The 57,413-nt window shown below is 71.9% G+C and carries 47 protein-coding genes (1 of these 47 running past the window's edge); 26 read left to right on the top strand and 21 right to left on the bottom strand.

Annotation, left to right across the window (positions count from 1 at the left end; translation table 11 throughout):
• Positions 1-1,115 precede the first annotated feature (1,115 nt).
• From AB0E24_RS36335 to AB0E24_RS36360, 6 genes are all read left to right on the top strand, one after another.
• Positions 1,116-1,964: a phosphatase PAP2 family protein gene (locus tag AB0E24_RS36335; RefSeq protein WP_069869273.1), complete on the top strand. Its 849-nt coding sequence runs from the start codon at positions 1,116-1,118 to the stop codon at positions 1,962-1,964.
• A gap of 142 nt (positions 1,965-2,106) precedes the next feature.
• Positions 2,107-3,054 carry an HAD family hydrolase gene (locus tag AB0E24_RS36340; RefSeq protein WP_359383670.1) on the top strand — a complete coding sequence of 316 codons (948 nt, stop codon included), beginning with the start codon at positions 2,107-2,109 and terminating at the stop codon, positions 3,052-3,054.
• Positions 3,055-3,139: 85 nt separating this feature from the next.
• Positions 3,140-4,282, top strand: coding sequence for a threonine synthase (locus AB0E24_RS36345; RefSeq protein WP_232564443.1), 1,143 nt, complete (start codon positions 3,140-3,142; stop codon positions 4,280-4,282).
• Positions 4,279-4,938 carry a helix-turn-helix transcriptional regulator gene (locus AB0E24_RS36350; protein WP_174885985.1) on the top strand — a complete coding sequence of 220 codons (660 nt, stop codon included), beginning with the start codon at positions 4,279-4,281 and terminating at the stop codon, positions 4,936-4,938. The genes AB0E24_RS36345 and AB0E24_RS36350 overlap by 4 nt, the downstream gene beginning before the upstream one ends.
• Positions 4,939-4,955: 17 nt before the next feature.
• Entirely contained in the window at positions 4,956-5,882 is a 927-nt protein-coding gene (locus AB0E24_RS36355; protein ID WP_359383673.1) for an aminoglycoside phosphotransferase family protein, read from the top strand.
• Between the two features lie 67 nt (positions 5,883-5,949).
• Positions 5,950-6,654, top strand: coding sequence for an MBL fold metallo-hydrolase (locus AB0E24_RS36360; protein WP_232639257.1), 705 nt, complete (start codon positions 5,950-5,952; stop codon positions 6,652-6,654).
• 397 nt (positions 6,655-7,051) lie between these two features.
• Here AB0E24_RS36360 and AB0E24_RS36365 read toward each other — a convergent pair whose 3' ends face one another.
• Positions 7,052-7,261: a DUF397 domain-containing protein gene (locus AB0E24_RS36365; RefSeq protein ID WP_347236776.1), complete on the bottom strand. Its 210-nt coding sequence runs from the start codon at positions 7,259-7,261 to the stop codon at positions 7,052-7,054.
• 10 nt (positions 7,262-7,271) lie between these two features.
• Entirely contained in the window at positions 7,272-8,087 is an 816-nt protein-coding gene (locus AB0E24_RS36370; RefSeq protein WP_347236777.1) for a DUF5753 domain-containing protein, read from the bottom strand.
• 252 nt (positions 8,088-8,339) lie between these two features.
• Here AB0E24_RS36370 and AB0E24_RS36375 point away from each other — a divergent pair, with 252 nt between their 5' ends.
• From AB0E24_RS36375 to AB0E24_RS36390, 4 genes are all read left to right on the top strand, one after another.
• Complete coding sequence (locus AB0E24_RS36375; RefSeq protein ID WP_347213789.1) at positions 8,340-8,768, top strand: ATP-binding protein; 429 nt, start codon at positions 8,340-8,342, stop codon at positions 8,766-8,768.
• 142 nt (positions 8,769-8,910) lie between these two features.
• Positions 8,911-9,285: a nitroreductase/quinone reductase family protein gene (locus AB0E24_RS36380; protein ID WP_069869269.1), complete on the top strand. Its 375-nt coding sequence runs from the start codon at positions 8,911-8,913 to the stop codon at positions 9,283-9,285.
• A gap of 84 nt (positions 9,286-9,369) precedes the next feature.
• Positions 9,370-10,470 (top strand): hypothetical protein, encoded by a 1,101-nt coding sequence (locus tag AB0E24_RS36385; RefSeq protein WP_174885982.1) that lies wholly within the window; start codon positions 9,370-9,372, stop codon positions 10,468-10,470.
• Positions 10,467-11,681, top strand: coding sequence for a hypothetical protein (locus AB0E24_RS36390; protein ID WP_359383680.1), 1,215 nt, complete (start codon positions 10,467-10,469; stop codon positions 11,679-11,681). The genes AB0E24_RS36385 and AB0E24_RS36390 overlap by 4 nt, the downstream gene beginning before the upstream one ends.
• 23 nt (positions 11,682-11,704) lie before the next feature.
• On the opposite strand, the gene AB0E24_RS36395 is transcribed toward AB0E24_RS36390, so the two are convergent.
• The gene (locus tag AB0E24_RS36395) at positions 11,705-14,953 is read right to left on the bottom strand and encodes a bifunctional [glutamine synthetase] adenylyltransferase/[glutamine synthetase]-adenylyl-L-tyrosine phosphorylase (protein ID WP_359383683.1); all 3,249 of its coding nucleotides are present in this window, start codon (positions 14,951-14,953) and stop codon (positions 11,705-11,707) included.
• 221 nt (positions 14,954-15,174) lie between these two features.
• Positions 15,175-16,536, bottom strand: coding sequence for a gamma-glutamylpolyamine synthetase GlnA2 (glnA2, locus tag AB0E24_RS36400; RefSeq protein ID WP_069869265.1), 1,362 nt, complete (start codon positions 16,534-16,536; stop codon positions 15,175-15,177).
• A gap of 430 nt (positions 16,537-16,966) precedes the next feature.
• Between glnA2 and AB0E24_RS36405 the strand changes: the two genes are divergently transcribed.
• Together AB0E24_RS36405 and AB0E24_RS36410 are read left to right on the top strand one after the other, a co-directional pair.
• Complete coding sequence (locus AB0E24_RS36405) at positions 16,967-18,616, top strand: multicopper oxidase family protein (RefSeq protein ID WP_359383686.1); 1,650 nt, start codon at positions 16,967-16,969, stop codon at positions 18,614-18,616.
• 132 nt (positions 18,617-18,748) lie between these two features.
• Positions 18,749-20,503: an NAD+ synthase gene (locus tag AB0E24_RS36410; protein ID WP_359383689.1), complete on the top strand. Its 1,755-nt coding sequence runs from the start codon at positions 18,749-18,751 to the stop codon at positions 20,501-20,503.
• A gap of 26 nt (positions 20,504-20,529) precedes the next feature.
• On the opposite strand, the gene AB0E24_RS36415 is transcribed toward AB0E24_RS36410, so the two are convergent.
• From AB0E24_RS36415 to AB0E24_RS36435, 5 genes are all read right to left on the bottom strand, one after another.
• Positions 20,530-21,309 carry an alpha/beta fold hydrolase gene (locus AB0E24_RS36415; RefSeq protein WP_359383691.1) on the bottom strand — a complete coding sequence of 260 codons (780 nt, stop codon included), beginning with the start codon at positions 21,307-21,309 and terminating at the stop codon, positions 20,530-20,532.
• A 1,255-nt stretch (positions 21,310-22,564) separates the two neighbouring features.
• The gene (locus AB0E24_RS36420) at positions 22,565-23,779 is read right to left on the bottom strand and encodes an MFS transporter (protein ID WP_147967350.1); all 1,215 of its coding nucleotides are present in this window, start codon (positions 23,777-23,779) and stop codon (positions 22,565-22,567) included.
• A 300-nt stretch (positions 23,780-24,079) separates the two neighbouring features.
• On the bottom strand, positions 24,080-25,108 hold the full coding sequence (locus AB0E24_RS36425; RefSeq protein ID WP_079257357.1) for an endonuclease/exonuclease/phosphatase family protein: 1,029 nt from the start codon (positions 25,106-25,108) through the stop codon (positions 24,080-24,082).
• A 176-nt stretch (positions 25,109-25,284) separates the two neighbouring features.
• Complete coding sequence (locus AB0E24_RS36430) at positions 25,285-25,893, bottom strand: TetR/AcrR family transcriptional regulator (protein ID WP_069869260.1); 609 nt, start codon at positions 25,891-25,893, stop codon at positions 25,285-25,287.
• The gene (locus AB0E24_RS36435) at positions 25,890-27,512 is read right to left on the bottom strand and encodes an MFS transporter (protein ID WP_359383695.1); all 1,623 of its coding nucleotides are present in this window, start codon (positions 27,510-27,512) and stop codon (positions 25,890-25,892) included. Before AB0E24_RS36435 ends, AB0E24_RS36430 begins: the two co-directional genes overlap by 4 nt.
• Positions 27,513-27,769: 257 nt before the next feature.
• Here AB0E24_RS36435 and panB point away from each other — a divergent pair, with 257 nt between their 5' ends.
• From panB to AB0E24_RS36450, 3 genes are all read left to right on the top strand, one after another.
• The gene (panB, locus tag AB0E24_RS36440; RefSeq protein WP_069869258.1) at positions 27,770-28,630 is read left to right on the top strand and encodes a 3-methyl-2-oxobutanoate hydroxymethyltransferase; all 861 of its coding nucleotides are present in this window, start codon (positions 27,770-27,772) and stop codon (positions 28,628-28,630) included.
• A gap of 138 nt (positions 28,631-28,768) precedes the next feature.
• Positions 28,769-29,782 carry an efflux ABC transporter ATPase subunit, DrrA-related gene (locus tag AB0E24_RS36445; RefSeq protein WP_079257359.1) on the top strand — a complete coding sequence of 338 codons (1,014 nt, stop codon included), beginning with the start codon at positions 28,769-28,771 and terminating at the stop codon, positions 29,780-29,782.
• Positions 29,779-30,603, top strand: coding sequence for an ABC transporter permease (locus AB0E24_RS36450; RefSeq protein ID WP_069869257.1), 825 nt, complete (start codon positions 29,779-29,781; stop codon positions 30,601-30,603). The genes AB0E24_RS36445 and AB0E24_RS36450 overlap by 4 nt, the downstream gene beginning before the upstream one ends.
• Before the next feature lie 70 nt (positions 30,604-30,673).
• Here the strand turns inward: AB0E24_RS36450 and AB0E24_RS36455 are convergent, their stop codons facing one another.
• Positions 30,674-34,243, bottom strand: a complete 3,570-nt coding sequence (locus AB0E24_RS36455; protein WP_359383701.1) for an AfsR/SARP family transcriptional regulator — start codon at positions 34,241-34,243, stop codon at positions 30,674-30,676.
• 261 nt (positions 34,244-34,504) lie between these two features.
• Here AB0E24_RS36455 and AB0E24_RS36460 point away from each other — a divergent pair, with 261 nt between their 5' ends.
• Positions 34,505-35,302 carry a site-2 protease family protein gene (locus tag AB0E24_RS36460; protein ID WP_079257362.1) on the top strand — a complete coding sequence of 266 codons (798 nt, stop codon included), beginning with the start codon at positions 34,505-34,507 and terminating at the stop codon, positions 35,300-35,302.
• 289 nt (positions 35,303-35,591) lie between these two features.
• Here AB0E24_RS36460 and AB0E24_RS36465 read toward each other — a convergent pair whose 3' ends face one another.
• From AB0E24_RS36465 to AB0E24_RS36490, 6 genes are all read right to left on the bottom strand, one after another.
• Positions 35,592-35,795 carry a hypothetical protein gene (locus AB0E24_RS36465; protein WP_167501261.1) on the bottom strand — a complete coding sequence of 68 codons (204 nt, stop codon included), beginning with the start codon at positions 35,793-35,795 and terminating at the stop codon, positions 35,592-35,594.
• Between the two features lie 101 nt (positions 35,796-35,896).
• Entirely contained in the window at positions 35,897-36,652 is a 756-nt protein-coding gene (npdG, locus tag AB0E24_RS36470) for an NADPH-dependent F420 reductase (RefSeq protein ID WP_079260423.1), read from the bottom strand.
• Between the two features lie 47 nt (positions 36,653-36,699).
• Positions 36,700-37,695 (bottom strand): carbohydrate ABC transporter permease, encoded by a 996-nt coding sequence (locus tag AB0E24_RS36475; RefSeq protein ID WP_359383704.1) that lies wholly within the window; start codon positions 37,693-37,695, stop codon positions 36,700-36,702.
• The gene (locus AB0E24_RS36480) at positions 37,692-38,624 is read right to left on the bottom strand and encodes a carbohydrate ABC transporter permease (RefSeq protein ID WP_069869252.1); all 933 of its coding nucleotides are present in this window, start codon (positions 38,622-38,624) and stop codon (positions 37,692-37,694) included. The genes AB0E24_RS36475 and AB0E24_RS36480 overlap by 4 nt, the downstream gene beginning before the upstream one ends.
• Before the next feature lie 5 nt (positions 38,625-38,629).
• Positions 38,630-39,985 (bottom strand): ABC transporter substrate-binding protein, encoded by a 1,356-nt coding sequence (locus AB0E24_RS36485; protein ID WP_359383707.1) that lies wholly within the window; start codon positions 39,983-39,985, stop codon positions 38,630-38,632.
• Positions 39,982-41,109, bottom strand: a complete 1,128-nt coding sequence (locus tag AB0E24_RS36490; RefSeq protein ID WP_102934372.1) for a sialidase family protein — start codon at positions 41,107-41,109, stop codon at positions 39,982-39,984. The genes AB0E24_RS36485 and AB0E24_RS36490 overlap by 4 nt, the downstream gene beginning before the upstream one ends.
• A 262-nt stretch (positions 41,110-41,371) precedes the next feature.
• Between AB0E24_RS36490 and AB0E24_RS36495 the strand changes: the two genes are divergently transcribed.
• Together AB0E24_RS36495 and AB0E24_RS36500 are read left to right on the top strand one after the other, a co-directional pair.
• Positions 41,372-41,977, top strand: a complete 606-nt coding sequence (locus AB0E24_RS36495; RefSeq protein ID WP_359383710.1) for a hypothetical protein — start codon at positions 41,372-41,374, stop codon at positions 41,975-41,977.
• A 703-nt stretch (positions 41,978-42,680) separates the two neighbouring features.
• Entirely contained in the window at positions 42,681-44,003 is a 1,323-nt protein-coding gene (locus tag AB0E24_RS36500; RefSeq protein ID WP_359383819.1) for an MFS transporter, read from the top strand.
• 80 nt (positions 44,004-44,083) lie between these two features.
• On the opposite strand, the gene AB0E24_RS36505 is transcribed toward AB0E24_RS36500, so the two are convergent.
• Complete coding sequence (locus AB0E24_RS36505) at positions 44,084-44,308, bottom strand: hypothetical protein (protein ID WP_069869248.1); 225 nt, start codon at positions 44,306-44,308, stop codon at positions 44,084-44,086.
• Between the two features lie 72 nt (positions 44,309-44,380).
• Here AB0E24_RS36505 and map point away from each other — a divergent pair, with 72 nt between their 5' ends.
• Together map and AB0E24_RS36515 are read left to right on the top strand one after the other, a co-directional pair.
• Positions 44,381-45,238 (top strand): type I methionyl aminopeptidase, encoded by an 858-nt coding sequence (map, locus tag AB0E24_RS36510; RefSeq protein WP_069869247.1) that lies wholly within the window; start codon positions 44,381-44,383, stop codon positions 45,236-45,238.
• Positions 45,239-45,407: 169 nt separating this feature from the next.
• Positions 45,408-46,052, top strand: coding sequence for a biliverdin-producing heme oxygenase (locus AB0E24_RS36515; RefSeq protein ID WP_359383713.1), 645 nt, complete (start codon positions 45,408-45,410; stop codon positions 46,050-46,052).
• 111 nt (positions 46,053-46,163) lie between these two features.
• On the opposite strand, the gene AB0E24_RS36520 is transcribed toward AB0E24_RS36515, so the two are convergent.
• Both AB0E24_RS36520 and AB0E24_RS36525 read right to left on the bottom strand, forming a co-directional pair.
• Positions 46,164-46,703, bottom strand: a complete 540-nt coding sequence (locus AB0E24_RS36520; RefSeq protein WP_102934378.1) for a GNAT family N-acetyltransferase — start codon at positions 46,701-46,703, stop codon at positions 46,164-46,166.
• Entirely contained in the window at positions 46,688-48,046 is a 1,359-nt protein-coding gene (locus AB0E24_RS36525) for a helix-turn-helix transcriptional regulator (RefSeq protein ID WP_518524788.1), read from the bottom strand. The genes AB0E24_RS36520 and AB0E24_RS36525 overlap by 16 nt, the downstream gene beginning before the upstream one ends.
• Positions 48,047-48,158: 112 nt before the next feature.
• Between AB0E24_RS36525 and AB0E24_RS36530 the strand changes: the two genes are divergently transcribed.
• Positions 48,159-48,518, top strand: a complete 360-nt coding sequence (locus AB0E24_RS36530; protein ID WP_308311531.1) for an ATP-binding protein — start codon at positions 48,159-48,161, stop codon at positions 48,516-48,518.
• A gap of 343 nt (positions 48,519-48,861) precedes the next feature.
• On the opposite strand, the gene AB0E24_RS36535 is transcribed toward AB0E24_RS36530, so the two are convergent.
• Entirely contained in the window at positions 48,862-50,460 is a 1,599-nt protein-coding gene (locus AB0E24_RS36535) for an HtaA domain-containing protein (RefSeq protein WP_359383719.1), read from the bottom strand.
• A gap of 131 nt (positions 50,461-50,591) precedes the next feature.
• Positions 50,592-52,043 carry an HtaA domain-containing protein gene (locus tag AB0E24_RS36540; RefSeq protein ID WP_359383722.1) on the bottom strand — a complete coding sequence of 484 codons (1,452 nt, stop codon included), beginning with the start codon at positions 52,041-52,043 and terminating at the stop codon, positions 50,592-50,594.
• A 125-nt stretch (positions 52,044-52,168) separates the two neighbouring features.
• On the opposite strand from AB0E24_RS36540, the gene AB0E24_RS36545 reads away from it, so the two are divergent.
• The 5 genes from AB0E24_RS36545 to efeB all read left to right on the top strand — a co-directional run.
• Complete coding sequence (locus AB0E24_RS36545; protein WP_435865363.1) at positions 52,169-53,227, top strand: heme/hemin ABC transporter substrate-binding protein; 1,059 nt, start codon at positions 52,169-52,171, stop codon at positions 53,225-53,227.
• Positions 53,224-54,372, top strand: coding sequence for a FecCD family ABC transporter permease (locus AB0E24_RS36550; protein WP_359383725.1), 1,149 nt, complete (start codon positions 53,224-53,226; stop codon positions 54,370-54,372). Before AB0E24_RS36545 ends, AB0E24_RS36550 begins: the two co-directional genes overlap by 4 nt.
• Complete coding sequence (locus AB0E24_RS36555; protein WP_359383726.1) at positions 54,369-55,256, top strand: heme ABC transporter ATP-binding protein; 888 nt, start codon at positions 54,369-54,371, stop codon at positions 55,254-55,256. Before AB0E24_RS36550 ends, AB0E24_RS36555 begins: the two co-directional genes overlap by 4 nt.
• A 225-nt stretch (positions 55,257-55,481) precedes the next feature.
• The gene (gene efeO / locus AB0E24_RS36560) at positions 55,482-56,615 is read left to right on the top strand and encodes an iron uptake system protein EfeO (protein WP_359383729.1); all 1,134 of its coding nucleotides are present in this window, start codon (positions 55,482-55,484) and stop codon (positions 56,613-56,615) included.
• Between the two features lie 11 nt (positions 56,616-56,626).
• Positions 56,627-57,413, top strand: partial view of an iron uptake transporter deferrochelatase/peroxidase subunit gene (gene efeB, locus AB0E24_RS36565; RefSeq protein ID WP_359383731.1) — the 5' portion only. The gene runs 473 nt beyond the window's last position; only the first 787 of its 1,260 coding nucleotides appear in the window; the start codon lies at positions 56,627-56,629; its stop codon lies beyond the right edge, outside the window.

Below are 57,413 nucleotides of genomic sequence, written 5' to 3' on the forward strand. Positions count from 1 at the left end.
TCCCGCCCGTCTGGGTGGGGGGGGTTTACCCCGGGGGGGCCCATTGGGGGGGTGGGGGGGGGGGGGGGGGGGGGGGGTGCGGCCCAGGGGGCGTCCGGGGGGTCGTGACGCCTGCGGCGGGCTGTTCCCCTCCCCGCCCCTTCCCGAAACTGGGGCTCCGCCCCAGACCCCGCTCCTCGATCTCCCCCAGCTACCGCTGGGAGGTGCCCCCTGGAGGGGCTGAAAGGCCGAACGCCGGAGGGACTGAAAGCCAGGGCTCCGCCCCAGACCCCGGGGTCCAGGGGGCAAGGGGGCAAGGGGTCCCGCCCCCCCCGGGGGCTGGAGGCGGAGCCCTAAGGCGGAGCCAGGGGCGGAACCCCAAGCCGGGGCCAGGGACGAAGCCCCAAGTCCAGGCCAGAGGCGGAGCCCCAAATCGAGGCCAGAGGCGAAACCCCAAGCCGGGGCCAGGGGCGGAACCCCAAGCCGGGGCCAGGGGCAGAGCCCCAAATCGAGGCCAGAGGCGGAACTCCAAGCCGGGGCCAGAGGCAGAGCCCCATGGCGAGGCCAGGGACGAAGCCCCAAGTCCAGGCCAGGGACGGAACCCCAAATCGAGGCCAGAGGCGAAACCCCAAGCCGGGGCCAGGGACGGAACCCCAAGGCGAGGCCAGGGACGAAGCCCCGAGTCCAGGCCAGGGACGGAACCCCAAGTCCAGGCCAGGGGCAGAGCCCCAAGCCGGGGCCAGGAGCAGAACCCCAAGCCGGGGCCCAGAGGCGGAGCCCCAAGGCGGGGCCAGAGGCGGAACCCCAAGCCGGGGTCCAGGGGCAGAGCCCCGGGTCGGGGTCTGGGGCGGAGCCCCGGTTTCGGGGTCTGGGGCGGAGCCCCGGTTTCGGGGTCTGGGGCGGAGCCCCGGTTTCGGGGAGGGGCGGGGAGGGGAAGGATGCGCCGGGCACCCCGCAGACCCCGTCCGGCGGCCCCGTCCGAGGGCCCTGCCCGGGGCCTCCGTCCAATGGTTCGACTCAGTGGACGTATAGGGGCATACGTCCCTTTGATGACCCCCCGGACCAGGACATAAGCAACGAAGACCCGATGCCGTGGATGATCTGCGGGTGGAGCTCGTCTGGCAGACTGTTGCCCTATGGGTGGAGCGACGATCAGGACCACGGAAGGCCGGACGGCCACCCCGGCACCCATCGCCGACACCGATGCGGCGCGGGCGCCGGGCCACACCCTGATGGACCGGTTGCGTACGCCCAGAAGGCCCCGGCTCTGGTTCGAGATCGTCCTCATCGCCGTCAGTTACTGGACGTATTCGCTGATTCGCAACGCCGTCCCGGAGCAGCGGCCCGAGGCGCTGCGCAACGCGAGCTGGATCTGGGAGTGGGAGCACCGGCTGGGCATGGCCTTCGAGCGGGGCGTCAACCACGCGCTCGACTCGGTCAGCTGGCTGATCGTGGGCATGAACTACTACTACGCCACGCTCCACTTCATCGTGACGCTCGGTGTGCTGGTGTGGCTCTACCACTGGCATCCGGGCCGTTACGCCGCCACCCGGCTGGCGCTCTTCGCGACCACGGGCGTGGCCCTGCTCGGCTACTACTTCTTTCCGCTGGCCCCGCCCCGCCTGATGAGCGGCGGCCACTTCATCGACACCGTGGTGGTGCACAACACCTGGGGCTCGATGGCCTCGGGAAACCTCGCCGATATGTCGAACCAGTACGCGGCGATGCCCTCGATGCACATCGGCTGGTCGCTGTGGTGCGGTCTCACCATCGCCACACTGGCCCGTCCGGTGTGGGTGAAGGTGCTGGGGCTGCTCTACCCCTCGGCCACGCTGCTGGTGATCGTCGCCACCGCCAACCACTTCTGGCTGGACGCGGTCGGCGGGGTCATCTGTCTCTCCTTCGGCTTCGCGCTGTCGAGCGCATGGTACGGCTCGCTGCCGTACCGGCTGCCGAAGCAGGTGGCCGTGATCTGCACGGTTTGATCGTCCCCGGCGGAGCCGCCATTCTCTGTTCCGCAAGGTCGACATGGGTTCACAGGTCGACATGGGTTCAGGGGCTCCATGTGTCGCGCTGATCGACGCGGAATGAGCACGATGAGCGTGACGAAAGGGACCACCGGCCACCGTGCACACCGCCGACGCCGCTGCCGCTGCTGCTGTTTCCACCTCCGTATCCACCCCCGTATCCGCCTCCGCACCGGGCGGCACCGTGCCCCCGGGGCCCGTACCCGCTCCGGGCGCGCTGCTCCCCCGGCCCCGTACGGCCGGGCGGCCCCGCTTCCCGCTGGTGGCCACCGACCTCGACGGCACCCTGCTGCGCGGGGATCTGACGGTCTCGCCCCGCAGCCGTGCGGCGCTCGCCCTCGTCCGCGCCGCCGGGGCGCGGCATCTGGTGGTCACCGGGCGTCCGGCCACCTCCTGCCGGGAGTTCCTGGTAGCGATCGGCTACCGGGGGCTCGCGGTGTGCGGACAGGGCGCGCAGTTGTACGACGCCTCCGCGGACCGGCTGCTGGTCTCGGCGTCGCTGGACCGGGAGCTGGCCCGGTCGGTGGTGGAGCGCACCGAGGAGGCGCTGGGCGCGGGGCCGCTTGAGCTCGCCGTGGTGACCGCGGCGCCCCAGAACCGCTTCGTGGTCACCGCCGGCTTCACCGACCGGAGGCGCCCGGAGTGGGGGCTGGCCGGGCGGGAGGAGCTGTGGGCTGCGCCGATCGAGAAGGTGCTGATGCGCCACCGCACGGTGGCGGACGGGCTGGTCGCGGCGGCCGCGGCGCGGGTGGGCGGGGGCGAGGTGGCGGTGACCCACTCCGAGAAGGGCATGATCGAGGTGCTCCCGGCCGGGACGGACAAGTCGGTGGGGCTGCAACTGGCCGCCGACCGCATGGGGTTCACCCCCGCGGAGACGATCGCGTTCGGCGATATGCCCAATGACATCCCGCTGCTGGGCTGGGCCGGATACGGGGTCGCGATGGGCAACGCACATCCGGATCTGATCGCGATGGCCGATGAGGTGGCACCGGCCAACGAGGACGACGGGGTCGCGGTGGTGCTTGAACGGCTGTTCGCCCACCCTTGAGCCGCTCTCGCACGGCCCTCGCGGCGGCCTCGAGCCGCCCGGTACGCCCTTGACTGGCTATATACAACTAAACAAAATATCTAAGGTGCGAGCCGAACCACGATCCGAAGCCCATTACGTCGACGAGCGCTCCGGCGCCACGTACCCGATCGACGATCCACGCTGGTGCGGGGACGACGGGGCTCCCCTCACCGTCTCCGCGCTGCCCGGCATCACCCGCGAGCAGGTGGACACCGGGGCCCGGTCACTGTGGCGCTACCGAGCGGCCCTCCCGGTGCCCATCGACGCCCCGGTGTCACTGGGTGAAGGGTGCACCCCGCTGGTCGAGAAGAGCTGGGGGGAGGATCGGGTTCGGTTCAAGCTGGAGTGGTTCAGCCCCACCGGCAGCTTCAAGGACCGCGGCACCAGCGTGATGATCTCGCTCCTCGCCCAGCGGGGCGTGCGGGAGGTCATCGAGGACAGCTCCGGCAACGGCGGGGCCTCCGTCTCGGCGTACTGCGCCGCGGCCGGCATCCGCGCCAGGATCCTCGCCCCCGCCACCACCTCACCCGCCAAGATCCTCCAGAGCCGGGCCTACGGCGCCGAGGTCCAGCTGGTGCCGGGCGACCGGGACGCCACCGCGGCCGAGGCCCTGCGCCAGTCGGCCCATACGTACTACGCCAGCCACAACTGGCACCCCTTCTTCCTCCAGGGCACCAAGACCCTGGCGTACGAGCTGTGGGAGGACCTGGGCTTCACCGCACCGGACGCCGTGGTGACCGTGGCGGGCGCGGGCAGCACCGTACTCGGCTGCGACCTCGGCTTCACCGAACTGCTCGGCGCGGGCCAGATCACCCGCCGCCCCCGGCTGCTGGTGGCCCAGCCCGCCCACTGCGCACCGCTGCACGCCGCGTTCCACGCGGGCACCGAGACCCCGGTGCCGTTCGACCACGCCCCGACCATCGCCGAGGGCACGGCCATCCGCGAGCCCGTCCGCTTCCCCGAGGTGCTGCGCGCCATCCGCCGCTCGGAGGGCGACATGGCGGCCATCCCGGAGGACGCGATCGCCTCGGCGGTCCGCCGGCTGGCCGCGATGGGGCTCTACGCGGAGCCCACCAGCGCGACGGCCGCCGCGGCGATCGAGGTCTTCCGCGCCCGGGGCGCGATCCGCCCCGGCGAGACCACGGTCGTGCTGCTGACCGGGTCGGGGCTGAAGGCGACGCCGACGATGACGGAGCTCTTCGGATGACCGGGGCGAGGCGTCAGGAGACGGCGGGAGCCCCCGAGGACGAGCTGCTGCTGCGCGAGGCCGAGAAGATCGTGGTCGCCCTCGGCCGGATGTTCCCCGGGCTGTGCGAGGTGGTCCTCCACGATCTGCGCAACCCCGACCAGTCCATCCGCGCCATCGAGAGCAATCTCTCCGGCCGCGAGGTGGGCGAGCCCGCCACCGAGCTGGGCCTGGCCCGGATCCAGGACCCCGGCTTCCCCGATATCGTCCAGAACTACGCCAACCGCTTCCCGGACGGCCGCCCGGCCAAGAGCACCTCGGTCGGCATCAAGAACAGCGCGGGCCAGTACGTCGCCGCCATCTGCCTCAACCTGGACGTATCCCTCTTCGCGAGCGCCGCCCGCAGCCTCAACAACCTCGTACGGACCGATGAGCAGGAGCAGCCGCTCACCGAAACCCTCCGCGCCCGCACCGCCGCGGAGCTGCGCGCCGTCATCGAGGAATTCGCCGCCGCCCGTGGCCAGACGCCCCGCAGCCTGGGCACCCCCGCCAAGAAGGAACTCGTCCGCACCCTCAAGACCAGCGGCTTCCTCCAGGTGAAGCACTCCGTCCAGGTGGTCACCGAACTCCTGGGCGTCTCCCGCGCCACGGTCTACAACTATCTGCGCTCACCCTGACCCCGGGAGCCTCCCCCATGACCCCGCCGATCCGCGACATCGACATCCCCGAAGCCTTCGCCGCGTCGTTCGGCGAGCGCGACGCCACCGACCGCGCCTGGCTCGCCGCGCTGCCCCGGCTGGCCGCGGACTTCCTCGACCGCTGGGACCTGCGCCCGGCCGGTCCCGCCGCCCATGGCATGGCCTCGCTCGTCCTCCCGGTGACCGGCGCGGACGGAACCCCCGCGGCCCTCAAGCTCCAGCAGGTCAAGGAGGAGACCGAGGGCGTCCCGCTGGGCCTGCGTACCTGGAACGGCGACGGCGTGGTGCTCCTGCTCGACCATGACCCGGACACCGGCACCATGCTGCTGGAGCGCCTGGACGCGTCCCGTCCGCTCTCCTCGCTGCCCGACGACACCGCCGCGCTGGGCGTTCTGGCCGATCTCCTGGCCCGTCTGACCTCGGTACCCGCCCCTGACGGTCTGCGCAGGCTGTCCGATATCGCCGCCGCCATGCTCGAGCGGACGCCCGACGCCGTACCGGCCCTGCGCGACCCGGCCGAACGGCGGCTGGTCCGCGTCTGCGCCTCCGCCGTGGCCGAACTCCTCGACGAACCGGGCGACCGGCTGCTGCACTGGGACCTCCACTACGACAACATCCTCGCCGGTGAACGCGAGCCCTGGCTGGCCATCGACCCCGAACCGCTCACCGGCGACCCGGGCTTCGAACTCCTCCCGGCGCTGGACAACCGCTGGGACGAGGTCCTGGCCACCGGCGATCCCACCCGCGCGGTGCTCCGCCGCTTCGACCTGCTGACCGAGGCCCTCGACCTGGACCGGCGGCGGGCCACCGGCTGGACCCTCGGCCGCGTCCTGGAGAACGCCCTCTGGGACATCGAAGACGGCAAGACCGCCCTGGAACCGGCCCAGGTCACGATCGCCACGGCCCTGCTGGCCCATCGTTAGCCGCTTGCCACTCTGCCCTCGGCAAACCCCCGTGCGGGCGGGCCTTGCACCGGGCGACCATGACGGGATGGCCAACGACACCTCCGTGCGCCGCCTCGACCTCGGCTACTTCGTCCGCCCCGCCCCCGAAACCGGCGGACCGGAGCCACGGGTCGAACCCGTACTCGCCTACCTCGTACGCCACGACCGTGGGCTGGTCCTCTTCGACACCGGTATCGGCGCCGCCGACCCCGAGACCGAGGCGCACTACCGCCCCCGCCGCCGCGCCCTGCCGGAGGCGCTGGCAGCGGCCGGGGTCGCTCTCGCGGACGTCTCCCTCGTCGTGAACTGCCACCTCCACTTCGACCACTGCGGCGGCAACCCCCTGCTGGGCGGCAGGCCGATCCTGGTCCAGGACGTGGAGTTGGCCACCGCGCGCGCAGGCGGCTATACGTTCGACGAGCTGCTGGACTTCCCCGGCGCCACGTACGAGGAACTCGCCGGGGAGGCCGAGATCTGGCCGGGTGTCCACATCATCCCGACCCCCGGACACACCGACGGCCATCAATCACTGGTCGTCCGCCAGCCCGACGGCACGGTGATCCTGGCCGGTCAGGCGCATGACTTCGGCTCCGAGTTCGCCTCGGACCACCTGGCCCGCAGGGCGGCCCTCGATGGCGTGACGCAGCCCCTTCCCCCGTACCGGCCCTGGCTGGACCGCCTCACCGACTTCGACCCCCGCCGCGTCCTCTTCGCCCACGACTGCGCGGTCTGGGAACCGTCAAGCGACTGACGGTCTCGTCTCGCGCCTTCGGCGCCTTTGAGCATGGGGGCGGGGGTGCCGGGCTCGCGCTTTCTTCGCCGGGCGGCGGGCAGTGGGTGGCAGGGCCGGTGGCGGCTCCCGTGCCCAGAGGCTTGTGCCAATGCCGGACCGCCGGGGGTACCCCCCTTGGAAAACGTTTGACAAATTAGTTGCTCCAGATCAAGCGTTTTCGGAAGGGGTACCCGGAGGGGCCGTCCCGGCCGGGTCTCAGCCCAGGGCCGGCAGAAGCCGCCCCCGCCCACCACCACTTGGCCCGCCAGCCGGCGGCGAGACCCCCGCCCCCATGCTCAAAGGCGCCGAAGGCGCGAAACGAAACCCGCACCGCGCAACCTGCCCCAGCACCGGACCGAACGGGCGCCCCGGACGGTCACATGCTTTTCGGTAGCCGGTCGAAGTCCCCCCGCTTTACCCCCCGCACGAACGCGCCCCACCGGGTCGGGTGGGTGGCGATGACCACCGCCGGGTCATCGCTCTCGCGTAGGTGTATGAGGCCGTTCGGTGTCGTGGCGACCTCGACGCAGTCCTGGCCTCCGACTCCGCTGCTGAAACTGGACTTTCGCCATTCGAGCCCGGACATGAGGTTCTCCTCAGAGCGTGTACAGCAGATGCTGCACGAGCCTAAGTGAGTCACTCCGCATATAGGACTCGCGTTCGGGACCCGGGTCAATCGGTGGCAGTGCTGCCATCGTGAGACGTTCGAAAGCGGTGCCGTACTGAGCGAGATGTGCCTGTTCTCCGAGGAACGCCGAGGACACGGGGTGCTCCACGTAGACCGTGTTCAGCTCGGGCACCTCCGCCTCGAAGAGGATGAACGCCGCCGCCGGCGTCGCCGGGGAGAGGGCCGCCTTGAACGGCAGGAGCTGGATATGGACATGCGGCAGCCGAGCCACCTCCACAAGGTGCTCGATCTGGCGGCGCATGACGCCGTTCTCCACGAACTGCATGTGGAACGCCGCCTCGTGGATGACCGCGTGAAAGGTCGGCGGGGACTCCCCGGCCAAGACCTCCTGACGCTTCAGCCGGAACTCGACGTATGTGTCCAGCACGCTGCGGTCCGCCTCCGGCTCACCTCCGGTCGTGAGGGCTCGCGCGTACTCGGGGGTCTGGAGCAGCCCGGGCACGTACATCCACTGGAACGAGCGGTGAGCCACCGAAGTCGCCTCGAGTTCCGCGAGATCATGAGCGCTCTGGGGGAGCGGGGATTTGCGGTAGTCCGACCACCAACCCTTCCCCTTGGACTCGCTCATGGCGACGAGCGCGTCGGCAAACGATTCATCTTGGCAACCGTATCCAGCGAGTAGCGCACGGAGCTTCGCTTCGGGAATGGCCGTTCGGCCCGCCTCGATATGCCCGAGGTGAGGCGAGCCGAGCCCGGCGAAAGCTCCGGCTTCCGCTGCGGACAAGCCGCGCTCATTGCGAAGCCTTCGCAGTTCCGACCCCAGACGCCGTTGCCGCTGCGTCGGGTTGGCCCGTAACCCCATGACAACCTCCTCGTGATCGTGAGTAGTCTGCCCGCTTGGCGGAGGCGAGGCCACTCGTTGGAGGGAATCAAGCCACATAGGTTGCAGTATGGAAACCTAAATCCCTATCGTCGGAGATGAATCGCCCAACCGGCGTCCGCCGAACGGCCGTTGGCCGAAGGAGGCAACATCACCATGAGCGCCCAGTTCCCCCGCGCCGACTTCTCCCTCGTCTTCCCGCCCGACCCCGGCTGGGTCCGTACCGCCCGCGAAGCCGTCCGCACCGCCCTGCACACCGCGAAGCGCACCGATTTAACGGACACGGCACTACTCCTGACCTCCGAAGCCGTCACCAATGCCGTCAACGCCTGCCGGACCAGCGGCTGCTCGGCACCCGTCACCCTCTACGCCGAGTGGGGACCGTACGGCACGCTGCGCGTTCTCGTGAGCGACGACGCCCCCGGCCTCCCCGCCCAGCGCAGCCTTGCCCGGGACACGGCCGACGCCGAGAGCGGCCGAGGGCTGCTCATCATCGGCAGCTCGGCCACCGACTGGGGTGTCTGCCACCACGGACCGGGCCCCGGGAAAGCGGTGTGGTTCCAGGTCAGCGGGGCCAGTTCATGAGCGGTCGAGTTGCTCAAGCGCCACGTATACGAGAGGACCCGGGGTCCGTCTCTCTCACTTCCGGGCAACGGGCCGGGTGTGCGCCACCCGCGGAGCTACCGTGACGCCACGTTCCCCTGACCCTCGGCACCTGGAGGATTGTGTGCGGTACAAAGGACCGCTGCCCAAGCGATTCACCGACCGGTTCAACGCCTGGATGGTCGGGCTGCGGTCCTCCCCTCGGTGGGGGCGGAGGGTGAGCGGGCGGCTCACGGTCGTCACGTACACGGGGCGGCGCTCGGGCCGCACCTTCAGTACGCCGGTCGCCTATCGGCGCGCGGCCGATGCCGTCACGATCACCGTGGCCATGCCCGAACGCAAGCTGTGGTGGCGCAACTTCACCGGTGAGGGCGGGCCGATATCGCTGGACCTGGACGGGAGCGACCGCACCGGGCACGCGGTGGCCCGGGTCGATGAGAAGGGCCGCGTCACCATCACCGTACGGCTCGACCAACCGCCCGCCCCGAACAGCCCCTGATACCCGCGGAATTGCCATGCCCCCTGCACATCGCACGCGGAACCGCTGAGTAGGATCGGCGGCCACACGGGGGAAAGGCACACAATGAAACAGCTGATGGGCGGCGCGCGCCGTCGGACGGCTCTGGTCGGCGGCGCCGTCGTGGTGCTGGTGGCGGCCGGGCTCGGCACCTGGGCCACGGACACCTGGCCGTTCGACGGCAAGGACACCTACTGCTGGGGCGCCTGGGAAGAGGACAGCGGACCGGGTTTTCTGAGCCGGAAGGCGCTCGACGAGGACAACGCCAGCCGTACGTCCAAGGAGACCGCGCCAACGCCACGGCGGCAGCGCGGACAGTGCACCGTCTCGCTCCACTCCGAGCGTATCGGCAGCGACGGCGACCAGATCGTGGCGGAGACCAAGATCACCGTCACCTACGGCCCCGCGCCCGAGGGCGCCGGACAGCGCCTGGAGTGGATCGACGGATACCTCGGCGACCGGGCGATGCCGCTGCCCGATGGGCTGCCGGGCGCCACCGACGGAAAGCAGGCGCTGCTGGTGCTGCCCGAGGGGTGCGACACCCGCGACGGGCGACCGACGGCGGTGACGCTCGACACGCTGGCGCGGACGGTCTACAGCGACACCACCATGTCGGCCGACGCGGGGCTCGGCGGCTCCCAGTCCGTGGCTCGGTTGCTGGTCGCGGTCGCCAACCGGGCGATGGAGAAGGCGGGTTGCGCCCCGGCCGAGCCGCTCGAGGCCGTGTCGCCGATGACCACCCTGCCCGAGGAGGACGAGTCCTTCTTCACCCGCGCCTGCCGGATCAGGGGTCTGGAGTTCGGCAAGGAGGGCCGCGACCTGGAGTACCAGGTCGGCGCGGTCACCCGGGATTTCCAGTCCTGTTCGGTACGGACGCAGCGCGGTGACGGCCGGTACTTCGACGCGCTGATGGTCGCCCAGCCGCGGTTCTCCGCCCTGCTCGACGGGGTCACGGGCACCAAGGCGCCGGCGCGCGGCTGGCGCGGTACGGGCGTCTTCGCCGACGACTACAAGGTCGTACGGGCCGACTGCGCGGGGCGTCCGCTCACCGTGCTGATGCTCGCTCCCTCCCTGCACGAGACGACTCCGTACTTCACCGCCTTCGCCAACGCCGTGGCGCGACGCGTCGGTTGCGCGCCCATCGCACCTGGGGGTTCCAGCCGATGACCGCCTCCGAGAACACCGAGCCCGCCGAGAACAACGAGCGCGGCGAAAACAACACAGCCAACGTGCGCGTGCCTCTGCACGAGCGGCGCCGCCCCTGGTGGCACTGGGGCCGCCTGGCCGGCAGCCGTCTGCGGCTGGCCGTGATCATCGGCGTGGCGGGGGCCGTCGTGGGAGCGCTGCTCGGCGGCGCCGGAGTGGCCTGGCGGGCCGGGGCGGGTCCGTTCGCGGACGACCGGGCCTGCTGGGGGGCGTTCGGCGAGGACGACGTGGCGGCGCTGTTCGACGGCAAGAGGGACATCAAGACCTCGGAGGTGCCCATCACCACCGATCGCATCGGCAGCCAGGGCCCGTCGGGCACCTGCCGTCTGGCCTCGCCGCGCGGGCGGCGGATCACGGTCCAGGCGCACCAGTTGGACGCCGGGTTCGGCGGCGCGGGCGATCGGTGGGCCGATGAGTTCCTCTCCGCGCGGCTCACCCCGCTGGGCGACGGGCTGCTGGGCATGGCCTCGGACACCCGGGCCTGGCTCGCGGTGCCCGACGGCTGTATCGGCCGGCCGAGCCGGCTGGACGTCAGCGGCGGCCCCACCGTGATCGACCTGGAGACCGGCTGGACGGTCTACGACGACGATGTGGACACCAAGGCCCGTGACGCGCTCGCCCGCGCCGTGGTCAAGCTGGTCAACCACTACATGGCCGACGAGGGCTGCACGGGCAGGATTGCCGATCCGGTGGGCCGGATGCCGGAGCCGCCGCAATTCCTGGTCGAGAAGAAGGACGGGATGTGCGGCGTCAAGGGGCTGCGGCTCCCGAGCGCGTACCAGCACGAGGGAAGGCACCGGCCCCTGCTGACCCGGGGCGTGGGCCCGGTGCGCACCTGCGACCGCGGTGTGCTCTTCGACCACCCCGGGCTGCGGCTGATGACGATCGAGGACCCCCGGCTCGCGGTGCTCTACGACCGGCTGTCCCACGACGGCGCCAAGGAGCCGGTCAGGACCGGTGCCCACGGTGAGCAGGACGGATACGGCTTCATCCGCGACGACATGGGGCTGTTCCAGGCCGAGTGCCAGACCGGCCAGGTCACCTTCCTGGTCCGGGCGGATGACGGGGAACACCCCGACGACATCCGTGCGCTCCTCCCCCGCTATGTGGCCGCGGAGGCCGACCGCGTCGGCTGTGGCCCGCTGCGCGTCACCCTGCCCGCGGAGGGCTGAGGCGCCACCGCACCACAGCCCCGTCAGCCCTCGTAGTCGTAGAAGAGGCGCTCCACCACCGCCCGCGCCCGGCGGGTGGTGCGGCGGTAGTCCTCCAGCAGCTCGCCGACGTGGCCGGGGCCGTAGCCCAGGTAGCGGCCCACCGCGGCCAGTTCGCGGACGTCCGTCGGGAAGGTGTCGCCGGGGCGGCCGCGGACCAGCATGACGGCGTTGCGGACGCGGCTGGCCAGGACCCACGCCTCGTCGAGGGTCTGGGCGTCCTCGGTGGCGATCAGCTCGGCGGCGTGGGCGGCGGCCAGGGCCTCGCGGGTGCGGGTGGTGCGAAGGCCGGGCTCGGCCCAGCCGTGCCGCATCTGGATCAGCTGGACGGTCCACTCGACATCGCTGAGACCGCCGCGGCCCAGCTTGGCGTGGGTGGTGGGGTCGGCCCCGCGCGGCAGCCGCTCGGACTCCATCCGGGCCTTGAGCCGACGGATCTCACGGATCGCGTCCTCGCCCAGCCCCTCGGAGGGATACCGCAGCGGATCGATCAGCTCGATGAACCGCTCGCCGAGCCCGGGGTCGCCCGCCACCGGCTCGGCGCGCAGCAGTGCCTGGCTCTCCCACACCAGCGCCCAGCGGCGGTAGTAGGCGGCGTAAGAGGCGAGGCTGCGCACCAGCGGCCCGGACTTGCCCTCGGGGCGCAGATCGGCGTCGATGAGCAGGGGCGGGTCGACGCTGGGAAGCTGGAGCAGCCGTCGCATCTCGTTGGCCACGGCGAAGGCGGCGCGGGCGGCCTCCTGGTCATCGGCCCCCTCGCGCGGCTCGTGGACGAAGAGCACATCCGCGTCCGAGCCGTAGCTGAGCTCATGGCCGCCGAAGCGGCCGAGGCCGATGACGGCGAAGCGGGTGGGCAGCTCATCGCCCCAGGTGTCGCGGACGGCGGCGCGCAGCGCTCCGGCGAGGGTCGCGGCGTTCAGGTCGGAGAGGGCGCCGCCGACCATGTCGATCAGCGTCGCGGCGTCCACGGGCGGTTCGGCGGCGGGAGGGGCGGGCCGGGCCGGCACATGGGGTTCGGAGGCCCGCAGGGCGCTGGGGACCTCGGGGGCCCTGGTCGCCGAAGCGGCGGGCGCCGCCCCGGTGGCCCGGCCCGGGGTCCGGCCGCCCGGCGGCTGATCGCCCGCCGGCGGCCAGCTCACGGTCGGGCGCACCTCGCCGTTGGCCAGCCGGGCGCTTTCGATGATGTCCGCGGCCGCCGTACGGAACATCTCGCGCCGCCGCACCCCGCGCGCCGCCGCGACCGCCTGCTCGGCGCCGTCGGCGCGGCCGACGGCGGCCAGCACCTCCTGCTCCAGATGGGCCCGGCCGCGCGGGCGCAGCCCCTCCGGGTCGCCGAGCAGGGCGACCGCCTCGGGGGCGCGCAGCAGCAGATCGGGGGCGAGCCGCCCGGCGGAGAGCACCCGGGCCAGGTTCTCGGCGGCGGCGCCCTCGTCGCGCAGCAGCCGCAGATACCAGGGTGTCTTGCCCAGCGCGTCGGAGACCTTGCGGAAGCCCAGCAGCCCGGCGTCCGGCTCCGCGGAGTCGGCGAACCAGCCCAGCAGCACGGGCAGCAGCGTGCGCTGGATCGCCGCCTTACGGGTCACACCGGACGCCAGCGCCTCCAGATGCCGCAGCGCACCGGCCGGATCCGCGTACCCCAGGGCGGTGAGGCGCTGCCCGGCCGCCTCGGGGCTGAGCCGGATCTCGCCGGGCTGGAGCTGGGCCACGGCGTCCAGCAGCGGCCGGTAGAAGAGCTTCTCGTGCAGCCGCCGCACCTCGCGCGCGTGCCGCCGCCAGGCGGTGCCGAGCTCGGTCACCGGCTCCGTACGGAAGCCGAGCGACCGGCCGAGGCGGCGCTGATCGGCCTCGCCCTCGGGCATCAGATGGGTGCGGCGCAGCCGGTAGAGCTGGAGGCGGTGCTCCATGGTGCGCAGAAAGCGGTACGCGGCGTCGAGCGCGGCGGCGTCGGTGCGCCCCACATAGCCGCCCGCGGCCAGGGCCGCGAGCGCGTCCAGCGTCGTACCGCTGCGCAGCGACTCGTCGGACCGCCCGTGCACCAACTGGAGCAGCTGGACGGCGAACTCCACGTCGCGCAGGCCCCCGGGACCCAGCTTCAGCTCGCGGTCGACCTCGGACACGGGGATGTTCTCGACCACGCGGCGGCGCATCTGCTGCACATCGGGGATGAAGTTCTCGCGCTCGACGGCCTGCCAGACCATCGGCGCGAGCGCGTCCACATACGCCTGGCCGAGCGCCTCGTCACCCGCGACCGGACGCGCCTTCAGCAGCGCCTGGAACTCCCAGGTCTTGGCCCAGCGCTGGTAGTACGCCAGATGGCTGGAGAGGGTCCGCACCAGCGGGCCGTTGCGCCCCTCGGGGCGGAGGTTGGCGTCGACGGGCCAGATGGTGCCCTCGACGGTGACATCGGAGCAGACCCGCATCAGCCGGGAGGCGAGCCGGGTGGCGGCCCGCACCGCCTCGTCCTCGTCAACGCCTTCAACGGACTCCGCCACGAAGATCACGTCCACATCCGAGACGTAATTGAGCTCGCGGCCCCCGCATTTGCCCATGCCGATCACGGCCAGCCGGCACGCGGCGGCGTCCTGCGGCTGCTCCTCGACGGCGATCTCCAGCGCGGCCCGCAGCGTGGCGGTCGCCAGGTCGGCCAGCTCGGCGGCCGTCTGGGTGAGGTCGGTGGTGCCGCACACATCGCGGGCGGCGATGGCCAGCAGCGCCCGGCGGTAGGCGACCCGCAGCGCGTCCGGCCGGGGCAGCCCCGCCCCGGGCTCGCCCCAGACCCCCTCGGCCAGGGCCCGCTCGAACTCGGGGGTGGCCGGATGCAGATCGGCCGACTCATAGGTCACCAGGGCGTGCCAGTCCCCCGGATGGCGGGCCAGGTGGTCGCCCAGCGCCTCGGAGGCGCCGAGCACCCCGAGCAGCCGGTCGCGCAGCGGTTTGGCGGTGACGAGGGTGTCCAGCAGCGCCTGCCGCGAACCGGCCCGCTGCCCACCGTCCTCCCCCGCCCCGGCCTCCTTCGCCTCCTCCTCGGGCAGCGCCTCCACGAGCCGCAGCAGCCCGAGCAGCGCCAGATCGGGGTCGGCGGTCGCGCCGAGCGCCTCCAGCAGCACCGGATCGCTGCGCACCGCGGCCAGCTCGGGCGCGTCCAGCAGTCGCTGCGCGGCCGAGGCGTCGGTGAAACCGTGCCGCAGCAGCCGGGTGACATTGCTGCTCCTGCGTCCCTGCGGTACGGACATCCCGCCGCCTCCCGTCCCTGGTCGACCCGCCCCACCCGACCACGCGCACACCCGTGATCAAAGGCGCCGCTGCCGAGCCTAAGCGACCCGGAGGGCGAAGCGGCAGGTCCAGGCGTCAACGGCGGCGAGACGAACAGCGGGGCGGGCGGAGCCCGCCCTCGCTTCCCGCGGACGGCGCCGCAGACGATCGACGGCAGGTCGGGGCACTTCCAGCGGACCGCTTAGAGCACCGGCAGGTTCTTCCGCAGTTCGAACGGCGTCACCTCGGAGCGGTACTCCTCCCACTCCTGCTTCTTGTTGCGCAGGAAGAAGTCGAAGACATGCTCGCCGAGCGTCTCCGCGACCAGTTCGCTGCGCTCCATCAGGTCGATCGCCTCGCCCAGGTTCTGCGGCAGGGGCTCGATGCCGAGGGAGCGGCGCTCGGCGTCGGAGAGGGCCCAGACGTCGTCGTCGGCTCCGGCCGGGAGTTCGTAGCCGCCCTCGATGCCCTTGAGCCCGGCGGCGAGGAGGACCGCGTAGGCCAGGTAGGGGTTGGCGCCGGAGTCCAGGGAACGGACCTCGACGCGGGTGGAGCCGGTCTTGCCGGGCTTGTAGAGGGGGACGCGGACGAGGGCGGAGCGGTTGTTGTGGCCCCAGCAGATGTAGGAGGGGGCCTCGCCGCCCGCGCCGGCGGTGCGCTTGGAGCCGCCCCAGATGCGCTTGTAGGAGTTGACCCACTGGTTGGTCACGGCGGAGATCTCCCCGGCGTGGCGGAGCAGCCCGGCGATGAAGGAGCGGCCCACCTTGGAGAGCTGGAACTCGGCGCCGGACTCGTAGAAGGCGTTGCGGTCGCCCTCGAAGAGGGAGAGGTGGGTGTGCATGCCCGAGCCGGGGAATTCGGAGAACGGCTTGGGCATGAAGGTGGCCTGTACGCCCTGCTCCAGCGCTACCTGCTTCATGACCAGCCGGAAGGTCATGATGTTGTCGGCGGTGGAGAGCGCGTCGGCGTAGCGCAGATCGATCTCCTGCTGGCCGGGGGCGCCCTCGTGGTGGGAGAACTCGACCGAGATGCCCATCGATTCGAGCATGGTGATCGCCTGGCGGCGGAAGTCCATGCCGATGTTCTGCGGGGTGTGGTCGAAGTAGCCGGAGGAGTCGGCGGGCACCGGGCGGGTGCCGTCCACCGGCTTCTGGTTGAGCAGGAAGAACTCGATCTCGGGGTGGGTGTAGAAGGTGAAGCCGAGGTCGGAGGTCTTGGCGAGGATCCGCTTGAGGACGAAACGCGGATCGGCGAAGGACGGCGAGCCGTCCGGCATCAGGATGTCGCAGAACATCCGCGCGGTCCCGGGGGCCTCGGCGCGCCAGGGCAGGATCTGGAACGTCCCGGGGTCCGGCTTGGCGATCATGTCGGACTCGTAGACACGGGCGAAGCCCTCGATCGCGGAGCCGTCGAATCCGATGCCTTCGTCGAAGGCACCCTCGAGTTCGGCCGGCGCGACGGCCACGGACTTCAGGAAGCCGAGCACGTCGGTGAACCAGAGCCGCACGAACCGGATGTCGCGCTCTTCGAGCGTGCGGAGCACGAACTCCTGCTGCTTATCCATGGTCCCCTATCCTTGCAGGTCAAACGGCTCTTTGCGCGGGCGCGGGGCACCTTCCGCAGCCCTAGTATCACGCGGTGGGATTTCGCCGAGGTTTCGTCCGGTCTCTCCGGTCTCCCCTCACCTCACCACGATGTGTGCATCGTACTTTCACCCGGCCGGTCCCGGACCCCGGGCGTTCCGCGCCCTCCGTGGCGCCTGCGGGAGGTCCATACCCCTTGGGGGTAGGCTGCCGATTATCACGATGATCATGCGGTCAGACGATGATCTGAACGGTCAGATGGAGGCGGCGGTGCATCGAGGCCCCTCACCCCACAGCCGATCGCTGATGCGGCGCATATAGCGGCGCGTCGGCCGCCCGCCCTCCCGGCGGGTCGGTGGACGCGCCGACCCCTCACGCATCCGGCACACATCAGCATTGGGGTACTGACTCATGCACGAAAAGACTCGCCGTGCCGTGCTCGGCACGGGCATCGCCGCCGCGGGCAGCGGTCTGCTCACCGCCTGCGGTTCCCCCGGCCCCCGCCCCCACGCCGGGGGCCACGGCGGCGTGGACGGCGACGCGACGGGCGCCCCCGCCAGGGCCGGGGCGCCCGCGGACGACGTCCCGGCGGAGTATGTCTCCCCTCACGGCCCGGAGGTCGCCGCGGTCGAGCAGCGGCGGGGCCCCGGGCCGGTGCGGGAGTTCCGGCTGACCGCCACCGCGACCACCCTGGACATCGGCGCCCGCAAGGTGGCCTCCTGGGCGTACGAGGATCAGGTGCCGGGCCGGGAGATCCGGGTGACCGCGGGCGACACCATCGCGCTCACCCTCGCCAACAACCTGCCGCAGTCCACCACGCTGCACTGGCACGGCATCCGGCTGCGCAACGACATGGACGGCGTGCCGGGGGTGACCCAGCGGGCGATCAAGACCGGCGCCGCCTTCGACTACCGCTTCACCGCGTTCTACCCGGGCACGTACTGGATCCATCCGCACTCGGGCGTCCAGCTGGACCGGGGGCTGTACGCACCGTTGATCGTGGAGGACCCGAAGGAGCCGCTGACGTACGACAAGGAGTGGGTCGTCGTCCTCGACGACTGGCTCGACGGGGTGGGCGGCCGCACCCCGGACAAGGTGTTCGAGCGGCTGGGCGGCGGCAAGAGCGGCCACTCCATGGAGGGCATGGGGGGCGGGGGCAAGCCCGGCGCCAAGGCCGAAGGCGGGGCGAAGAGCACGGCCAAGGGCGGCGCGAAGGGCACCGGGGTCCGGGCCACGGCACGGCGGAAGGCCGCCCCCTCGGAGAGCGGGCCGCTGGGCGGCCACGCGGGCGATGTCACCTACCCGTACTACCTGGTCAACGGGCGCAGCCCGGAGTCCCCGCAGGTCTTCCGCGCCAAGCGCGGCGACCGGGTCCGCATCCGCATCATCAACGCGGGCGGCGACACCGCCTTCCGGGTGGCCCTCGGCGGCCACCGGATGACCGTCACCCACACCGACGGCTACCCCGTCGTACCGGCCAGGACCGACGCGCTGCTGCTGGGCATGGGCGAGCGCTACGACGTGCTGGTCACCGTCAAGGACGGGGTCTTCCCGCTCGCCGTCATCGCCGAGGGCAAGGGGCGGTCCGCGATGGCGGTGCTGCGCACCCGCGGCAAGAACCCCGTGAAGTTCCCGCGCCCCAAGGAGCTGGACGGCGAGCTGCTCACCGCGGACCGGCTGAAGGCGGCGGAGGAGGTACGGCTGACGCCCAAGGAGCCCGACCGCATCATCCGGATGCGGCTCACCGGCTCGATGCGGCGGTGGGACTGGGCGATCAACGACCGGCCGTACGACCCCTCGCAGCGCTATCCGGTGCGCGCCGGTGAGCGGGTGCGGATCTCCTTCATCAACGGCACCGACATGTGGCATCCGGTGCATCTGCACGGCCACACCTTCGCGCTGCCCGACGACGGCCCCCGTAAGGACACCACGATCCTGCTGCCGCACCACAAGGTGGACGTGGACCTCGACGCCGACAACCCGGGGCTGTGGATGGTCCACTGCCACAACGTCTACCACTCGGAGTCCGGGATGATGACCATCCTCGGCTACCAGAAGTAGCCGCTTGCGGCGGAACCGGCCCGGCCCCGGAGCCGCGGGGGCCGGGCGGAGGCGGGCCCCGGCCCCCGTCCGGCGGCGTGAGATGAGAGACACCCCCGGCTATCGCGTCAGACAGACGATTACACTGGGCGCGTGCCTCAACTTCGCCTCGCTCTGAACCAGATCGACTCGACCGTCGGAGACCTCGACGGCAACACCGAGTCGATACTCCACTGGACCCGGCACTCCGCCGAGCAGGGTGCCCATCTGGTGGCGTTCCCCGAAATGGTGCTGACCGGCTACCCCGTCGAGGACCTGGCGCTGCGCTCGTCCTTCGTCGAGGCGTCGCGCGCCGCGCTGCGCTCGCTCGCCGAGCGGCTGGACGCCGAGGGGCTGGGCGAGGTGCCGGTGGTCGTCGGCTATCTCGACCGCAGTGAGGGCGCCCGGCGGTACGGCCAGCCGGCCGGCTCACCGCAGAACGCGGGCGCCGTACTGCACCGGGGCGCCATCGCCCTGACCTTCGCCAAGCACCATCTGCCGAACTACGGCGTCTTCGACGAGTTCCGCTACTTCGTGCCCGGCGACACCCTGCCCATGGTCCGCGTCCACGGCGTGGACGTGGCCCTTGCCATCTGCGAGGACCTGTGGCAGGACGGCGGCCGGGTGCCGGCCAGCCGCTCGGCGGGGGCCGGGCTGCTGCTGTCGATCAACGCCTCGCCGTACGAGCGGGAGAAGGACGACACCCGGCTGGACCTGGTGCGCAAGCGGGCCCAGGAGGCGGGCTGCACCACCGCGTACCTGGCGATGATCGGCGGCCAGGACGAGCTGGTCTTCGACGGCGACTCGATCGTCGTGGACCGCGCCGGCGAAGTCATCGCCCGCGCCCCGCAGTTCGCGGAGGGCTGTGTGCTGCTCGACCTCGAACTGCCCGCCGCCGACCCGGACTCCGTCCCCGAGGGGGTCGTGGACGACGGGCTGCGCATCGACCATGTGACCCTCTCCGCCGACCCGCTGCCCGGTTACGAGCCGGAGCTCGCGGGCGGCGAGGCCGAGCGGCTCGGGGACGACGAGGAGATCTACACGGCGCTGGTCGTGGGGCTGCGGGCCTATGTGGCCAAGAACGGCTTCCGCAGTGTGCTGATCGGGCTCTCCGGCGGGATCGACTCCTCGCTCGTCGCCGCCATCGCCTGTGACGCGGTCGGCGCGCAGAACGTGTACGGCGTCGCCATGCCCTCGCGCTACTCCTCCGAGCACTCGATCGCCGACGCCGCCGAGCTGGCGCGGCGCACCGGGCTCAACTTCCGCACGGTCTCGATCGCCCCGATGTTCGACGCCTATATGGGGTCCCTGGGGCTCACCGGGCTGGCCGAGGAGAACCTCCAGTCGCGGCTGCGCGGCACGATGCTGATGGCGATCTCCAACCAGGAGGGCCATATCGTCCTCGCCCCGGGCAACAAGTCCGAGCTGGCCTGCGGCTACTCCACGCTCTACGGGGATTCGGTCGGCGCGTACGGCCCGATCAAGGACGTCTACAAGACCTCCATCTTCCGGCTGTCGAAATGGCGCAACCGCGCGGCGGAAGAGCGGGGCCAGACCCCGCCCATCCCCGAGAACTCGATCTCCAAGCCGCCGAGCGCCGAGCTGCGTCCCGGCCAGGTCGACACCGACTCGCTCCCCGACTACGACATCCTCGACCGGATCCTGGAGCTGTACGTCGACCGTGACCAGGGGCGCGCGGAGATCGTCGCGGCGGGGTACGACGATGCGCTGGTGACCCGGATCCTGCGGCTCGTGGACACCGCGGAGTACAAGCGCCGGCAGTACCCGCCGGGCACGAAGATCTCCGCGAAGGGCTTCGGCAAGGACCGCCGGCTGCCCATCACCAACCGCTGGCGGGAGCACGACTGAGCCTGTCGGCGGGGCGCCCGTGAGGGTTACGCCTGGGCGTCCAGGAACGCCCTGATCAGCCCCAGCCACTCACCGGGCGCCTCCGCGAACGGCAGATGGCCGGACGCCAGCTCGGCGAAGCGCGCCCCGGGGATCCCGTCGGCGACCTGGCGGTGGTGGTACGGCGTGGCCATCGTGTCCAGCGCCGTGGAGATCACCAGCGTGGGCACCCGGATCCGGCCCAGGTCCTCGCGGACGTCGACCCGGTCGACCAGTTCGACCTGGTCGACCGCGCCGGGCGGTATGGAGTCGCGGGCGTACGCGATCAGCGTGGCGAGCTCCTCGGGCGTCATCCGGTCCAGATAGGGCGCGCCCGCGGCGACGAGGGTGGTCCAGCGGGCGGCCGCCTCCTGGTCGCCCGAGCGGAGCAGCCGCAGCCAGTCCTCCACCAGGAGCCGCATGCGGGCGCTGGGGTGGGCGAAGGTCGCGGTCAGCACGAGGGCGGTGACCCGCTCCGGATGGCGGGTGGCGGCGCGCAGGGCGACCGGGCCGCCGAGCGAGTACCCGGCGATGGCGAAGGTCTCCAGGCCCTCCTCGACGGCCGTGGCCACCAACTGGTCGGCGAGGGTGTCGAGGTCCAACGGCCCGTTGGCGCGCGGGGTGCGGCCGGAGCCGGGGTAGTCGGGGCCGACCACGCGACGGCGCTCGGCGAGGCCGTCCAGGATCGGACCGTAGTTTCCCTCGATGGAGCCGGTCCCGCCATGGGCGAGCAACAGCCCGGGGCCGCTGCCCCGGACGACGCGGGCCAGGGGTGAGGTGCTGGTCATCAGGTGGTGCCCTTCGTCTCGCGGCTGATGACGGGGACGCTAAAGCCTCACATCGGTGTCAAAGTCAAGCCCACCAGATCCAAAACACCCGGGCAACGCCACGAACGCGCCCCAAAGGGGCGCGGGGCTGCGTCAATGCTCGGCTCCACCACGCGGGCGCGACCCAGGGCGCCCCGAAGCTGAGCCAATATGCGGCTCCCCCGCACGGACGCGACCCAAGGCACCCCGAAGCGGCGCAAGGCTGACCCAACATGCGGCTCCCCCGCGCGGGCGCAACCAGCCACGACGACGCCGCGGACGACCGACGACAGCTCGGGGGCGCCCCGAAGGGGCGCGGGGAACTGCGCGACCAGCCACGACGGCGCCGCAGACGATCCATCAACCCCAGAGCACCTCCAGCGGAACGCTCAGGGGGTGTCCGACGGGTCGTGACGCCTGCGGCGGGCTGTCCCCTCCCCGCCCCTTCCCGAAACTGGGGCTCCGCCCCAGCCCCCGAACCAGGGCTCCGCCCCGGACCCCGTTACCAGGGGCTCCGCCCCTGGGCCCCTGGCCCCGGGACCCAGGACCCGGAGGCGCGGAGTGGCAGAGTCCCAGGGCCTCAGGGGTCCCGGGGTCTCGGAATCCCGGAGGCGCGCGGTCCCGACGTGCCAGAGCCCCGACCCAGGTCCCGAGAGCCCCGACTCAGGGTCCCGACGTTCCCGGAGCCCCAGGGCCCCGGAGACGCGGAAGCGCGGACGCGCAGGGTCCCGGCGCTCCGGAGCCCCGGAGCCCCGGAGCCCCGACTCAAGGTCCCGGCATCCCGGAGCCCCAGGGCCCCGGAGACGCAGACGCGCGGAGTGGCAGAGGCGCGGAGGCGCAGGGCCTCTGGGTCCCGGGGTCTCGGAGTCCCAGCGCCCCGGAGCCCCGACCCGGAATCCGAGAGCCCCGACTCAGGGTCCCGGAACCCCAGGGTCCTGGGGGCACGGAAGCGCGGAGTCGCAGGGTTCCGGAGCCCCGACCCAGGTTCCCGGAGTCCCGGCCCGAAGTCCCTACCCAGAGCCGAGACCCGGGGTTTCAGAGCCCCGACCCGAAATCCCGACGCTGAGCCCCGCCCCGGGGGCCCGGAGCCCCAACCCGAAGTCCCGGACCGGGGGGCCGGAGCCCCGGGGCCCGGGTCGGGACCCCCGGCCCCCCGGGGCCCAGGGGTCCCAGGGGCGGAGCCCCTGGTAGTGGGAAGGGGCGGGGAGGGGAAAGAGCCGCCGGAGCCCCCCGTAGCTCACCCCACCTCAGACAACCGCCGCACACCCTCACCACTCGCACCACTCGCGACAACCCGCGAACCCCCCACCGGCGCCCGGTCGCTCACGCCCGCGATCAGCGCGATCGCAAGCCCGATCACCGCGAGCACCGCGCCGACCAGCGTCGGGGAGGTCCAGCCCCAGCCCGCCGCGATGGCGGCGCCGCCGAGCCACGCGCCGCCGGCGTTGGCGAGGTTGAAGGCGGAGTGGTTGGAGGCGGAGGCCAGCGTCGGGGCGTGCTGGGCCTTGTTCATCACCAGCATCTGGAGCGGGGTCGTGGTCATGAAGCCGACCGCGCCCAGCACCACGACCGATACCAGCGCCGCCCACTTCACATGCACCGTGAAGTCGAAGAGCACGAGCACGACGGCCAGGGCCGCCAGCGAACCGTAGAGCGTCGGCCGCAGCGCCCGGTCGGTCAGCGGACCGGCGACCAGGGCGCCCAGCGTCATGCCGATGCCGAACAGCGCGAGCACCAGCGTGACCGTCGATTCACCGAACCCGGTGACCTCGGTCATCATCGAGGCGAGGTAGCTGTAGACGGCGAAGACGCCGGCGAAGCCGAAGACCGCGGTGAGCAGCCCCAGCAGCACCTGCCGGTCGCGCAGCGCGCCGAGTTCCTGGCGCAGCCCGCCGTGCTGCTCCAGGGAGACCCGCGGAACGAGCCGGGCGAGCGCGGCCATGGCGACGACGCCGATCGCGGAGACGACCAGGAAGGTCGCGCGCCAGCCGAGGTTCTGGCCGAGCAGGGTGGCGACGGGGACGCCCACGATGTTGGCGATCGTCAGCCCGAGGAACATGGTGGCGACCGCGCGGGCCCGCCGGTCCTCGCTCACCAGCCGCGCGGCGACCACCGCGCCGACGCCGAAGAACGCACCGTGCGGCAGCCCGGCCAGCACCCGGCCCGCGATCAGCAGTCCGAAGCTGGGGGCGAAGGCGGAGGCGAGGTTGCCCACCGTGAAGAGCGCCATGAGCAACACGAGCATCCGCTTGCGCGGGATACGGGAACCGAGGGCGGTCAGCAGCGGAGCGCCCACCACGACTCCGATGGCGTATGCGGAGACGAGGTACCCGGCCGTGGGCACCGAGGTGCCCAGATCGTTCGCGACATTGGGCAGCAGCCCCATCATCACGAATTCGGTAGTACCAATGCCGAAGGCGCTCACAGCAAGGGCGAGCAGGGCCAGGGGCATGAGAGACCTTTCAAACGAAGGAGAAACGCGCAAGGATGCATATGTTCTCTAGCTGAACAAAGTCTCTCACGCCGAATGTTCCCAAGGAGATCCCCAAGGTGAACGGGACGTAAGATCTCGCCGGGCGCCCCGTGAGCTCTGTCACCCCAGCCCCGCGGGCTCCGTCACCTCAGACCCGCGGGCCCTGTCACCTCAGGCCCGTGGGCCCTGTCACCTCAGGCCCGTGGGCCCTGTCACCTCAGCCCCGTGAGCTCCGTCACCTCAGCCCCGCGAGCTCCGTCCACTTCACGCGGCGCGACCTCAGTAGTCGACCGACGCCGCCAGCGGAAGGTGGTCGCTGCCGGTCCTGGGCAGGGCCCACGCCGAGACCGGGTCCACCCCGCGCACCATAATCTGGTCGATCCGCGCCATCGGGAACGAGGCGGGCCAGCTGAAGCCGAAGCCGTCGCCCGCCGCGCCCTGGGCGGACCGCATCTGTGAGGTGACGGGCGCGAGCGCCCGGTCGTTCATCGTGCCGTTCAGATCGCCGAGCAGGATCACCTTGCGGAGCGGCTCCCGGGCGATGGCCTGGCCCAGCGCCTCCGCGCTGGCGTCGCGCTGCCCTGCGGTGAAGCCCGCGTTGAACTTCACCCGCACCGAGGGCAGATGCGCCACATAGACGCCGACCTCACCGCGCGGGGTGGCGACGGCGGTGCGCAGCGCCCGCGTCCAGCCCAGCTTGATGTCCACCGGCTTGGTGCCGGACAGCGGGTACTTGCTCCACAGCCCCACCGTGCCCTGCACGGTGTGATAGCGGTAGGTGCCCGCCAGGGCCCGCTCGTACGTCGGCACGGCCGCGCTGGTCAGCTCCTCGAGCGCCACCACATCGGCGCCCGAGGCGGCCACGTCCTTCGCGGTGCCGGTCGGATCGCCGTTCTCCGCGTTGACGTTGTGGGTGACCACCGTCAGTTCACCGCCGCCGCTGCCGGACTTGTCGAAGAACATCAGCCCGCCGAAGAGGTTCAGCCAGACGGCGACGGGCAGCACCAGCGCCAGCACGGCGCTCGCCGACCGCCGTACCACAGCGAGCACCAGCAGCACCGGGAGGAACAGGCCCAGCCACGGCAGGAAGGTCTCCAGCAGGGAGCCGAGGTTGCCCACGCGGTTGGGGATATCCGCGTGGAAGATCATGACCAGCGCGAGCAGGATCGCGATCGCCGCCAGCACCAGTCCGCGCCGCCAGATGCCGCGATCGTCCCGGAGCCGATCGAGCAGGCGGCCGATCCGGGAGTCCGATCGCCGGGGCGCGTCCCCGAGCTGTCCCGGCTCCTGCGTGTACGCCTGCGTCATTCGCTGTCCCTCACTGCCTCAACTGCCGCGCCTTGGGCTACGACCCTAGGTGATGACCAGGGCTTTTCCCGACGCCCCCGGTGGGGTGCTCCCCGTCGGAGGACGTAGGGGCGACGGCCCGGAGTTCCACCTCCCGACCCGGGAGGGCGTGTTGTGACACAACGGGCACAAACCGCTCAGCGGCGTGGGGAAACCCCTTCGAGGACGGTGTCGACGATCCGTTCGGCAAGCCCGTCGGGCAACTCCCGCCACTCGTGCAGCATGGCGCGCGTGAGCATCGGACCGGTGAAGAGGTCGGCGAGCAGTTCCAGATCCACATCGGCGCGGATCTCGCCGCTCTCCCGCCCCCGCCGCAGCACGGCGCGCAGGCAGGCGCGGCGGGCCGCTATCACGTTCTCGTCGTAGGCCCGCCACAACTCCTTGTGGGCGTGCATCTGCGTGATGACGCTGCGCAACAGGGCGGAGTTGCGCTTGGCGAGCCCGCGCCGGCGCATGAACTCCAGGATGGTGACGAGGTCGTCGCGCACCGAGACCCCGGCCGGCTCGGGGCTGGGCTCCTCCAGGGAGCGCAGCACATCGAGCATCAGCGCCTCCTTGCCGGGCCAGCGGCGGTACACGGTGGCCTTGCCGACGCCCGCCTCGCGGGCGATCCCCTCGATCGAGAGCCCGCCGAGCGAGGCGCCCTCCTCCAGCAGCCGCAGCGCGGCCTCGATGATCGCGGCGTCGGTGGCGGGGCTGCGGGGGCGGCCGCGGAGCCTGGGCGCGGAGCTCTCCGGTGCGGTCATCGGTGGGCCGACGCCTCCTCCCGCGACCGCGGCCGCCCGTCGTCGGGGGCCTGGCCGGAGGCGCCCTTGCCGGGCAGGAAGGCCAGCACGACCAGCGCGCCGAGGACCGCGACGCCCGCCGAGCCGAGGGCGGTGATGTGCATGGCGTGGACGAAGGCGTCCTGCGCGGGGCCCACCAGCGCCTGGCCCTTGGGCCCCAGCTTCTCGGCGACCCCCAGGGTGGCCTCGACGGACTCGCCCGCCGAGCGCCGTACGGAGTCGGGCAGGCCGGGCACGGCGGCGAGGGTGTCCCGGATGCCGTCGCGGTAGACGGCGGAGAGCACCGAGCCGAGCACGGCGACCCCGAGCGCGCCGCCGACCTGCCGGAAGGTGTTGTTGAGCGCCGAGCCGGAGCCGGCCTTCTGGCGTGGCAGCGCCTGCATGATCGCGGTGGTCACCGGCGGCATGATATGCGCCATTCCGGCGCCCTGGCAGAAGAACAGCACCTCGAGCACGATGATCGGGGTGTCCACGCCCAGCAGCAGGAACCCCGACATGGTGGCGGCCACCAGCAGCATGCCGCAGGTGCACACCGCACGGGCGCCGAACCGCTCGACGACCAGCCGGGCGCGCGGTGCGAAGATCAGCTGCGCCACGGCCAACGGCAGGATCAGCAGCCCGGATTGGAGCGCGCTGTAGCCGCGCACGCTCTGGGTGTAGAAGACCATGAAGAAGGTCACGCCCATGAGGGCGAAGAAGACCAGGGCGACGGCGGCGATGGCGGCGGAGAAGGCGGGGTTGCGGAAGTAGCCGACATCGATGGCCGGGTGGTCGCTGCGCTTCTCGTGCAGTACGAACAGGGCCAGGACGGCGAGTCCGCCGCCGATGGAGGCCAGCACCTGGGCGTCGGTGAAGTCGGCCAGCTGGCCGCCCTTGATGATGCCGTAGACCAGCAGAACGAGCCCGACGACGGACAGCAGCACGCCCAGCGGGTCCACCCGGCCGGGCGCGGGGTCCCTCGAATCGGGCACGAGCATCACCATCGCGATCAGCCCGACGATCACGACCGGCACATTGACGAAGAAGACCGAACCCCACCAGAAGTGCTCGAGCAGCAGTCCACCGGTGATCGGGCCGATGGCGATGGCCAGCCCCACCGCGGCGACCCAGATGCCGATCGCCTTGGCCTGCTCCTCGCGTTCGAAGACATTGACCAGGATGGCGAGGGTCGCGGGCATCACGAAGGCGGCGCCGAGGCCCATGAGCGCCCGGAAGCCGATGAGTTCACCCGGCGAACCGGAGAAGGCGGCGAGCACCGAGCCCATGCCGAACACCGCCATCCCGCCGAGCAGGACCTTCTTACGGCCGATCCGGTCGCCGAGGATCCCCGCGGTGAACAGCAGCCCGGCGAAGACCAGCGTGTAGGAGTTGATCGCCCACTCGAGCTGGCTCTGGGTGGCACCGAGCCCGGTGGGCTTGGGCGAGGCGATGGTCTTCATCGCCACGTTGAGTATGGAGTTGTCGAGGACGACGACCAGGACGCTGAACATCAGGACGACGAGGATCGCCCAGCGTCTGCGGTGGATCTCCGCGGGGACTCCGGACCCGTCCGGGGCGCCCTGGGTGGTGGAGGTTGCCATGCCGCCCAGGCTAAGCAAAATACGATACGAGACCGTATCGTATTGGAAAATCTTTGCGAGGGTTTGAGGCGACGGGCCGGAGAAGGGCGCGGCATGGCGGAGGACCACGCCGAGGCGGAAGGCCGCGCGAAAAGGTGGTCAAGACCACCGCCCGGGGCATCCGGGCCCACTTTCGCCCCGGCAGGAGCCGTGCCAGCATGGGATTGGTCCGGGGACGCCGTCAGGGCGCCTCGAGATGATGAACAGGAGCCGTAGCGATGACGCACGTCAATCCTGCGCAAAAGCAGTCCGAGAAGGCGCTCTACGGGGGTACGGGCTCCCGCCGCATCACCGTCCGTGACATCGCGGCCGCCAAGGGGCGCGCCGAGAAGTGGCCGATGCTCACCGCCTACGACGCGATGACCGCGTCCGTCTTCGACCAGGCGGGCATCCCCGTGCTGCTGGTCGGCGACTCGATGGGCAACTGCCACCTGGGCTACGAATCCACCGTGCCCGTCACCATGGACGAGATCGCGCTGCTCTCCGCCGCCGTGGTCCGCGGCACCCGGCGCGCCCTCGTCGTCGGCGATCTGCCCTTCGGCTCGTACCAGGAGGGCCCCGTCCAGGCCCTGCGCAACGCCACCCGCCTGGTCAAGGAGGCGGGCGTGGGCGCCGTGAAGCTGGAGGGCGGGGAGCGCTCCGCCCATCAGATCGAGCTGCTGGTCCAGTCCGGCATCCCGGTCATGGCGCATGTCGGCCTCACCCCGCAGTCCGTCAACGCCTACGGGGGCTACCCCGTCCAGGGGCGTGGCGAGGAGGCGGCCCAGCAGCTGCTGCGGGACGCCAAGGCGGTCCAGGACGCGGGCGCCTTCGCGGTGGTCCTGGAGCTGGTCCCGGCCGAGCTGGCCGCCGAGGTGACCCGCTCGCTGCACATCCCCACCATCGGCATCGGCGCCGGTCCCGACTGCGACGGCCAGGTCCTGGTGTGGACGGACATGGCGGGCATGACCGACGGCCGGGTGCCGCGCTTCGTCAAGCAGTACGCACAGCTGCGCCAGAGCCTGGGCGACGCGGCGCGGGCCTTCGCGGAGGACGTCGTCGGCGGGGCGTACCCGGCCGAGGAGCACTCCTTCCACTAGCCACCACGAGTAGCCGCCAGGCACCACTGGGCGACACGAGCCACTGCGGTACAACGGCAGCCCGCCGATCTTCCCCCGTCGGCGGGCTGTCTGCCGCTTGTCGGTGGTCTGTCGGTGGCGGCTGTCATCGTGTACCGCATGACGCGACGGGAACACAGGATCAGAGACGGCAACGCCGTCGAAGTACGGGGGCTGGTCAAGCACTTCGGCGACACCAAGGCCGTCGACGGAGTGGACCTGGACGTGCCGGAGGGCACCGTCCTGGGTGTGCTGGGCCCCAATGGCGCGGGGAAGACGACGCTTGTCCGCTGTCTGTCCACCCTGCTGGTGCCGGACGCCGGCACCGCGGTGGTGGCCGGGTACGACGTGGTGCGCCAGCCCCGGCAGCTGCGCCGCACCATCGGGCTGACCGGGCAGTACGCCTCGGTCGACGAGAAGCTCCCCGGCTGGGAGAACCTCTACATGATCGGGCGGCTGCTCGATCTCTCCCGCAGGGAGGCCCGTGCGCGGGCGGACGCCATGCTGGAGCGGTTCTCGCTCACGGAGGCCGGCAAGCGGCGGGTGCGCACCTACTCCGGCGGTATGCGCCGCCGGCTCGACCTGGCCGCGTCCATGATCGGCCGGCCCTCGGTGCTCTATCTGGACGAGCCGACCACCGGTCTGGACCCGCACTCCCGCAACGAGGTGTGGAACGAGGTCAGACGGATGGTCGCCGATGGCGCCACCGTGCTGCTGACCACGCAGTACATGGAGGAGGCCGAGCAGCTCGCCAACCATCTGACGGTGATCGACCGGGGCAGGGTCATCGCCGACGGCAGGGTGAACGAGCTCAAGGCCAAGATCGGCGGCCGCACCCTCCAGATCCGCCCGTCCGACCCCGGTGAGCTGCACCGTATGGTCGGCGCCATCACCCAGGCGGGGCTCGAGGGCATCGGCGGCGCGACCGCCGACGTCGAGGGGGGCCTGGTCAATGTGCCCATCGCCAGCGATGAGCAGCTGACCGCCCTGATCGGGCTGCTCGGTCAGCGCGGCTTCGCGATCGCCGGGATCGACACCCATCTGCCCAGCCTGGACGAGGTCTTCCTGGCCATCACCGGCCGGATGTCGTCCACCCCGCAGGACTACAAGACGCTGGAAGAGGTCCCCGCGTGAGTACGGCAACGATGACCGCGCCCATGCGGGGGAAGAGCGACGGCCGGATCGGCCCGCGCGCCAATCTGCGCCACATCGGCGCACTGGTGCGGCGCAACGCCATGCAGATCAGGTACGAACCGTTCGCGATGTTCGACGCCCTGGCGATGCCGATCGTCTTCGCGCTGCTGTTCACCTACGTCTTCGGCGGCGCGATGACGGGCGGCAACCGGTCGGAGTACGTCAACTACTTCATCCCCGGTCTGATGGCGATGGGCGGGCTCAACATCGCGATGTCGATCGGCATCGGCGTCAATGACGACTTCAGCAAGGGCGTCATGGACCGCTTCCGCACCATGCCGATCGCCCGCTCCTCGGTGCTGATCGCCAAGCTGATCGTGGAGAGCGGCCGGATGCTGGTGTCCACCCTCATCCTGCTGATCATGGGCTTCACCATGGGCTTCGAGCTCGAGACCGGACCCGTGGAGCTGTTGGCCGCGGTGGCGCTGTCCGTGCTCTTCGGATCCTCGCTGACCTGGATCTTCATGCTGCTGGGGATGTCGATGCCCACCCCGCAGGCGGTCAGCGGTATGGGCTTCCTGGTGATGATGCCGCTCCAGTTCGGCTCGTCCATCTTCGCCCCGACCGCCACCATGCCGGACTGGCTGCGGGCCTTCACCGAGTACAACCCGCTGTCCCGGCTCGCGGACGCCGCACGGGCGCTGACCAGCGGCCATGGCGCGGTGGCCGAGCCGGTGATGGTGACCCTGGGCTGGGCGGTGGCCCTCACGGTGGTCGTGGCGCCGCTCGCGGTGCGCAGGTTCCGCAACAAGACGAGCTGACGGTCCACGGTTTCGCCCGACCGGCCGGGCGCGTCCTACGGGGGGCGCGCCCGGCCGGTCGCACGGCCGCTCAGACCAGCGCGACGGCCTCCTCCAGGGTGAGGCCCATGCCCTCGGCGTGGACGCGCTCGTACGCGGCGTCCCCGAGTTCGGCCCGCGCCGCGGTCTCGGTCCGCTCCCGCCCCGTCCGCTCGATCGCGGACCTCCGGTAGTACTGGGGCTTGCGCAATGTGTCATACGCTCCCGCCAGCCGCGCCGCGGTTTCGGCCCGTTCGGGGCCGCCGAGGGCGCTCAGCGCCTCGGCGGCGGTGAGCAGTTGGGTCACCGGGATGAACGGCGCGATCAGCCCCGTCATCCGGCCGGAGGTCTTCACCAGCCCACCGCGTACGGTCGCCAGGGCGTCGTCCGGCCGTCCCTCCAGCAGGTCCACCCAGGCGAGCATCCCCTCCGCCATCCCCTCGAACAGCTTCAGCGCACGCCTCTCGAACTCCCCGTGCAAGGTGACCAGAAGGGCCCGCGCCTCCCCGACGCGGCCGGTGGTGCCGCAGTGCTGCGCCAGATGGACCCGGGCATACGCCAGCGCCTCCGCGCCCACCTGCGGCCCCTGCTCGACCACTTCGCGCAGCATCCGCTCGCCCTTCGCGGCCTCCTCCTCGTCCCCGAACTCCACGAACACCCCGGCCAGCCGGGCCCGGAGCCACAGCACCTGCTCATGGGCGCCGAGGTCCTGGGCGCAGCGGATCGCCGCGCGGTAGTCGGCGGCCGCGGCCGCGCCCTCGCCGCGCTGCTCCCGTGTCTCGCCGCGGCCGGCCAGCGCCTCCGCCGCGCCCCAGGTGTCACCGATGCGGCGGAAGATCTCCAGGGCCTCGTCGGCGTCGCGGATCGCGCCCTCGTTCTCACCGCTCCGCTCGTTGTAGATCCTGGCCCGGAGCTGGAGGGTGAACGCCAGCTCCCACTCATAGCCCAGTTCACGGCAGGTGCGCACGGACTCGTCGGCCATCTCCCGCAACATCCCGAGGTCGCCCTTGAGGACCACCGCGAAGAACCACAGGACGCCCGGGAGACGGCAGGTCTGGGGCAGCCCCGCCCGGTAGGCGGCGACGATGCCCTCCAGCTCGCGCTGGGTGTCCTCGCCCACCACGGCCTGGAGGTCGCCCTCGATGTTGGCCAGCGCGAACAGCCGCACCCCGCGCCGCGCCTCCACCAGCAGTTCGGGCTCCATCGGCGGCGGGGCGGCGGTGCAGCTGATGTGCAGCGGCGGCGCGGGGACCACGGGCGGTGCGAAGGGGCTCGGCCCGAGCTCGGCCGCGGCAGTCGCCCAATGGCGCGACTCGGCGCGGTGGCCGCGCAGATGCCAGAACCAGCCGAGCGAGAGCACCAGGCACAGCGCCTCCTGCTCGTCGCGGGCGGCCACGGCCAGACGCAGTGCGGTGCGCAGATTCTCGTGCTCCGTCTCCAGCCGGACCATCCAGTGGCGCTGGGCGGGGCCGCGCAGCAGCGGATCGGCGGTACGGGCCAGCTCCCGGTAGGCGACCAGATGGCGCCGTTCGACCGCAGCCCGCTCACCGGACTCGTCCAGCCGCTCCGCCGCGTACTCGGCGACGGTCTCCAGCAGCCGGTACCGCATCTCCCCGTCCGCCCCGGGCTCCGCCGCGGGCGCGGTGACGACCAGCGATTTATCGATAAGGGAACCGAGCAGCACGGCCACGTCCCGGGGCTCCACGCCCCCGGGGCGCCCCTCCGCGTCCCCGCACACCGCCTCCGCCTCGGCGAGACCGCAGCCGCCGGCGAAGACGGACAGCCGGGCGAGCACCGTGCGTTCGGCGGCGTCGAGCAGGCCCCAGGACCAGTCGACAACGGCCCGCAGGGTCTGCTGGCGGGGCAGCGCCGTACGGCTGCCGCTGGTCAGCAGGCGGAAGCGGTCGTCCAGCCGGTCGGCGAGCTGCCGCGGGGTGAGCAACCGCAGTCGCGCGGCGGCCAGTTCGATCGCCAGGGGCAGTCCGTCGAGACGTCGGCAGATCTCGGCACACGCGGCCGGATCGTCCTCCGTACGGAACCCGGGCCGGGCCGCCGCGCCCCGGTCCTGGAGCAGCCGCAGCGCGACGGGGTCGGGCAGCGGCTCCACGGGGCGCACCAACTCGCCCGGCACGGCGAGGGGTTCGCGGCTGGTGGCCAGGATGGTGACCCCGGGGCAGTGGGCGAGCAGGGACTCGGCGAGATGCGCCGCGGCCTCCACGAGGTGTTCGCAGTTGTCGAGCACGATCAGCATCCGGCGCGGGGCGCAGTGCTCGATGAGCCGGGCGCGCGGATCGCGCACGGTCGGGTCGGCCGCGGCACGCAGCCCTTCGGCCGCCGTGCCGAGGATGACCGTCTCGCGCCCCCCGACCGCGCTGAGGACCGTCTCAGGAACGGTCTCGGGGTCGTCCACGGGCGCGAGTTCGGCCAGCCACACCCCGTCCGGCCAGGCGGACGCGGCCGACTCGGCGGCCTCCTGCGACAGCCGCGTCTTCCCGGCGCCGCCGGGCCCGAGGAGGGTGATCAGCCGATGCCCGGCCAGATCGCCGCGCAGGGTCACCAAGTCGCCCTCGCGACCGACAAAGCTGGTCAGCCGCGCCCGCAGATTCCCACCACCGGCACGGCCGGGCACGAGACCGGACGATGCGGGACCGGGCGATGCGAGACCGGACGGCGCGGGACCGTGCGGCACGGTCCCGTGCGGAACGCGACCGGGCGGAACGCGACCAGACGATACGAGACCGGACGGCACGGGACCGGGCGATGCGAGACCGGACGGCGCGGGACCAGACGGCACTCGACCAGACGGCACGGGACCAGACGAAACCGAACCGGACGGCGCGGAACCCGACGAAACCGAACCGGCCGCGGCGGACCCCGGCCGCACCACCGGGAAACCCTCCCCGGACGCCCCCAGCAGCTCGGCGTGGAGCGCCCTCAGCTCCGGCCCCGGATCGACGCCCAGCCGCTCGGCGATCTCCGTACGGATCTCCTCGTACGCGGCCAGCGCCTCCGCCGCACGCCCCACGTCCCGCAGCGCGCGGATGCGCAGCGCGTGCAGCGGCTCATCCAGGGGGTGGGCGTCGCAGAGCCCGGTGAGCGCGGGGAGTGCCTGGCCACCGCGGCCGAGGGCGAGATCGGCGGCGAGCCGGGCGCGCCGCGCCTCCAGCCGCCTCGCCTCGGCGCGGGCGGCGGGCGCGGTGGCGTCGGGCAGATCGCTGAGCGCGGGCCCGCGCCACAGCCCGAGGGCGGCGTCGAGGAGGTCGACGGCCTTGGCCGGATCGCCGTCGGCGAGGGCTCGGGTGCCCTCGTCCGCGAGCCGTTCGAAGCGGTGCAGATCGATGTCGTCGGGGTCGGCGCTCAGCCGGTACCCGCCCGGAACGGACTCCACGGCGTCCTTGCCGAGCGCCCGCCGCAACCGCCCGACCAGGGCCTGGAGCGCGCCCTGCTCATCGGCGGGCGGGTCGGTGTCCCAGATCTCCCCGATGAGCGCCCCGGTGGTCCGCACCCGCCCGGCCGCCAGCGCGAGCGCCGTCAGCAGCGCACGCAGCCGCGCCCCGCCGATGGCCACGGGGGTGCCGTCGTCGTGGCGGGCCTGGGTGGTGCCAAGGATGCCGTAGCGCACGGACCCATTCTGATGGATGGCCCGCGGGCCGAGGTGTCGGCCTCAGACGCGCATCAGGCAACCGGATCTGCTCTTGCAGTTCCAACGCCCGGTCCTCCGCGCTCGTCACTGTTCCTCCCTGGCCAGGTCGTTCTCAGACTAGCCGCTGGGCACCCCGCCCGCGTGGCGCTGATCACGTCTGTTCCCTCTCGCCCGGAACTCCGCGCACACTGATCACCGTTCTTCCGTCAGTGCCCACTCCCCGTATGGAGACCCCACCCGATGACCACCGCCATCAGCCGCCGCGACCGGCGCATCAGCCCCGTCTTCCTCGGTCTGTTCGCGATCATGGTCGTGTCCGCGTGGGCCGTGTGGACGGAGTACTCCGCGAGCCCCGGCTTCGCCGTCTTTCTGTTCGTCGTCTCCGGCTGGATCGTCTCGCTCTGTCTGCATGAGTACGCCCATGCCCGCACCGCGCTGCACGGCGGGGATCTGTCGATCGGCGCGAAGGGCTATCTGACCCTCAACCCGCTGAAGTACACCCATGTGGCGCTGAGCATCGTGCTGCCCGTGATCTTCGTGATCATGGGCGGGATCGGGCTGCCGGGCGGGGCGGTGTTCATCGAGCGGCACCGGATCCAGGGCCGCTGGAAGCACAGTGTGATCTCGGCCGCGGGCCCGCTGACGAACGTGCTGTTCGCGGCCGCGCTGACCGCCCCCTTCTGGCTCGGCGCCACCGACCAGGTGCCGGAGCTCTTCCGCTATGCCCTCGCCTTCCTGGCGCTGCTCCAGGTCACGGCGGCGATTTTGAACTTCCTGCCGGTGCCGGGCCTGGACGGCTACGGGGTGATCGAGCCCTGGCTGTCCTACCGCATCCGGCGCCAGGTCGAGCCGTACGCGCCGTTCGGACTGCTCGCGGTCTTCGGCATCCTGTGGATACCCGAGGTCAACCAGGCGTTCTTCAACGCGGTCGACGCGCTGATGCGGGCCCTGGGCGTCACGGAGTGGGACACCTACTGGGGTCAGGAATTCTTCCGCTTCTGGCAGGGCGAGCCCGATATCGCCGGATTCCGCTCGTAGGGGGCGCCTGCGGCGGGCTGTTCCCCTCCCCGCCCCTTCCCGACACCTGACGATATGCGGCTCCGCCGCGTGGGGGGCTCCGCCCCAGACCCCGCTCCTCAATCGCCGGAGGGGCTGAAATCAGCCCGTCGGGGGGCACCTCCCAGCGGTAGCTGGGGGAGATTGAGGACACGCCCGAAGGGCGTCCGGGGTCCAGGGGCGAAGCCCCTGCCACGCGGCGGAGCCGCAAGTGGATGCCGCGGGAAGGGGCGGGGAGGGGAAAGCAGCCCGCCGCAGGCGCCCCGTGGCCTCAGCCCGCCGCGCCCGTGCTGCTCTCGCGGTCGGCCGCGCGGTCGGCGCGGGCCTTGCGGAGGTAGTACCAGGCCATGTTGGACGAGATACCGGCGATCAGGATCCAGACGATGCCGAGCCAGCTCCCCCGTGCGAAGGACACGACGGCCGCGGCGATCGCGAGGACGCAGACGGCCAGGGTGTAGAGGGCGAGGCGGGGCATGGGGTCGGCTCCTGTCGGGGGGTGTGTCACTCCCCGACATTGTCCCCCATGCACCGCCGGAGGGGCCGGGCGCCCCGGGTGTCCGCGGGCGCATGGACCCCTCAGACGTCCGTGACGCGCAGGCCCGCGTGGGCCTTGTAGCGGCGGTTGACCGAGATCAGGTTGGCGACCAGGGACTCCACCTGGTGGGCGTTGCGCAGCCGGCCCGCGTAGACGCCGCGCATACCGGGGATGCGGGCCGCGAGCGCCTGGACCAGGTCCGTATCGGCGCGGGACTCGCCCATGACCATCACATCGGTGTCGATCTGCTCGACCTCGGGGTCCTGGAGCAGCACGGCCGAGAGGTGGTGGAAGGCCGCGGTGACCCGGGAGTCCGGGAGCAGGGCGGCGGCCTGCTCGGCGGCGCTGCCCTCGTCCGGCGTCAGCGCGTACGCGCCCTTCTTGTCGAAGCCCAGCGGGTTGACGCAGTCGATGACCAGCTTCCCGGCCAGCTCCTCGCGCAGCCCCTCCAGCGTCTTGGCGTGGCCGTCCCAGGGGACGGCCACGATGACGATGTCGCTGCGGCGCGAGCACTCGGCGTTGTCCGCGCCCTCCACGCCGAGCTCCGCGCCGCCCAGCTCCCGCGCCGCGGTCTGCGCGCGCTCGGCGACCCGGGAGCCGATGATCACCTTCTGACCGGCCCTGGCCAGCCGGTAGGCGAGGCCGCGGCCCTGGTCACCGGTGCCACCCAGGACGCCGACGGTCAGCCCGGCCACGTCGGGGAGGTCCCAGGGGTCCTTGGCGGGAGCCTTCTTCGCGGGGGCGCCGGACGCGGGACTCGCGGCATGAGCGGCATGAGGTGCATCAGGAGTAGTCATGACAGTGATCCTGTCACGCACCGCCGTCACCTTCACGGTGACGTCTCTTACGCCTTGACACTCCCCTCCGTCAGCCCCGTGCGCCAGTACCGCTGGAGTACGCCCATCAGCACCATCAGCGGCAGCACGGACAGGAACGCCCCGCCGACCGTGTACTGGTACAGCTCCGGCTGCCGGTCCGCGTACCCCTGCCAGGACGTCAGGCCGAGCTGGATCGGATAGAGATCGGAGTCGGAGAGCATGACCAGCGGCAGAAAGAAGTTGTTCCAGATGTGCACGAACTGGAAGAGGAAGACGGTGACCAGCGCCGGGGTCATCAGCCGCAGCCCCAGCGTGGAGAAGATCCGGGCCTCCCCCGCGCCGTCGATCCGCGCCGCCTCCAGGAGCGAGTCCGGGACGGCGGCGGCCGCGTAGATCCGGCACAGATAGACCCCGAAGGGGCTGACGACGCTGGGGATCAGCACGGCCCAGTAGGTGTTGGCCAGCCCGATCTCGCTGAACAGCAGATAGAGCGGGAGGGCGAGCGCCGTGCCCGGGATGAGCACTCCGGCCAGGATGACGTTGAAGATCCCCTCCCGGCCGGGGAAGCGGTACTTGGCCAGGGCGTACCCGGCCGCGGCCGACAGCAGGGTGGCGGCGAGCGCGCCGACGCCCGCGTACATCAGGCTGTTGGCGAACCAGCGGACGTAGATGCCGTCGTCGTAGGTGAGTACCCGGTGCAGATAGTCCAGCGGATGCGGGTCGTGGAACCAGAAGCCGAAGGTGCCGAAGAGATCGCTGCTGGACTTGGTGGAGGAGACGACGAGCCAGTAGACCGGGGTCAGGAAGTAGACGGCGGCGACGGTGAGCAGCGAGACGGTGATGATCCGGTGCCGCAACGGGGGTTCCGACCCGCCGCGGCCCGCCCGGCCCCGCGCCGCGCGGCGGCGGCCCGCACCGGGCCGGGCGCCGGACGGGGCCGTCTCGGGCGCCTGCCCGGGTACGGCCGCGCCGGTGGGCTGGTCGGCGATCGCGCCGCCCGCCAGGTCGTTCGCCTCGTTCATCCGCTCTCGCCGTCCTTCCCCCGCTGTCCCACGAGCCTGAGGAATCCGAAGGACAGGACGCAGGCGACGAGGGCGAGCAGCACCGCCTCGGCCGCCGCGATGTGCTGGTTGTTGCTGGTGAACGCCTCGTTGTAGGCGGCCAGATTGGGGGTGTAGCCGGAGTCGATGGAGTTGCTGAGCGGTTTGAGCACCTTCGGTTCGGCGAAGAGCTGGAGGGTGCCGATGAGGCTGAAGACGGTGGTGAGCACGAGCGCGGGCCGGATCAGCGGGAGTTTGATGTGCCGGGCGACCTGCCAGGCACTGGCCCCGTCGATCCGCGCCGCCTCGTACAGCTCGCCGGGTACGGCCTTGAGCTGGGCGATCAGCACCAGCATGTTGTAGCCGGTGAACTGCCAGGTGACGATGTTGGCGATGGACCACAGCACCGCCCCGCGGCCCAGGAAGTCCACGTCCCAGCCCGCCGAATGGGCCATCTCCACCAGCGGGCTGATCCCGGGGACGTAGAGGAAGCCCCACAGGATCGAGGCGATCACACCGGGCACGCCGTACGGCAGGAAGAAGGCGGTCCGGAAGAAGCCGACCCAGCGTGCGGAGGCCGCGTCCAGCAGCAGCGCCAGCCCGGTGGCGAGGGCGATCATCACCGGGATCTGGACCGCGCCGAAGAGCAGCACCCGCCCGAAGCCCGCCGTGAACCGGTCGTCCTCCAGGGCGTGGACGTAGTTGGACAGGCCCGCCCACACCTGTTTGGTCTCCCCGCCGAGGCCGAGCGGCCCGGTGCGCTCGACCTTCAGCAGGCTTTCGTAGAGGGCGTAGCCGATGGGGGCGATGAAGCACAGCAGGAAGAGGGCGAGGAAGGGCAGCAGAAACCCGGACGCCGCCCGGACGCTGCGTGCCTCGGCCCGGGTGAGGCGGCGGGGCACCCCTCTCATCGGCCTCACCCGGCCTTCACCTGGAGACCCTTTTCCTTCAGATCGCTGATCGTCTCGCCCTGCACCTTCTTCAGCACCGAGCGGAAGGAGGAGCCGTCCCCGATGGCCGCCGTGAAGGCGTCGCCGAGCCGCTGGTAGAGGGTGTCCGTGGCGGGTCCCCACTTCCAGCTGGTGTCCACGCCCTTGCTCGCCTCGTCGAAGACCTTGCTGTACGCCTGGCCGCCGAAGAAGTCCTTGTGCACATCGAGCTGGGAGGTGGTGTACCCCTGTTTGGCGCCCGGGGTGCCATAGCCGTTCTCGATCAGGAGCTTGATGGACTCGGGGTCGGTGTTGAGCCAGATCGCGAAGGCCAGCGCGTCCTTGGGGTACTTGGTCTTGGCGAAGACCGCGGTGGTGGAGCCGCCCCAGTTGGCGTAGGCGGCGTCGCCCTTCTTCCACTGCGGCATGGGCACCACACGCCACTTGCCCGCGGTCTTGGGGGCGTTGCCGACCAGCAGGGCATCGCCCCAGCTGGCGCCGAGCCAGGCGGCCATGGCACCGGTCTGGACATCCTTGTACCAGGCGTTCTGCCGGTCCGGGATGGTCTTGATGAGCTTCCGCCGGACCAGTTCGTACCAGTAGTCGGCGACCTTACGGGTGGGCTCGTCGTCGATGGAGACGGTCCAGGTGTCGCCCTCGGAGCCGAACCAGCGCGCCCCGGCCTGCCAGGCCAGCCCGGCGAAGCGGTTGCCGTTGGTGGCCGAGAAGGTCTCGATCCAGGCGCCCTTCTTACGGATCGCCGTGGCCGCCGCCTCGTAGTCGTCCCAGGTGGTGGGCGGTTCTATGTCCCACTTCTCGAAGAGGTCCTGACGGATGAACAGGCCCATCGGACCGGACGCCTGCGGTACGGCGTAGACGGCCTTGCCGAAGACGGACTGCTGCCACTGCCAGCCGATGAACATGTCCTTGTGCTCGGCGACCCCGTACTCGGTCAGGTCCAGCAGCCCGTTGTCGATGAGGAAGCTGGGCACGACCGGGTATTCGATCTGGCCGAGGTCCGGCGGATTGCCCGCCTTGATGGCGGCGTGCATCTTGGCGTACTGGGCGCCGTCGACGGCCGAGACCTTCTCGACCTTGACCCGCACCTCGGGGTTCTTGCTGTTCCACAGGGCGACCGGCTTGTCGATGCCCGGCACCCAGGACCAGAAGGTCAGGGTGATCTTCTGGCCCTTCTTGCGGTCCTTGGGCTCATCGCCCCCGTCGTCGTCCGAGCCGCAGCCCGCGAGGGCGAACCCGGCGGCCGCGGCGGCCGCACCGCCGAGGACGGCACGGCGGGGCGTCCCGGACGGCCAAGTGTTCCCGTTTCCTGCGGTATCGCTCATACCAGCTCCTCCGTTGGAATGCGCCGGAATGTGATGGTCGAGTAGGCGCTGAAGTCGCCGGTCTCGTAGAGCAGTCCGACCGTGGCGTCATCGAGCCGGACCAGATCGGAGTAGGCGGCGGGCAGGCCGTTCACGGTGTGCGTGGGACGCCAGGTGACACCGCCGTCATGGCTGGTGCGGACGGTCATCAGCGCCCGGTACGCGGGGTCGGCGGGGCCGGAGAAGAGCAGCGCGTCCGGTTCGCCGAGGTGCAGCACACTGCCCTCGACCACGGGGGCGACCAGACCGGCCTGCGGCCGGAAGGGCAGGTCCAGGGTGGCGCCGCCGTCGCCGGAGTGGGCGTCGGCGCGGTTGCCGGGCGCCTCCGCGTCGGTGCGGGTGTTGAAGTAGACGCGGCCGTCGGGGAGTTGGGCGGCGGTGGTCTCGTTGACGTTGACATAGCCGTCGGGGTTGTCGTCCACGTACCCGATCCGCCAGGTGGCACCGTCGTCGTCGCTGAGCAGATCGTGGCCGCCGTTGTACCGCCCCTCGGTGCCGTCGTCGCCGGGGACGGTCGGCGGCAGGGAGTGGTTGCCGGGGATGACGATCCGGCCCGCGTGGGCGCCGTACCGCAGCTGGAGGGCATGGCCGGGGGTGGTGGCGTACCAGCGCCATTCGGGCCGTTTGGTGCTCGCGGTGATCTCGCGGGCCCCGCTCCAGCTCGCGCCGTCGTCATCGCTGTACGTCAGCCACACCCGCCGTCCGTCGGCCGCGCTCACCTCACCGCGCCGGATCCGGTCCTCGGTGGCGGAGGCCGCGCTGCGGATGTGCACCAGCAGGACGCGGCCGTCGTGGGGGCCGCCGTCGAGGACGACGGGGGCGGGGTTGCCCGCCGTTCCGTCCTCGTTGCGGGCGACGATCTGTAACGCGCCCCAGGTCCGCCCGCCGTCGGCCGACCGCTTGAGCACCAGGTCGATATGGCCGTAGTCGGCGGAGGAGTCCACCCGGCCCTCGGCGAAGGCGAGGACGGTTCCGGCGCGGGTCAGCACGACCGCCGGAATCCGGTAGCTCGCGTACCCCTCGGTTCCCGCCCGGAATGGAACGGACACCTCGTACGAGCGTGCCGCCCCCGTACCGACTGTCATCAGACCTCCCGATGCCCCGTCGCAATCGAGTGCCGAGTCAGAAAAATAGGACGTAGGACGTCCCTTGTGTCCGGCGACCTTAGGGTTTGCCTCACAGAGCGTCAAGAGACGGCGCATGAACAGTTGGAGACGCAGAAAGGAGCACAAACGGCCGCCGGGCGGGGGCTCGATTGACGGCATGCCTGCCGCATATGCCCCGAACGAGTGAGCCGGGTCCGAATCGCGCCCGCCGGGGCGCCGGCCGGGGCAGGATCCGGATGCCATGGACGCCGTAAGGGTCGCGCTGCTGCGCGAAGTCCTCGCCGGAACCGAATGGCTCCAGGCCACCCGCCGCTTCGCGGGCTCGCTGCGGGCCGCGGTCGGGCCGCGCGAGGGGGGACTGCTGCTGCTCGGCAGCGAGAGTTACGAACCGTGGCACCTGGCCGCGCACCTCGACGACGAGGCGGCCTGGTCCGGACTGCCCGAGCTGTCCCCCACCCTCGTCCGCCACCGGGTGCCGGAGGGCGGCGCGGTGCCCGCGCATCTGGCGGTCGGCCTCGGGCGGCTGGAGGGGGCGGGCCGTGGGGAGACCCTGCTGGTGGTCGCACCGGACGACCCCGGGGCGGGGCTGCTCGAGCGGGTGAACGACGCCCGCCGGGGCGGGGCGACCGTGCTCGCCCTCGACGGCGGCGACACCGAGCTGCACACCCTGGCCCATGACGCGCTGTCCGCCCCCGAGGGCGGCGAACTCGGCCTCGACACCCTCCAGCACCTGGTCAGCGCGGCCGCCGGGGAGAACAGCCTGCCGCGCCCCGGCCGCCGCCGCTTCCAGGACCGACTGGCCCGCCTGGCCGAACACCTGGCGGCGCCGCCGCCCACACATTGGTGAGGGCCGCTCCGGGCCGCGGACCGGTCGGGGCCGTTCCGGCCCACGGACCGGTGAGGGCCGCTCCGGTGCGCGCACTGGTGAGGGCCGCTCCGACGCACGGACCGGTGAGGGCCGCTCCGGCCCGCGCACCGGTGAGGGTCGCCCTGGCCCGCGCACCGGTGAGGGTCGCTCCGGCGCGCACCGGTGAGGGCCGCCCTGGCCCGCACGCTGGTGAGGGTCGCTCCGGTGCGCACACCGGTGAGGGCCGCTCCGGCCCGCGCACTGGTGAGGGTCACCCCGGCCCGCACACCGGTGAGCGTCGCTCCGGCCCGCACACCGGTGAGGGCTCGTACGGGCCGTGCGGGCGGGGGTGGGCCACCTGCCCGCACTCCTGACGGCCAACCCGCCCGCGCACTCGCGACGGTGCCCCTCGGCGCACTCGGGACGGCGCCCCGCCCGCGCGCTCGTGACGGCGCCCCGCGAGGCCGAGGCCCCGCCTGCCGTCCGCCTGCCGTCCGCCTGCCGTAAGGCGCCGCACGGCCCCGGTCCCCACGGGCCGTGAGGCGCGCATGACCCCCGTAAGGGCGTCACGTCGTCCGTAAGGCGCCCACGGACCGTAAGACGGCCATCTCCGCAAGGCGCCGCATGGCCCGGTAAGGCGCCCACCGACCGTAATTCGGTTGCCCGGTTCGGCGGCCCCGCCGGACGATGTCACCTCGTGACCTTGACCGACCAGGACGACCCTCCGGCGCGCCGTGCGCGCCGTACGCCCCGGGCCCGCGCGCTGCTGCCCGACCTCGCCCCCTGGCACTCCTCGCGCGACTTCCGGCTGCTGTGGACCGCGGGGCTGGTGACCGCCTTCGGCAGCTTCCTGACGATGGTGGCGCTGCCGCTCCAGATCAAGGAGTTGACGGGCTCCGCCGCCGCGGTCGGCGCGATCGGGGCGGTCGAGCTGGTGCCGCTGATCGTCTTCGGGCTGTACGGCGGCGCGCTGGCCGACGCCGTGGACCGGCGGCGGCTGATCCTGCTGACCGAGGCCGGGCTCGGGCTGCTCGCCGCGCTGCTGCTGGTCAACAGCCTGCTGCCGGATCCCATGCTGTGGCCGCTGTACGTGGTGGCCGCGCTGACCAGCGCGCTGACCGGGCTCCAGCGCCCCGCCATCGACGCGGTGGTGGCCCGTATCGTCCCGCACGGCCAGCTGACCGCGGCCGCCGCGCTCAACGCGCTGCGCTGGCAGCTGTCCGCCATCGCGGGGCCCTCGCTCGCCGGGGTCGTCGTGGCGTACGCCGGGCTGCCGCTCGCCTACGGCCTCGATCTGCTGACGTTCGCCGTCTCCGGGCTCCTGGCCCTCCGGCTGACCGCCACCCCGCCCGCGCACGACGCCGAACCGCCGTCGCTGCGCGCGATCGGGGAGGGCGCGCGCTACGCCTGGCGGCGCAAGGAGCTGCTGGGCACCTACGCGGTGGACATGGCCGCCATGTTCTTCGCCTTCCCGAACGCGATCTTCCCCTTCCTCGCCGACGATCTGGACGCGCCCTGGGCGCTCGGCCTGATGTACGCGGCGGGGTCGGTCGGCTCGGTGGTGGTCAGCGCGACCAGCGGCTGGACGACCCGGATCCACCGCCACGGCCGGATGGTGGTCGCGGGCGCCGCGGTCTGGGGCCTGGCCATGGCGGCGGCAGGCTGGCTGTCCAACGTCTGGCTGGTGCTGCTGTGCCTGGCGGTAGCGGGCGGCGGGGACATGATCAGCGGGCTGTTCCGCTCCACGCTGTGGAACCAGACGATCCCCGAGAAGCTGCGCGGCCGCCTGGCCGGCATAGAGCTGCTGTCCTACGCGACCGGCCCCCAACTGGGCCAGGTCCGGGCCGGATCCATGGCCGGGTGGATGGGCGTACGGGCCTCGGTATGGTCCGGCGGAGTGGCCTGCGTCGCCTCGGTCGGCCTCCTGGCACTGGCCCTGCCCCGACTGATGAGCTACGACGCCCGGACGGACGAACACGCCCGCCGGGTACGCGAGTCACGCGAACTCAGCCCCACCCCGGACTGATCCCCCTCGGCGTCCGGGGCCCAGGTGCCGGGCCGGAGTCGTCGGGCCCGCCCTGGGGCTTCGGAGTGCGGAAGAGCGCCTCAGTCCGCCGCCGGGGGTTCGTCGTCGCGCCAGCGGGGGTCGTTTCGCCACTCCTCGTTGCGCTCGCGTGCCGTTTCCATCGCGCGGGCGGCCTCCTCGGGGGAGGCGTACGGGCCGAGGCGGTCGGCGGCGCGGCACTCCGGGCCCTCCTCGACCTTCTGGTGCTTGATGCAGTAGTACCACTCGCCGGGCTTCCCGGCGGTCCCTCTTCTGAACAGCGCCATCCCGGCCCCGACCTTCCGCTCGTACTCCCTTGCGGCCATGCTGCCCCATGCGCCGCCGATACACTCGCTGATATGTCTGGCCAGTCGCTTCTAGTCCCGGGGAAGCTCTCCCCCACCCGCTCCGTCCCCGCTTCGATCCCGCGTCCGGAGTACGTCGGTAAAGAGGGCCCGACACCCTATGACGGACCCGAGGTCCAGGACGCCGAAACGATCGAGCGCATGCGGATCGCGGGGCGGATCGCCGCACGGGCGATGGAGGAGGCCGCCAAGCTGATCGCGCCGGGGGTCACCACGGACGAGCTGGACCGGGTGGCCCATGAGTACATGTGCGACCACGGCGCGTACCCCTCGACGCTGGGCTACCGCAAGTTCCCCAAGTCGCTGTGCACCTCGGTCAACGAGGTCATCTGCCACGGCATCCCGGACACCACCGTCCTCAAGGACGGCGACATCGTGAACCTCGACGTCACCGCCTACATCGGCGGGGTGCACGGGGACAACAACGCCACCTATCTGTGCGGCGAGGTGGACGAGGAGTCGCGGCTGCTCGTGGAGCGCACCCGCGAGTCCCTCAACCGCGCGATCAAGGCCGTCAAGCCGGGCCGCCGGATCAACATCATCGGCCGGGTCATCGAGTCGTACGCCAAGCGCTTCGGCTACGGCGTGGTCCGCGACTTCACCGGCCACGGGATCAACAGCTCGTTCCACTCCGGTCTGATCGTGCCGCACTACGACAGCCCGCATCACACCACCGAGATCAAGCCGGGGATGACCTTCACCATCGAGCCGATGCTGACGCTCGGCACCCATGAGTACGACATGTGGGACGACGGCTGGACCGTGGTCACCAAGGACCGCAAGCGGACGGCGCAGTTCGAGCACACGCTGGTGGTGACGGACTCCGGGGCGGAGATCCTCACCCTGCCGTAGTGGGCTGACGGGTTCTGGCGAGTAGCGAGGCGAGTAGCGGGGCCTTACCGAGGGCCCCTTATTCCTCTGCGGGCAGTTTTACCGACAGCCTGTCGGGAAAGCATTGACGTAGCCAACGGTCTCTACTTAGGTAAGGCTAACCTACTCGCCTCGGCCCCGGAGGTCCACCGTGGAGTTCTCCGCCCTGATACGCACCGCCTCACGGGAAGCGCACTCGGACGTCGGGAGCTCGTCGTTCATGACCGACCTGCTCGGCGGGCGCCTGGGGGTGGCGGCCTACCGCCGCTACTCCGAGCAGCTGTGGTTCGTCTACCGCGCCCTGGAGTCCCCGGCCGACGCGCTCGCCGCGGACCCCGTGGCGGGCCCCTTCCTCCGGCCGGAGCTGGCCCGCATGGCCGAGCTGGAGCGCGATCTGGCCCACCTCGGCGGCCCGGACTGGCGCACCGGCCTGACCGCGCTGCCCGCCACGGCGGCGTACGCGGCGCGGGTGGCGGAGTGCGCCCGTGACTGGCCCGCGGGCTATGTCGCCCACCACTACACCCGCTATATGGGCGATCTGTCCGGCGGCCAGATCGTCCGGGACACGGCGGAGAAGACCTGGGGCTTCGACCGCAAGGGCGACGGCGTGCGGTTCTACGTCTTCGAGTCCATCGGCAACCCCGCCGCGTTCAAGCGCGAATACCGCGCACTGCTGGACGCGCTGCCGGTGGACGACCTGGAGAAGCAGCGCGCCGTGGAGGAGTGCAAGCGCGCGTACGCGCTGAATGCGGGGATCTTCCAGGATCTGGCCGAGGAGTTCCGGCTCAGCGCTTGAGCGGCCTGCGCGGCCTGCGCGGGGCGACTTGTACGGGATGGCCTGTGCGGGGCCGCCCGCAGGGTGCCTGCGGGCACCCTGCGGGGGCCGCACGAAGGCTGCCGCACCGGGTCAGGACAGGGGCAGCTCGGCGAGCATGACAGCGAAGACCGGGGAGTCCGGGAAGGGCTGGTCCTTGCCTACCTTACGGAAGCCCCAGGACTCGTACAGGGCCTGCACCCGGGGGTGTTCGGTGTCCACGAGCAGGACCACTAGATCCTCGTCCCGGTCTTCCATCAGCGCGCGGGTCAGCCGTTCGGACACGCCCTGTTTCCGCCACGCCGGGATGACGGCCAGTTCGGAGTACGAGAAGGTCCGGTGCTTCTCCGGCGCCGGGTCGAGGTGCTCGCGCCACCACTCGTGACCGGGGCTGCCCGGGGCGCCGTAGGCGAAGCCCACGGCCTTGTCGCCGTCGTACGCGATCACGCAGGCGAACCCCGGTCGGCCGCCCCAGTGGTCCACGAACCAAGGGAAGCGCTGATTGAAGGGGTCGTCCATCTCGTCCGCGAGGGCGTCGGCGTGTACGTCGATGAGCGTCTGGCGGATCTCCGGGAGATCGGTGTGGGTGAAGTGTCGGACGTTCAGCCCTGCGGCGGTCACGCGCGGCTCCATTCGGCTCGGTAGCGGTCTCCCCACTCGCGCGCCACGGTGGCCTTCGGCGCGAGGGAGATCAGGTCGCGGTAGTAGTCCCCGAGGAGGGACCGCATGCGTCCGGGGATCGGGTGCCCGTCCATCAGGTCGAAGACGGTGGAGGCCGTGGCGCACGCCTGGTCGACGTCGTGCTGGTGGAGCTGGGTCATGGCGAGCCGTGCGGTGGCCAGAGCACGGTTGCGGCGGAAGTGCTGGGGGATGTCGGCCAGGGCCTGATGGGAGGCGGCCTCGGCCTCCACGGGCTGGCCGATCTTGTCCCGGACGATGGACGTGAGGGCCAGCAGCTCGCCAGGTCCGTAGAAGGCGGTCCAACTCGGTCGGGGATCGTTCAGAGATGCCTTGTCCAGGGCCTCCCAGGCGCACCCGAGGGAGCGTAAGGCGGGCTGCCGCTCACCCAGGGTGGAGTGGCCGAGTGCCGTTCGGGCGTGGGCCAGAGAGGCGTAGAACGGATCCCGCCGAGCGATGGCCGTCGCCTGGGCCGCATAGCCGGAGTCGACCGCCTCGGTGTACGCACCACGATGGTGGGCGAGGATGGAGTACAAGTTCCAGGCTTCCAGCTCGAGGACGGAGTCCTTGGACATCCCGGCCAGATAGAGCGCCCGGTCCAGCAGGCCGCGAGCCCGGTCGGTGCGCTTGTCGTCGATGGCGGACCAAGCGGCACTGCACGTGTAGTCGGCGGCCACGCCGAACAGCCTCTGGCGGATGCGCTGGGAGGCACCCAGCTTCTGCTTCTCCAGCGCCTTGGCCGCCCCGGCAAGCGCCCTGCGCTCCAGTTCGTCGTGGCCTCCCCGTGTGGCGTCCACGGCCACCAGGGCGTCCAAGCCGGAACGGAGCCGGATCACGTCGGAGGTGCCTACGGAGTGCTGTGCGATGAGAGGGACGGCGACCGCGGCCGTCGTACCGGTGGTGGCCATCAGGAAGTTCCGGCGCCTCACGGGATCCTCCGGTTCTGTGGCGGGGCATCTTCGGGCTGGTGGGACGAATCCCAGTTCTTCGGCACTACATCCGAATACTGCCTCTAAGGCTGCCCGCTGCCGAGGGTGCGGCCAACGCGTCTTTCCGGTCAGCCAGTTGCGGACCGTCCGGTCGCTGACCGTGCCTTCGTGGCCGTCGCGGTGCAGATGAGTGTTCACCGCGTCCGCCAGGGCGGTCTGAGTGAGCCCGCTCTCGCGCAGGGCGCTGATGAGGTTTTCGTTCCCCTCCACGTACCCACCGTAGCGATGCGAGCCCCCTCCGTGAGGAGAGTCGGCCGAGAATTTCCGGCTGCGCGATGTGCATACCCGGGCGACATTTCCCGCTCTCACACGGCGAGCCGTCGTTCACTCGGACAAGGCCGCTCACTTCGCACCCACCGAGGTCCTGATGTCCGTGACCGCTACACCTCGCCCCACGGGGCACCCCGGGTACTCCCAGACCATGCGCCGCGTACCGGAAAGCGCGGAGGCCGCCCGCACGCTGGTGCGGGCCGCACTGGCCGCCTGGGGGCAGGAGGGCCTGATAGAGGACGCCGCGCTGGTCATCACCGAACTGGTCTCCAACGCCGTGGACCACGCCCGTCTGGAGTCGATCCGGGTCGTCGTCACCCGGCCCTCCGGGACGTTGGTCCGCTTCGGCGTTGTGGACCGCTCCCGCAACGTTCCCTACCTGCGGACGGACTCCAACGGCGACAACACCCGGGGCCGGGGGCTGCTGTTGGTCGACGCCCTCACCGACCGATGGGGGACGGACCGGTACCGCTGGGGCAAGCAGGTCTGGGGGGAGATGACGTGCGATTGATCATCCGCCTCGTCGACCGCCCGCTTGGCCTCATCACGGTGCTCCGGGCCAGGCCGCAGGAGCGCTGCTGATGGCGGGCGGCGAGCAGACCGAGGCCGCCTTGAACGCTGAGGAGTCGTGGTGGGCGGCCATCGAGCACGCTGCGGGCTGCCCGGCCTGCCGGACGCCCGGGGTCGTATGCCAGACCGGGGAGCGGCTGCTCAGCGTCTACGAGGAGGCAGCACGCCTGGCTCGGGCAGAGGAGGGCACATGAGGCGGCGCCGTCCGCGGGCGTCCGCGCCCAAGCCCGCGCCCACCGGGCAGAAGGAGGCGGTGAGCGCGGGCGTCTGGTGCGGCGGGTCGGTCAGGATCCGCCGGGGGCCGGCGCGTCGATGCGTCGGCGGGCGGCGGCGAGGACGGCCGCCGTGCCGACCGCGGCCATGACGGCGGCCCCGCCCAGCAGCGCCCCGGTGGGGATGTCCGTGCCGGTGGTGGCCAGGGAGCCGGTGCCGCCTGTGGTGGAGCCGCCGGTGACGGCCCCGCCGCCGGTGGTGGAGCCTCCGGTGTCCGTACCGCCCGTATCGTCGCCTCCACCGGTGTCGCCCGCGTTGCCGCCGGGCAGGTCGGCGTCCTCGTCCAGGGAGACGGCGACGGTGACCGGGTCGAGGGCGTCGCCCGCCGCGTAGAAGCCGCCGAACGCCTTGGCGCCGTCGGCCGTCAGGGCGGCCGGGACATCGGTGAGGGTGATGACCCCGTCCTCGGGCTCGGGGAGTGCGGAGCCCGTCGCGAGGTCGGCCACCTTGACGTCCTCGCTGTCGGTGACCTCGCCCGTCTCGCGGTCCTTCGAGGACACATCGGCCACCAGTGCGCCCTTGGCGCCCTCGACCTCGATGCTCAGATCGCTGAACTTCAGGTCCAGCGCGCCCTCATGGCCGGTGAAGCGGACCGCGCCGTCGAACGCCGCGTCCAGCGAGCCCTCGCCCGCGTCGTACGCGCCCTCGCCGTGCGGGAAGCGATAGCCGTCCCCGTGGTCGGCCGCGCCGCCGGTGAGCGTGATCTTCCCCTTGGCGATCGGGCCGGTGACGTAGTCCCGGAAGGACTTCTTCACGCCCCAGTCGAGGTTGCCGTCCACGACCCCGGGCGCCGCGCCGGAGGACTCGGTGGCGGGTGCCTCGGTGGGCCCGTTCGTGGTGCGGGTGGGGGTCGGGGCAGTCGGAGTCGGACTGGCCGACGGCGAGCGCGTGGGCGTGGGTGTCGCGGAGGGCGTCGGCGAGGTGGCGGCGCCCGATGTCACTGAGAGCGTGGCCGGGTCCAGCTCCTGCCCCTCCTGGTACATGTCGTTGAACGCCTTGGCGCCGTCGGCCGTGAGCTTCGCCGGGATGTCCGCGAAGGTCATCCGGCCGCCCTCCCCGGTGCCCGGCGTCACCCCGGACAGATCGAGGGTGGCGAGGGCGACGTCGTCGCTGGTCGTGCCGGACGAGGTGACATCGGCGGTGATCTCGCCCGAGGTGCCCTCCGTCCGCACCTTGAGGTCGGCGAGGGTGAGGTCGAGCGCCCCGGCGTGGCCCGTGAAGCGCACCTTGCCCTTGAAGGTGGTGTCCACGGCGTGCGTCGAGGTGTCGTACGTGCCCGTGCCGTCGGTGAAGGTGAACGGGCCGTTGTCCGGGGCCTGTTCGGCGCCGTCCGCGACCTCGATCGCGCCATGGGCTATCGGGCCGGTGACGTACTTCCGGAACCCCTCCTTCACACCCCACTCCAGGGTGCCGTCCTTGAGCTCCAGGCCCGGCGCGGCCGCCGCGTCCGCCGCGGCGTGCGCGGGCAGGGCGGTGACGGCGGCCCCGAGCGCGGCCGCGGCGACGACGGCCGTGGCGAGCGCCAGGGCGCCGCGGGCGGTGGGTCTGCGGGGTGCGGGTCCGCGAGGTGCGGGTCCGCGGGGTGTGGAGGTGGTAGGTGGGACGGTCATGGTCAGGTGCCTCCCGGTCGGAGTCGGGTGAGGAGTGGTGGCTGAGGGGCGTGGTGGGCAAGGCGTGGTGGGCAAGGCGTGGTGGGCCAGGACGCGGTCGGTAAGGGCGTGGTGGGCCAGGGCGTGGTGGGTCAGCGGGCCGGTCGGTCGGGTGGTGCGGCCGCCGCCCTGCGTCGGCGCCACCGCGGTACGAGGACGGCCGCGGCGATCAGCAGCGCGCCCCCGGCCCCGGCCGCCACCCACGGCGCGGCGGAGGAGTCCGACGACGAGGAGGCCGCCGCGGGCGACGCGGTGTGCCGGGCCTCCGGCTCGGCGGACCGCTCGGGTGTGGCGGAGGGCGAGTCGCCCAGGTCGGGCAGGGGCGGAAGAGCGGCCCCGGCGTCGAGGGCGACCGCGAGCGAGACCGGGTCCATGGCCGTGCCCGCCCGGTAGAGCCCGCCGAACGCCTCGGCGCCCCGCGAAGTGAGCGTGGCCGGGGCCTCGGTCAGCGCGATCAGGCCCTTCTCGGGGCGCAGTTGAGGGGCCTTGAAGGTGGCCACGGGCACGGCCCCGGCCGTGGTGCCGTCGCGGGTCACATCCGCCGCCAGCGTTCCGCGTCCGTCCGCGATCCGCAGGGACACCCCGCTCAGCGCGAGGTCGAGATCCTTGCCCCGGAAGGCGATCCGGCCCTGGAAGGTGGCGCTGAGGGTGTGCCGCCGCTCGTCGTACGTCCCCTTGCCGCCCGGGAAGCGGAAGAGCGCGCCGCCGTCCTGGGCCCCCCGCGACAGCCGCCACTCCCCCTTGGCGATCGGGCCGGTGACGTACTCCCGGAAGGTGCGGCGCACCCCCCAGTCGACGGCCGCCGTCGTGAAGGCACCGCGCGGCCGGTCCTTGTCGCGTTCAGCGCTGGGGCCTTGGGTCGGCTCGGCGCTCGGCTTCCGCGCGGGCGCGTCCACCGACAGGCTCACCGGATCCAGCTCCGTACCCGCCGCGTAGTACCCCGCGAACGCCTCGGCGCCCCGCGAAGTGAGCTTCGCCGGAAGGTGGTTGAGCACCACCGTCGATCCGCCGCCGCGCATGGCCACCCCGCCGAGGTCGAGGGTGGCCAGCGGCACCTGCCGGGCGCTGGTGATCTCGCCGCTGCCCTTGGCCTTGCCGGTCATATCGGCGTAGAGGGTGCCGCTGCCGCCTCCCTGGGCGATCCGGACGGTGGGGCTGCCGATGGTGAGGTCCAGCTGGTACGAGCCGTTCGGCCGCCGGTGGCCGAGGAAGCGCACCCCGCCGGAGAACGCCGCGTCGAACGCGCCGTCGGCCGGGTCGTAGGAGCCCGTGGCGGAGTGGAAGCGGAACTGGTCGCTGCCGACCGTCGCCGCCCCGTTCCGCAGGCTCCAGCTCCCCTTCGCGATGGGCCCGGTGACATAGCTCTGGAACGAGGACTTGATGCCCCAGTCCAGGCGCCCGCCCGCGACCGTACGGTCCGCCGCCCGCGCGGCGGGGCCGCTCAGCAGGGTGGCGCAGAGCGTGAGCGTGAGCACGGCGGCCGCGGTGAGCGCGGTGGACGTACGGACCTGCCGTGACGGCTCCGCTGGTCCCAACGGCAGCATCAGAGGCCCCTCCTCCCTCTAGTGAAGCAAGGCAAGGCTAACCTAAGCTATAGGCCGTCAGGTCGGAACAGCGCGACGACGCGGAAGGGCGGAAAGTGGATCAACCGCAGTCGGCAGTGGGGCCCGTGCCCCACAGACCCCACGCACCGCGCCTCGCCAGGCGGCCCCTGGTCGCCGCCCTCCTCCCGCTCCTCGCCCTCCTCACCCTCCTCGCCGTCCTCGCGCTCACCGGCTGCGGTGGAAGCGGCGGAGGCGGCGGAGGCGGTGGGGACGCCGGTTCACGGCGTACGGCCGCGGCGGCCGCGGACCGGGTGGAGCCCCTGCGCGCCGAGCCGACGCCCCGTCTCCCCGCCACCGTCCGGTCCGCCGACGGCCACCGGGTGACCGTTCGCTCCACCGACCGGATCGTGCCTCTCACCGGCTCGCTCTCCGAGATCGTCTTCACCCTGGGCCTGGGCAGGAACGTCGTCGCGCGCGACATCACCGCCACCTTCGCGCAGGCGGCCAAGTTGCCCGTGGTCACCCGCGCCCATGACGTCTCCGCCGAGAGCGTGCTCTCCCTGAAGCCCAGCGTGGTCCTCGCGGAGACCACCACGGGCCCGGCCGAGGCCATCGACCAGATACGGGACGCCGGGATTCCGCTGGTCGTGCTGGACCCGCCGAAGCGGCTGTCCGACGTCGGCGCGCGTATCGACGCGGTGGCCGACGCGCTCGGCGTCCGCGCGGCCGGGGCTGAGCTGCGGGAGCGCACGGACCGCCGTATCGAGGCCGTGCGCGAGGACATCCCCGCCGCGGCCCACCGGCCCCGCGTCGCCTTCCTCTATCTGCGCGGCACCGCCTCGGTCTATCTGCTCGGCGGCCGTGGCTCCGGGGCGAGTTCGCTCCTGGAGGCCGCGGGGGCGGTCGACGCGGGCAAGGAGTCCGGGCTGACGAAGGACTTCACCCCCATCACCAGCGAGGCGCTCGCCAAGGCGGCGCCCGACGCGATCCTCGTCATGACCAAGGGACTTGAGTCGGTCGGCGGGGTGGACGGGCTGCTGAAGGTGCCGGGGGTCGCGGAGACTCCGGCCGGGATGGATCGCCGGGTTGTTGCGGTCGATGATGGTGTGCTGCTCGGTTATGGGCCGCGTACTGATCGGGTGTTGGCGTCGCTGGTTCGGCAGCTTTACGGCAGTGGCCGATGACGGTGGAGCGGTCGGGGGCGCCCGAGGGGGGTTCGGTGGATGGTGGCGCCCGCGGCGGGCTGCTCCCCTCCCCGCCCCTTCCCACAACTGGGGCTCCGCCCCAGACCCCGCTCCTCAATCGCCGGAGGGGCTGGAAGCTCACCGCCGGTCTCGGTGCCGGCCTCGTCGTGCTCGTGCTGATCTCGGCGTCCGTCGGCGCGTACGAGATACCGCTGCGCCCGCTGCTCGGCTCGCTTCTCCATCGCATCGGTCTGGGCGGCGCCGAGTTGGACCGGGTCGGCGAGAGCGTGCTGTGGAACGTACGGCTGCCGCGCGTCGTCCTCGCGCTGCTGGTCGGGGCGTCGCTGGGGTGCGCGGGCGCGCTGACGCAGGGGGTGTTCGGCAATCCGCTCGCCGAGCCGGGGGTCGTCGGCATCTCCTCGGGCGCCGCCGTCGGCGCGGTCGGCTCGATCGCCCTCGGCCTGGACGTCTTCGGCAACTGGACGGTGACCGCGTGCGCCTTCCTCGGCGGGCTGCTCACCGCGTTCGCCGTCTACGCGCTGTCGCGGTCGGGCGGCCGTACGGAAGTCGTCACGCTCATCCTCACCGGGATCGCGGTCAACGCCTTCGCGGGCGCGCTCATCGGCCTTGCCGTCTTCCACGCCGACAACGCCCGGATCACCGAGATCACCTTCTGGCAGCTCGGTTCGCTGGCCCAGGCCACCTGGCCCAAGGTGCTGGCCGTGCTGCCGTGCGCGCTGGTGGGCCTGGCCGTCGCACCGCTGTACGCCCGCAAGCTGGATCTGCTCGCGCTGGGCGAGCGCCCGGCGCGCCATCTGGGCGTGGACGTCGAGCGGTTGCGCAGGGGTCTGATCCTCGTCGTCGCGCTGCTGACGGCGGCCGCGGTCGCCGTCGCGGGGGTCATCACCTTCGTCGGGCTGCTGGTGCCGCATCTGCTGCGGATGGCGGCCGGTCCCGGGCACCGCTTCCTCGTCCCCGGCAGCGCGCTCACCGGTGCGCTGGTGCTGCTCGCGGCCGACCTCGCGGCGCGTACCGCGGCCCGGCCCGCCGAGTTGCCGCTCGGGGTGCTCACGGCCCTGGTCGGCAGCCCGTTCTTCTTCTGGCTGCTGCGCCGGACCCGCCGCGGGCAGGGGGGTTGGGCATGAGCGGCGCCCGGAGCGCATGGCGGCTGTTCGCCGCCCGCGCCCGGCGGCTCCCCGACCCCGTCCCCCTCGGCGCGGTGGTGGCACAGGCCGAGGGGCTGGAGGTGCGGCTGGCGGGCCGTACCGTGCTGGCCGAGGCCGAACTGACCGTCCGGGCCGGGGAGGTGCTCGCGCTCGTGGGGCCGAACGGCGCGGGCAAGTCCACGCTGCTCGCGGCGCTCGCCGCCGATCTGCCCGCCGAGTCCGGCACGGTCCGCCTCGGCGGCCGACCGGTGGCCGCGTGGACGCCGGGCGAGCTGGCGCTGCGCCGGGCCGTACTGCCCCAGACCGCCACCCTCTCCTTCCCGTTCACGGTCGAGGAGGTCGTACGGATGGGCCGGGCGCCCTGGGCGGGAACCCCCGCCGAGGACGAGGACGAGGCGGCCGTGGCGGCCGCGATGGACCGGACCGAGGTGGCCGAGTTCGCCGCGCGGCCGTTCTCCGCGCTCTCCGGCGGTGAGCGGGCCCGGGTCGCGCTCGCCCGGGTGCTCGCCCAGCGCACCGCGCTGCTGCTGCTCGACGAGCCGACCGCCGCCCTCGATCTGCGCCACCAGGAGCTGGTTCTGAGGGTGTGCCGGGAGCGGGCCGCGGCGGGGGACGCGGTGGTGGTGGTCCTGCACGATCTGTCGCTGGCCGCCGCGTACGCGGACCGGGCGGCGCTGCTGCACGGGGGCCGGATCGCGGCGGAGGGCGCGCCCTCGGAGGTCTTCGACGCCGCGCCGCTGTCCCGGGTCTACCGGCAGCCGGTGGAGGTGATCCGCCATCCCCGTACCGGGGAGCCGATCGTGCTGCCGCTGCGCGGCCGGTCGGCGGACGGCCCGCGCCCGGAGAAGGGGTCGGACCCGTGAGAGAGGTGCGAGAGAGAGGCGAGAGAGGTGCGTCACTCTTTCCCGACAACGAACCGCATCAAATCAGCCAGCTTGGCCAAACCTTTGCCATTCACAGGGAAATCCTTGACCTTACGTACGATCCACACAGGCAAGGCTCAGTTAAGTTAGGCCCGCCTTATCCAGCAGCCTTGCTCCCGCCCTGTCCCCCCTGTCCACCCTGTCCTGATTCCGTCTGGAGCCTGTATGCGAGCCGCTCGCACCTCTGTTGTCGCCGCGATATCGGCGCTGACGACGATCACCGCCGTCGCCGGCTGCGCCCAGAAGTCCGACGCCAAGGACTCCGACGCCGTCCAGGTCACCGCCTCCGACAGTGCATGCGAGGTCTCCAAGAACTCCTTCCCCGCCGGGCATGTGACATTCGCGGTGGAGAACAAGGGCTCCAAGGTCACCGAGGTCTATGTCTACGCCCCCGGCGACCGGATCGTCACCGAGCGGGAGAACATCGGGCCCGGCACCCGCGCCTCGATCAACGCCGAGGTCAAGGCCGGTTCGTACGAGATCGCCTGCAAGCCCGGGATGAAGGGCCACGGCATCCGCCAGAAGGTGTCCGCCACCGGCAAGGGCAAGCTGCCCCCGCGCGACCCGCAACTGGACAAGGCGGTGGCCGCGTACCGGACATACGTCCAGGAGCAGGCCGACGACACGCTGCCCGTGGTCCAGAAGTTCGCCGACGCGATCAAGAAGGACGACCTGGAGGGCGCCAAGAAGCTCTACGCCCCCTCCCGTATCGGCTGGGAGCGCACCGAGCCGGTCGCCGAGTCGTTCGGCGATATCGACCCCAAGGTGGATGTGCGCGAGGACGGCCTGGAGAAGGGCCAGAAGTGGACCGGCTGGCACCGGCTGGAGAAGTCGCTGTGGCAGACCAAGAAGATCACCGCGGCCGACCATGACCTCGCCGACCAGCTGATCAAGGACCTGAAGGACTGGCAGAAGCGCGTCGGCACCGCCGACATCACCCCCACCGGCATGGCCAACGGCGCCAAGGAGCTGCTGGACGAGGTGCAGACCGGCAAGGTCACCGGTGAGGAGGAGCGCTACAGCCACACCGACCTGGTGGACTTCAAGGGCAACGTCGAGGGCGCCAAGACCTCCTACACGCTGCTCAAGCCGGTGGCGGCCAAGAACGACCCGGAGCTGGCCACATCGCTCGACAAGCAGTTCACGGCCGTCGAGAAGCTCCTGGACATGTACCGCGAGGGCGATGGCTTCGTGTCGTACGACACCGTCTCGGAGAGCAAGCGCAAGGAGCTGTCCGACGCGGTCAACGCGCTCGCCGAACCGCTCTCCCGGCTCGCCGCCGCCGTCGTCACCAAGTGAGGGGGCCGGGCATGAACGACGAAACCGGTACCGCCCCCTCGCGCCGGGCGCTGATCGGCTGGGGAGGCGCCGGGCTCGCGCTCGGCGCCGCGGCCGCGGGAGGCGCGGCGGCCGCGCTGGGCGGCGGTGCGGACGACACTCAGACGGTCGCCGACAGCGGCGCCGCGGTGCCCTTCCACGGTGCGCACCAGGCGGGCATCGCCACCGCGGTGCAGGACCGGCTGCACTTCGCGGCGTTCGACGTCACCACCGACGACCGCGCCGAGCTGATCGCGCTGCTGAAGGAGTGGACCAAGGCCGCGGCCCGGATGACCCAGGGGCACGCGGTCGGCGGCGGCGCGGTGAGCGATCTGGCGGAGGCCCCGCCGGACGACACCGGCGAGGCGCTCGGCCTCAAGGCGTCCCGGCTCACCCTCACCATCGGCTTCGGGCCCACGCTCTTCACCGACAAAAAGGGCAAGGACCGCTTCGGCATCGTCGGCCGCCGCCCCGAGGCGCTGATCGACCTGCCCGCCTTCCCCGGCGACAACCTCGAACCGGCGCGCAGCGACGGCGATCTGTGCGTGCAGGCGTGCGCGGACGACCCGCAGGTGGCCGTGCACGCGATCCGCAACCTGGCCCGCATCGGCATGGGCAAGGTGGCCATCCGCTGGTCGCAGCTGGGCTTCGGCAAGACCTCCTCGACCACGCCGGACGCGCAGACCCCGCGCAACATGATGGGCTTCAAGGACGGCACCCGGAACATCGCGGGCACCGACACCGCCGCCCTGGACCGGCATGTGTGGGTGAGCGAGAAGG

Origin of the sequence: Streptomyces malaysiensis subsp. malaysiensis (assembly GCF_040653035.1) — a bacterium.
Lineage (GTDB): Bacteria > Actinomycetota > Actinomycetes > Streptomycetales > Streptomycetaceae > Streptomyces > Streptomyces malaysiensis.

Excerpts from the sequence above, each read along its gene's own strand:
- AB0E24_RS36335 (WP_069869273.1), top strand. The coding sequence starts at position 1,116 with ATGGGTGGAGCGACGATCAGGACCACGGAAGGCCGGACGGCCACCCCG.
- AB0E24_RS36350 (WP_174885985.1), top strand. The coding sequence starts at position 4,279 with ATGACCGGGGCGAGGCGTCAGGAGACGGCGGGAGCCCCCGAGGACGAG.
- AB0E24_RS36355 (WP_359383673.1), top strand. The coding sequence starts at position 4,956 with ATGACCCCGCCGATCCGCGACATCGACATCCCCGAAGCCTTCGCCGCG.
- AB0E24_RS36360 (WP_232639257.1), top strand. The coding sequence starts at position 5,950 with ATGGCCAACGACACCTCCGTGCGCCGCCTCGACCTCGGCTACTTCGTC.
- AB0E24_RS36365 (WP_347236776.1), bottom strand. The coding sequence starts at position 7,261 with ATGTCCGGGCTCGAATGGCGAAAGTCCAGTTTCAGCAGCGGAGTCGGA.
- AB0E24_RS36375 (WP_347213789.1), top strand. The coding sequence starts at position 8,340 with ATGAGCGCCCAGTTCCCCCGCGCCGACTTCTCCCTCGTCTTCCCGCCC.
- AB0E24_RS36385 (WP_174885982.1), top strand. The coding sequence starts at position 9,370 with ATGAAACAGCTGATGGGCGGCGCGCGCCGTCGGACGGCTCTGGTCGGC.
- AB0E24_RS36390 (WP_359383680.1), top strand. The coding sequence starts at position 10,467 with ATGACCGCCTCCGAGAACACCGAGCCCGCCGAGAACAACGAGCGCGGC.
- AB0E24_RS36395 (WP_359383683.1), bottom strand. The coding sequence starts at position 14,953 with ATGTCCGTACCGCAGGGACGCAGGAGCAGCAATGTCACCCGGCTGCTG.
- glnA2 (WP_069869265.1), bottom strand. The coding sequence starts at position 16,536 with ATGGATAAGCAGCAGGAGTTCGTGCTCCGCACGCTCGAAGAGCGCGAC.
- AB0E24_RS36405 (WP_359383686.1), top strand. The coding sequence starts at position 16,967 with ATGCACGAAAAGACTCGCCGTGCCGTGCTCGGCACGGGCATCGCCGCC.
- AB0E24_RS36415 (WP_359383691.1), bottom strand. The coding sequence starts at position 21,309 with ATGACCAGCACCTCACCCCTGGCCCGCGTCGTCCGGGGCAGCGGCCCC.
- AB0E24_RS36420 (WP_147967350.1), bottom strand. The coding sequence starts at position 23,779 with ATGCCCCTGGCCCTGCTCGCCCTTGCTGTGAGCGCCTTCGGCATTGGT.
- AB0E24_RS36425 (WP_079257357.1), bottom strand. The coding sequence starts at position 25,108 with ATGACGCAGGCGTACACGCAGGAGCCGGGACAGCTCGGGGACGCGCCC.
- AB0E24_RS36430 (WP_069869260.1), bottom strand. The coding sequence starts at position 25,893 with ATGACCGCACCGGAGAGCTCCGCGCCCAGGCTCCGCGGCCGCCCCCGC.
- AB0E24_RS36435 (WP_359383695.1), bottom strand. The coding sequence starts at position 27,512 with ATGGCAACCTCCACCACCCAGGGCGCCCCGGACGGGTCCGGAGTCCCC.
- panB (WP_069869258.1), top strand. The coding sequence starts at position 27,770 with ATGACGCACGTCAATCCTGCGCAAAAGCAGTCCGAGAAGGCGCTCTAC.
- AB0E24_RS36445 (WP_079257359.1), top strand. The coding sequence starts at position 28,769 with ATGACGCGACGGGAACACAGGATCAGAGACGGCAACGCCGTCGAAGTA.
- AB0E24_RS36460 (WP_079257362.1), top strand. The coding sequence starts at position 34,505 with ATGACCACCGCCATCAGCCGCCGCGACCGGCGCATCAGCCCCGTCTTC.
- AB0E24_RS36465 (WP_167501261.1), bottom strand. The coding sequence starts at position 35,795 with ATGCCCCGCCTCGCCCTCTACACCCTGGCCGTCTGCGTCCTCGCGATC.
- npdG (WP_079260423.1), bottom strand. The coding sequence starts at position 36,652 with ATGACTACTCCTGATGCACCTCATGCCGCTCATGCCGCGAGTCCCGCG.
- AB0E24_RS36475 (WP_359383704.1), bottom strand. The coding sequence starts at position 37,695 with ATGAACGAGGCGAACGACCTGGCGGGCGGCGCGATCGCCGACCAGCCC.
- AB0E24_RS36480 (WP_069869252.1), bottom strand. The coding sequence starts at position 38,624 with ATGAGAGGGGTGCCCCGCCGCCTCACCCGGGCCGAGGCACGCAGCGTC.
- AB0E24_RS36485 (WP_359383707.1), bottom strand. The coding sequence starts at position 39,985 with ATGAGCGATACCGCAGGAAACGGGAACACTTGGCCGTCCGGGACGCCC.
- AB0E24_RS36490 (WP_102934372.1), bottom strand. The coding sequence starts at position 41,109 with ATGACAGTCGGTACGGGGGCGGCACGCTCGTACGAGGTGTCCGTTCCA.
- AB0E24_RS36495 (WP_359383710.1), top strand. The coding sequence starts at position 41,372 with ATGGACGCCGTAAGGGTCGCGCTGCTGCGCGAAGTCCTCGCCGGAACC.
- AB0E24_RS36505 (WP_069869248.1), bottom strand. The coding sequence starts at position 44,308 with ATGGCGCTGTTCAGAAGAGGGACCGCCGGGAAGCCCGGCGAGTGGTAC.
- map (WP_069869247.1), top strand. The coding sequence starts at position 44,381 with ATGTCTGGCCAGTCGCTTCTAGTCCCGGGGAAGCTCTCCCCCACCCGC.
- AB0E24_RS36520 (WP_102934378.1), bottom strand. The coding sequence starts at position 46,703 with ATGGAGCCGCGCGTGACCGCCGCAGGGCTGAACGTCCGACACTTCACC.
- AB0E24_RS36530 (WP_308311531.1), top strand. The coding sequence starts at position 48,159 with ATGCGCCGCGTACCGGAAAGCGCGGAGGCCGCCCGCACGCTGGTGCGG.
- AB0E24_RS36535 (WP_359383719.1), bottom strand. The coding sequence starts at position 50,460 with ATGACCGTCCCACCTACCACCTCCACACCCCGCGGACCCGCACCTCGC.
- AB0E24_RS36540 (WP_359383722.1), bottom strand. The coding sequence starts at position 52,043 with ATGCTGCCGTTGGGACCAGCGGAGCCGTCACGGCAGGTCCGTACGTCC.
- AB0E24_RS36550 (WP_359383725.1), top strand. The coding sequence starts at position 53,224 with ATGACGGTGGAGCGGTCGGGGGCGCCCGAGGGGGGTTCGGTGGATGGT.
- AB0E24_RS36555 (WP_359383726.1), top strand. The coding sequence starts at position 54,369 with ATGAGCGGCGCCCGGAGCGCATGGCGGCTGTTCGCCGCCCGCGCCCGG.
- efeO (WP_359383729.1), top strand. The coding sequence starts at position 55,482 with ATGCGAGCCGCTCGCACCTCTGTTGTCGCCGCGATATCGGCGCTGACG.